The sequence below is a fragment of the Haemophilus parainfluenzae genome, assembly GCF_003253005.1.
Classification (GTDB): Bacteria; Pseudomonadota; Gammaproteobacteria; order Enterobacterales; family Pasteurellaceae; genus Haemophilus_D; species Haemophilus_D parainfluenzae_M.
Window position 1 is genome coordinate 403,699 of sequence record NZ_QEPZ01000001.1, and the last position, 57,374, is coordinate 461,072.

A 57,374-nucleotide genomic window follows, 5' to 3' on the forward strand; every position below is an offset into this window, starting at 1 on the left:
AATTAGGTCGCAAAAAACAGGCTAAAGTAACACTTGTGGATCGCAATGCGACCCACTTGTGGAAACCCTTATTACATGAAATTGCCACAGGTGTGATGGATGATGGCAGCGATTCTCTGAGTTATCGTGCACACGGTAAAAACCATCATTTTAGCTTTGAGCAAGGTTCAATCACACGTATTAATCGTGAGCAAAAATATGTTGAACTTGCTCCTGTTTATGGGCAAGAAGGCGATATGCTCGTGGTTGCGCGTCGTATTCCTTATGATTACTTAGTGATTGCGATCGGTAGTAAATCGAACGATTTCAATACAAAAGGCGTGGCTGATAACTGTATTTTCTTAGATAGCTCTGATCAAGCACTTCGCTTCCAACAAAGAATGTTGGAATTATTCCTTAAATTTTCAGAAAACCGTGTATTAGACGATATTGGTGAAGAAGAATTTAAACAAAAATTGGTCGATGAGAGCAAAGTCAATATTGCGATTGTTGGCGGCGGTGCAACTGGTGTGGAATTAACCGCAGAGCTTTATCATGCAACTGAAGACTTATCTTCTTATGGTTACGGCAAAATTGATAATTCTTGCTTGCAAGTCACCTTAGTTGAAGCAGGTCCTCGCTTATTACCGGCTCTACCTGAAAATTTATCTGCAGCGGTATTAGATGAATTGCAAGAAATGGGGGCAAACGTGAAATTAAATACGATGATCACAGAAGCCCAACCAAATACACTTATCACCAAAGATGGCGAAGAAATCAAAGCGGATCTTATTGTGTGGGCGGCAGGTGTTCGCACCTCAACGGTGACACAGCAATTCGATGGATTAGAGCTTAACCGCATCAATCAGTTAGTGGTAAAAGATACCCTTCAAACTACGGTGGATGACAGTATTTTTGCCATTGGTGACTGTGCGGCATTAATGCAACCAAACGGTAAATTAGTCCCGCCAAGAGCGCAAGCGGCACACCAAATGGCAAAAGCTTGTGCAAAAAATATCTTTGCACTTTTTGAGCAAAAAACATTAAAAGCCTTTAAATACAACGACAAAGGAACCTTGGTTTCTCTTTCAAGCTTTACCGCATTGGGTAGCATTTCAAATAAATTTGGGAAAAATCCATTAACTGTTCAAGGTAAATTTGCTCAGTTTGCGTATGTATCTTTATATCGTATGCACCAACATGCTTTGCATGGATGTATTAAGATTGGCTTGATTATTTTAGTGGATAAACTTAACCACTATTTAAAACCAAGATTGAAATTACATTAATACAAAAAGTGCGGTCAAATCAATTTAACCGCACTTTTTTATTTCTTAAACGAGTTGATTGTTATGCTCATAAGCATAAAGTGTATTAAACATCAGCATGGCAACCGTCATTGGCCCTACTCCACCCGGTACTGGCGTAATATAAGCCGCTTTTTGTATTGCCACATCATATTCCACATCGCCCACTAATTTACCATTGATACGGTTAATGCCCACATCAATGACCGTTGCCCCTTCTTTGATCCAATCGCCCGGAATAAAATGAGGCTTGCCGACGGCCACCACTAAAACGTCCGCCTGACGAATATGATGCTCTAAATCTTTGGTAAAACGGTGTGTCACCGTGACAGTAGCGCCTGCCAATAATAATTCAAGCGACATTGGACGACCCACAATATTTGAAGCCCCAACGATCACCGCATGTTTACCGTGTAAATCAATACCGGTGGTTTCTAATAATTTCATCACGCCATAAGGGGTGCAAGCACGTAAAGTTGGGATACGTTGGCATAAACGCCCCACATTATAAGGGTGGAAACCATCTACGTCTTTTTCAGGGCTAATATGCTCAATCACTAACGAACTATTAATCTGCTCCGGCAATGGAAGCTGTACCAAAATGCCATCAATAGTTTCATCTGCATTTAATTGGTCAATCAGTTGTAGTAATTCCGCCTCTGTCGTGGTTTCAGGTAAATCATAGGATTTCGAGACCATTCCAATCTCTTCACAACTTTTACGTTTACTGCCTACATAGACTTGAGAAGCAGGATCTGCACCCACTAAAATTACTGCAAGTCCTGGTGCACGTTTACCTTGAGCACGATAATGTTCAATTTTACTGGCAACATCAGATTTGATTTTTTTTGATAGTTCAGTACCTGAAATAATTTGGGCGGTCATGCGTTTTTCCTCAAGGTGGAATTAAGTAAACGTTTGCTATTTTAACTGACAACGCCTTATTTTACAAAGACAATAAAAGAGCGGTTGAAAAAACTGGAATAATTTTGAGCAGTTGAAAGGATAATCTAAAAAATTAATTGACTGAAAAGAAAAGCTCACTATAATTGTGCTCAATCGTCGGCGAGTAGCGCAGCTTGGTAGCGCAACTGGTTTGGGACCAGTGGGTCGTAGGTTCAAATCCTATCTCGCCGACCACTTCTTTTATATTTCCCTCGAAATTCCATACAAAAGATGTAACCCTTGAAATGCGCCCTTAGCTCAGCTGGATAGAGCAACGCCCTTCTAAGGCGTGGGTCAAAGGTTCGAATCCTTTAGGGCGTGCCATACCTTATATCAATTTATCTATATTACCTTTTCAACAAAAGTAATAACTCAATGCGTATTTTGTACAAAGAAAAATAGCGTAAATTCTAGATCTCAAAACAAATTAGTTTAAAAGATGATTTTAAATTCAGAAAAGAAAATATTTGAATGGCGGTGAGAGGGGGATTCGAACCCCCGATGCACTTTCGCACATACACGCTTTCCAGGCGTGCTCCTTCAACCACTCGGACATCTCACCGTTTTGAAGTGCGTGAAATATAAAGATTTATCTAAGATTAGTCAAGTTTTTTGAGCTAGAACATAAAAAATCCTGTTCCTTTTAGCTAAAATATAAACTTATCTCTTTTCTATTGTCGTATTTTTATGCAAATCAAATTTCTCTTTTCTAAAAATGTGTTTTTGGCCGTAAAACCATTTAGCGCATTGAAAGAATCTTTCCGTGAAGGTTACGGAAAACAAAAATTGATTAAAGATATTATTGCGGGGCTTACAGTGGGAGTCATTGCGATTCCCCTCTCCATGGCCTTAGCGATCGCCAGCGGTGTTCCACCACAACATGGTCTTTATACGGCTATCGTAGCGGGGATTGTGATTGCATTAACTGGTGGATCGCGTTTCAATATTTCAGGACCAACCGCGGCATTTGTCATGATTTTATATCCCGTTACCCAACAATTTGGGCTCAGTGGGTTGCTCATGGCTACGCTGCTCTCGGGGATTATTTTAGTCATTATGGCGTTGTCTCGATTGGGGCGGTTAATTGAGTACATTCCTCTCCCCGTTACACTTGGCTTTACCTGCGGGATTGGCATTACTATCGGTACATTGCAAATCAAAGATTTCTTAGATTTAGATATTGCCCAGATGCCACCTCACTATATTGAAAAAGTACAGACTATTTTAACCGCACTTCCGACAATTAGCTGGGCAGATACCGCTGTTGGTGTTGTCACCTTATTTGTACTCACGCAATGGCACAAACTTCGTTTACCTGTACCAGGTCATTTACCTGCTGTGATTATTGGTACACTCATGGCATTAGCCTTAGGGCAATTTGGTTTCTCAGTTGAAACCATTGGTACGGCGTTCCACTACACCTTAGCGAATGGCACAACAGGAAATGGCATTCCTAATGTCTTGCCTGAATTTGCCTTACCTTGGAATATTCCAAACGCGCAGGGGGAAATCATTAATTGGAATTTTGAACGCATACAGTCTCTCTTACCTGCAGCTTTTTCAATGGCGGTATTAGGTGCGATTGAGTCACTACTTTGCGCGGTCATTTTAGATAACATGACTGACACTAAACATCGCTCCAATAATGAACTACTTGCTCAGGGTTTAGGGAATATTGTGTCGCCATTCTTAGGCGGGATTACTGCAACCGCAGCCATTGCGCGCTCAGCAGCTAATGTGAAATCGGGTGCGGTATCACCAATATCTAGTGTTGTTCATGCGCTCTTAGTCTTATTCTCACTGTTATTCTTGGCGAATGCCCTGTCTTACTTGCCACTTTCTTCTATGGCCGCATTGTTGTTAATGGTAGCTTGGCATATGGCAAACGTGCCTGAAATTATTCGGTTGGCGCGTCGCTCTACACAAAATGAAATGGCAGTGTTGTTCACTTGCCTAATTCTCACGGTGTTATTCGATATGGTGATTGCCATCTCAGTCGGCGTATTATTGGCGAGTCTCTTATTTATCCGCACCATTGCAGAAATGACAAAAGCCATTGAGCAACCTGCACCAGAAGATCTGAATGATGTGTTAGCTTATCGTATTAGTGGTCCATTGTTCTTTGCGGCGGCAGATAAACTTTTTGCGGATTTACACGATAAAACCGTACATACGGATTACGAGATTAAACATATCGTATTACAATGCGATGCCGTGACTGTGCTCGATACGGGGGGCATTCATGCACTCACTCACTTTGTACAACATATGTTGCCACATCAACAAATCTACTTGTGCAATATGCAATTCCAACCCCTTAGAATGTTAGTGAAATCTAACTCTGTGCCTGAATTGCAGAAAATTAATTATGGTACGGATTTACAAGATGTCTTTAATAAAATTCGTGAGTTTGAACAAGCAAATCCATAAAACATTAAAAAGCGTGCTAAAATAGGCACGCTTTTTTATCAATAAAAATAAAGGAATTCAGAATGCGTCCAAATAATCGTGAAAATCATCAATCTCGTCCAATTAAAATCACCCGTAATTATACTAAACATGCTGAAGGCTCAGTATTAGTTGAATTTGGTGATACCAAAGTATTATGTACGGCGAGTGTTGATGAAAGCGTACCGCGTTTCTTAAAAGGACAAAATCAAGGTTGGGTGACGGCAGAATATGGCATGTTGCCACGCTCTACACACAGCCGTATGCAACGTGAGGCTGCAAAAGGCAAACAAGGTGGACGTACTATGGAAATTCAACGCTTAGTCGCACGTTCATTACGTGCAATGGTTGACTTAGAAGCCCTTGGCGAACGTTCTATTACCTTAGACTGCGATGTGATTCAAGCGGATGGCGGTACAAGAACTGCTTCAATCACTGGTGCAGCAGTGGCTTTATGTGATGCTATCAATGGTTTAATCGCTAACGGCACATTAAAAACCAATCCAATCAAAGGTCTGGTTGCGGCAATTTCAGTCGGAATTGTTGAAGGTGAAGCCGTGTGTGATTTGGAATATGTAGAAGATTCAGCCGCTGAAACAGACATGAACGTTGTGATGATGGAAGATGGTCGCATGATCGAAGTGCAAGGTACTGCAGAAGGTGAACCATTCAGCCACGAAGAATTACTCACCTTATTAGGCTTAGCAAAACAAGGCTGCGAACAAATCTTCGCTGCACAACGTGAAGCATTAGGTTTATAGGAACAAAAAATGGAAAGCTACAAAATCGAATTTATTAAATTCGCGTTGAGTCGCCAAGTGCTCAAATTTGGTGAATTTACCCTAAAATCAGGTCGAAAAAGCCCTTATTTTTTCAATGCAGGATTGTTTAGTACTGGCGCAGATCTTGCTCGCTTAGGTGAATACTATGCGAAGGCTATTCAATCAAGTGCGGTCGATTTTGATGTCATTTTTGGACCTGCCTATAAAGGCATTCCGATTGCGACGAGCGTTTCCATTGCACTATTCAATCAATTTAATCGTGATACACCTGTTTGCTTTAATCGCAAAGAAGCCAAAGATCACGGTGAAGGTGGTAATTTGATCGGTAGTTCATTAACCGGCAATGTGTTATTAGTTGATGATGTCATCACTGCCGGCACCGCTATTCGTGAATCCATGGCGCTTCTTGAGGCCAATAACGCCAAATTAGCCGCTGTATTTATTGCATTAAATCGCAAAGAAAAAGGCAAAGGGGAACTTTCTGCTATTCAAGAAGTGGAACGCGACTATCAGTGCAAAGTGCTTTCCATTATTGATTTTAATGATTTAATGCAATTCATTGAAAACGAAGCCGATTATCAGCAATATTTGCCAGCAATGCGTGCTTATCGTGAAAGTTATGGTGTGTAATTCATCACTTGAAAAATAAGAATAAAGCCATATTAATGTAAGGGCAGACATTTGCGTCTGCCCATTATTGTCAAAAGACCTTTTTGACCGCACTTTAGGGGAAGAGAATGTATTTTTTTGGAAAGATTATCGGCGTTTTTCTCGGTTTTAAATGGGGTGGTTTTTTCGGTGCCATCGCAGGACTCATTTTAGGCTCAATCGCAGATAAAAAACTCTATGAGCTTGGTTCGGTTAACTCTAGCTTTTTTAAGAAAAAAACGACCCGACAAGCACTCTTTATGCAAACCACTTTTGCGGTACTTGGACATTTAAGTAAATCCAAAGGTCGAGTGACAGAAGAAGATATTCAACTGGCGAATCAGTTGATGAACCAGATGCAATTAGATGAGAGTCATCGCAAACTTGCTCAAGAGGCATTTAGTCGAGGTAAAGCAACAGATTTTCCACTACGTCAGGTGATTCGCGAATTCCGCATTGGATGTGGACAACGTGCTGATTTACTGAGAATGTTCTTGCACGTACAAGTGCAAGCCGCATTTGCTGATTCTCAATTACATGACTCAGAAAAAGAAGTCCTTTATGTGGTGGCTGAAGAACTTGGTCTTTCCCGTATGCAGTTTGAGCAAATGCTGGCAATGGAAATTGCAGCTCGTCAATTTACTCAAGGTGGATTCTATCGCCAATACCAACAAGGCGGTTATCAACAGCAAGGTGGCTATCAATACCAACAAGGTAGTTACCAACAATCTTCTGGCCCAACATTAAGTGATGCTTATAAAGTATTGGGCGTGAGTGAAAGTGATGATCGTAATGCTGTAAAACGTGCATATCGTCGTTTAATGAATGAACATCACCCAGATAAATTAGTCGCTAAAGGCTTACCGCCAGAAATGATGGAAATGGCCAAAGAAAAAGCGCAACAAATCCAAGCCGCTTACGATTTAATTTGTAAAGTGAAAGGCTGGAAATAGTGCGTGTTATCCTCGCCCCTATGCAAGGGGTGCTCGATCCTTTCGTTCGCCAGCTTTTAACCGAAGTGAATGAATACGATCTCTGCATCACCGAATTTGTCCGCGTGGTGGATCAACTCTTACCTGAAAAGGTCTTTTATCGTCTTTGCCCTGAACTCAAAAATCAGGGCTTTACACCATCTAAAACACCCGTTCGTGTCCAACTTTTAGGTCAACATCCGAACTGTCTTGCTGAAAATGCCCATCGCGCCATTGAGCTTGGATCACATGGCATTGATTTAAATTGTGGCTGCCCATCCAAAACTGTTAACGGGAGTAACGGAGGTGCAGCTCTACTCAAACAACCTGAATTAATTTATCAAGCGACTCTAGCCTTACGAAAAACTGTACCTTGCCATTTACCTGTCAGTGTAAAAGTGAGGTTGGGTTGGGATTGTACTTCACAGGCTTTTGAAATTGCCGATGCCGTACAACAAGGTGGTGCGACTGAAATCACTATTCACGGTAGAACCAAAGCCGATGGCTATCGTGCCGATTGCATCAATTGGGAAAAAATCGGTGAAGTGAGATCTCGCTTGACGATCCCTGTAATTGCTAATGGTGAAATTTGGCGTTGGGAAGATGGTCAAGCATGTTTGAAAGCGACAGGTTGCGAGGATCTGATGGTCGGACGTGGTGCATTAAATATCCCGAACCTAAGCCTTGTACTCAAACAAAATTGTGAAAAAATGCCTTGGACGGATATTCAAAAGATCTTGCAAAAATATGCGGAAATGGAAAACTTCCATGATTCTGGTTTTTATCATGTTGCCCGCATCAAACAATGGCTACGCTATCTCAATAAAGAATATCCTGAAGCGAACATCGTTTTTGAGCGAATTAAAACCAGCAAAACAGCAGAAGATCTGAGAGAACGACTCTGTCAGGGCTAAAAAAGTACGGTCAGAATAGACGGCTTTTTTTAGTACTCCCCACTCCTACGATGAGTTAAACACTCAAACAGAACTTGACCAAAATCAAAAAGTTATCATACAGAACCATTAGAATCGATGAGGCATATACCACAAAAAAGGAGAGGTGCCTTATGAAGGCTCATCTAGAGATTCATTTTGTGCATCAAAGTGAAGATAAATCGTTAGCCGTAATCGCTGTAATGGTGAATGAAGGTGAAGCTAATCCAGCATTAGCACCAGTCGTTGAGAAAAAACTCACCGTTGGACAAAAAGAAAAATTGGCTCAACCGATTAATATTCAAGCGCTAATGCCAAAAGAGATGGCACGCTTCCGCTTAAATGGATCGCTCACTACGCCACCTTGTAGTGAAAACGTGGCTTGGACCATTTTTAAATCACCAATTCAAGCAAGTAAAGCACAAATTGCCGCGATAGAAGAAATGGAAGGGAAAAATAACCGCCCAACGCAACCATTAAATCACCGTGATGTGGAAGTTGAACAATAAATAAAAAATGCGTGGATAGTTTCCACGCATTTTTTATTCGATTAGAAAAGATTAAAGGTGAATGTTGCCATCATAGATATGAGTGGCATCGCCTGTCATATAAAGCGGTGAGCCTACGCCTTCCCACTCAATAAGCAAGCTACCACCAGGTAGATCAACCTTCACTTTGTTATCAAGTAGACCTTGCATAATTCCTACCGCCGCTGCAGCACAAGCGCCACTGCCACAAGCTTGCGTTTCACCTGCACCACGTTCATATACACGCAACCTAATGTGGTTACGATTGACGACTTGCATAAATCCAGCGTTTACTCTTTCTGGAAAACGTTCATGACTTTCTAAGAGTGGCCCTAACTCTGCTACATTGGCCGTTTCAACATTGTCCACTTGAACAACGCAATGTGGATTGCCCATTGATACGGCACCACAAAGCACCGTTTGAACATCGGTACGTAAAATATAGTTTTTTTCAAATTTGTTGGCAGTAAAAGGAATTTTATTGGGTTCCCAAATCGGCTCGCCCATATTGACGCGAATTTGCCCATCTTCTTTTACCGTTAAAACCATTTTTCCTTTTTGTGTGCTTACTGCAATATCCTTTTTATTGGTCAGCCCTTTTAAGGTAACAAAACGTGCAAAACATCTTGCCCCATTTCCACATTGCGACACTTCACTGCCATCTGCATTGAAAATACGATAATGGAAATCTAAATCTGGATCATAAGGTGGCTCAACAATTAAAAGCTGATCAAAACCAATCCCACGATGACGATCGGCTAAGCGTTTAATGGTTTCAGGGGTAAAATAGGCATTTTGCGTTATAGCATCAACAACGACAAAGTCATTGCCAAGGCCATGCATTTTGGAAAACTGCATGTTTCCTTCCTTGATTTGAAAATTTTTTGGCATTATAGAGAGCAATAAGCCGAATGGCAAATAGCCTGAATAGACAAAGTGCGGTCAAAAAACACTTTATTTTCTCACCGCACTTTCATCATTACATCCAAGCGTTATTACGAATAATCCCCACTGCAATTCCTTCAATTTCAAAATGAGGTTGTTCTTCAAGATTAACAACAATCGGCTGAAACTCTTCATTTTCTGCATGCAGATAAATAACTGATCCTTTGCGTTCTAAGCGTTTTACTGTCACTTCATCTTCAATTCGGGCAACAACAATTTGTCCATTTCGCACATCTTTTGTGCTATGTACGGCAAGAAGATCGCCGTCTAAAATACCGATATCTTTCATGGATTGACCATATACTTTTAATAAAAAGTCAGCTTGTGGCTTAAACATATTAGCATCAACACGATAGGTACCTTCAATGTGTTGCTCCGCTAAAATAGGTTCCCCTGCTGCCACGCGACCAATGAGCGGTAAGCCTTCTTCTTCCTCATCATTTGCACTGTCATCAATAATGCGAATACCGCGAGAAGCCCCCGCGACAATTTCAATTGCACCTTTACGAGCAAGTGCTTTTAAATGTTCTTCCGCCGCATTAGGGGATTTAAAGCCTAATTCACGAGAAATTTCTGCACGAGTTGGCGGCATACCCGTAGTTTCTAAATGGCGCTTTAAGAGTTCCAGCACTTCTTGTTGTCTGGCAGTTAATGGTCTCATATACACTCCTGTTACTTTATACAGAACAACTGTTAGTATATACAGAAAGATGACGATTGCAACAACTATTTTCTAGCGATAAAAGTGCGGTCAATTTTTTTCATATTTTTGAGTGTTCATCACAAATCTCAAATGTAAATTTTTAGAATTTGACTGGTCTAATGTGTTAAAATGCCTGACAATACCTAGAAATGTTTAACAAAAAGAGAACGTTAATTATGTCTGGCATCGTAAGTACTTATCGTAAATTATTAGAATTACCGCTTTCGGTTTTAGTAAAAAATAATCCAATCCCCGCTCAACCAATTGAAGAGCTTCAACTCAATATCAATCAACCTATTCTTTATGTTTTGCCTTACACCTCTCAAACTGACTTCGTCATTTTCCGTCGTAACTGTTTGAGCGTAGGTTTGCCTGATCCAGCTGAAAAGAATGTGATTGATGGCGTAGCATTACCACGTTATGTCTATTTAGACGAAGGTCGTCGCTTTTTTAAATCAAAAGGCGCAAAAGATGAAACCGCCAAAGTCTTCAATAAATACTTAGAATTGCATCGTGATGTTGCTGATTTAGATGTACAACTGATCCCTGTTTCGGTGCTTTGGGGACGTTCACCAGGTAAAGAAGATAAAGCAAGCTTACCGAATCTGCGTTTATTGAATGGCATTCAAAAAACCTTTGCGGCAATTTGGTTTGGTCGTGATACTTTTGTGCGTTTTTCTCAAGCGCTTTCTTTGCGTTACATGGTAAATGAACATGGTTCTGATGAAAAAATTGCACAAAAACTGGCTCGCGTGGCTAAAATGCACTTTGCTAAACAACGCATTTCCGCGACAGGGCCTCGCTTACCAAACCGCGAAGCCATGTTTAATAAGCTATTAAATTCTCAAGCAATTCAAAATGCCATTGAAGATGAGGCAAAATCAAAAAATATCAGCCGCGATAAAGCCTATGCTGAAGCCGAAAAAATTCTTCGTGAAATTGCAGCTAATGTAAGCCATTCCAGCCTTCGTGCGGCAGACCGTTTCTTACGTTGGCTATGGAACAAACTGTATTCCGGTATTGATGTACAAAATGCGGACCGCGTGCGTAAATTAGCATTAGAAGGACATGAGATTGTTTATGTGCCTTGTCACCGTAGTCACATTGACTATTTATTACTTTCTTATGTGCTCTATCACCAAGGTCTTGTACCGCCACATATTGCAGCGGGGATCAACTTAAACTTCTGGCCAGCGGGTCCTTTATTCCGTAGCTGGGGAGCATTCTTTATTCGCCGTACGTTTAAAGGTAACCGCCTTTACTCTGCAATTTTCCGTGAGTATTTAGGGGAATTATTCCACCGCGGTTATTCCGTCGAATACTTCATTGAAGGTGGCCGCTCTCGTACAGGTCGCTTGCTTGCACCGAAAACTGGTATGATGTCAATGACGCTACAAGCACTTCAACATAACCAGACTCGTCCTATTTCTGTGGTACCTGTGTATATCGGTTATGAGCACGTATTAGAAGTGGACACTTACGCAAAAGAATTACGTGGCGCAGCGAAAGAAAAAGAAAATGCTGGCTTAGTTTTACGTGTGATTAAAAAATTACGTAATTTAGGTCAAGGTTTTGTGAATTTCGGTGAGCCAATCACGCTTTCCAATTACCTCAATCACCATTATCCAGAATGGAAAGAACAACATCATGAAGATAAACCTCACTGGTTTAACCATGCTGTTGGGTCTGTTTCTAATCAAGTGATGGTGAATATTAATAAAGCTGCTGCAGTTAATGCGATGAATTTAGTAGGAACCGTTCTACTCTCTTCTCGTCAGCGTGCACTTTCTCATGAACAGCTACTAGAACAACTCTCTAGTTATCAAGAAATGTTAAAAAATGTACCGTATTCTACTGATGTTGTACTGCCAACTGATACACCAAAAGCGATGCTTAACCACGTATTAAGCTTAGATCGCGTAGGTGTGTTAGTTGAAAAAGATAACTTTGGGGAAATTATTCGTTTAGAACGTAATTCCGCTGTTCTCATGACGTATTACCGCAATAACATTCAACACTTATTTGTGTTGCCTTCACTTGTTGCGAGTATCGTTTTACATTATGAAGCAATCCAAAAAGATTTATTATTGGATGCAGTAAGTAAAATTTATCCATTCTTAAAAGGTGAACTCTTCCTTCATTTCACTGAAGAAGAATTAGATACACAAATTAAAGCTATTATTGATGAATTTGCGCGTCAAGAAGTTATTCAACCCAATGATAATTTCTTATCGATCCACCGCTCTAAAGTGCGTATTTTACAACTTTGGTCTGCGGGTATGCGTGAAATCTTACAACGCTACTACATTACAGTAAGTATTTTGCGTAGAGATCCTGAAATTGCCCGTGGTTTACTAGAAAAAGAAAGCCAATTAGTGGCACAGCGTCTTTCCGTATTACATGGCATTAACGCACCGGAATTCTTCGATAAAGCGGTATTCTCTGCCTTTATTGCTAAATTAAAAGAAGAAGGTTATTTTGATGATGACAAAGAGAAATTACACGAGCTTGCCACAATCTTAGAACATTTAATTTCTAGTGAGATTTGCTTAACGATCAATAGCGTGGCAGATAAAGCAGATGAAGTTAAGATTGAAGTAGAAGAAGAGGATAAATCAAATAAAGATGAATAATCTTTAGTGAAATAACAAAAGGGCGTATTGGAGATCCAACACGCCCTTTTCTTTATACGATTAATTCAACCAGAAATAATATCCTATTGTCGCGATAACCAATATACACACAATATTTAAGATAAACCCAGCTTTAACCATCTCACTTTGGCGGACCTCACCTGTACCAAATACGATAGCATTTGGCGGTGTTGCTACCGGCAACATAAATGCACAAGATGCACCTAAACCGATGATTAACGCAAGACCAATTTCTGGCATACCAAGAGATTGTGCAATAGAAATAAAGATTGGTACTAATAACGCTGCACTCGCCGTATTGGAAGTAAATTCAGTTAAGAAAATAATGAAGGTTGCGACCAATAAACCAATGAGGTAGTAGTGTTGCCCTTGAACTAAGAATACAATACCGTCAGCTAAAACTTTACTTGCACCAGAATCTTTTAACACCGCACTCAAGGTTAAACCACCACCGAAAAGCATCAATACACCCCAGTCAGTGCTTTCTTGAATTTGTTTCCAATTTGCCACACCCGTTGAGCAAATAATGACAGCTGCAAGTAATGCGACCACACTATCAAAACTACCGATATTTTTAGCAAGGCCAAATACACCTGAAATCATTGGATTAATATAGCTACTAAATACCCAGCAAAGTGCAATTACAGCAAAAATTACAAGCGTTAAAATGCGTTGGCCATTCATTTCAATACGCTCAAAATTTTGCTCAAAACGTAAATTAAGTTTTGGTTTAAATACAATGAAAAGCGTACCAACCATTAATGGCATCAAAATAATCATAATTGGCAAGCCATACCATAACCAATCTGAGAAAGTTAAATGTAAGTTACTTGCGACGATCGCATTTGGTGGACTACCCACTAATGTACCCATACCACCAATACTCGCACTATACGCAATCCCTAATAATACGAAGACATAAGTATTATGTTCTTTTTCTTTATCAAGCTTACTTAAGATCCCCATGGCTAAAGGTAACATCATGGCTGCTGTTGCTGTATTACTCATCCACATAGAAAGGAAAGCGGTAATTGAGAAAAGATACATGATAGCTACAAATAAATTACCACGGGCCATCGCCATAATTTTATTGGCTATCATTTTATCGAGCTTTTGCATATGCAAAGCAGTAGCTAAAGCGAACCCACCAAAAAATAAGAAAATGGTTGGATCGGCAAAAGCCACTAAAGCTTGTTTAGTTGTCACCAAATCAAGTGCAATCGCAAGCAATGGCACCAATAGAGCGGTAACTGTTACATGTAATGCTTCAGTTAACCAAAGGATTGCTACCAAAGCTAATAATGCTAAACCTGCATTTTCCTTAGGTGCAAAAGGTAAGGCTTTAAGTAAAATAAAAAAACAGGCTATCGCTAGCAGAAAGATAATCCCACTTTTATAATTTTTTGTTGTGTTTGTTTCGTTCATGAGTCCCTCCAAACTGATTACAAATGAACTATTTGCGATGTTAAATGAATGTTACAAACTTTCAACTAACAAATATCTAAAATGTGATCTTGTTCAAAAAAATTTTAACAAAAAAAGTGCGGTTATTTCTAACCACACTTAAAAAAGAATTAATAACTTCACACCTATTCTTCTTCCAAATCACCTAAATCTAATGCTTCTTGTGAAAGAATAATGCCTGTTAAATCCGCATAAATATAATCTTCAGGGAAGAACGTCACACCACCAAAATTGACTGGAAGATCACTTTCACCATGATTATTTTCATCTGCGCCAACTGGAATTGGTGCAAGCGCATGAATACCAATATCAATATTTTCAAGCTGTTGAATTTGACGCACGGCACCATAAACAATAATACCCGCCCATTCATTATCTGCCGCAAGTTGTGCAAGCTCTGCATCAATTAAAGCACGGCGTACTGCGCCACCACCATCAACGACAAGTACTCTGCCGTTACCATTTTCTTCAAGAATCTCGGCAATTAATCCATTATTTTCAAAACATTTTACTGTCGTCACTTTGCCGTAGAAATTGCTGACGCCACCAAAACTAGAAAAAATTGGTTCAACCACATCCACTTGATCAGCATAAATATCACAAAGTTCTGAAGTATCGATATACATAATGTACCCCTTGTCGGTAAAATTTTTTCTCTAGTATAAGCCGATTTAGCCGATAAGCAAGCCTAAACTAAACAAGATATTGATAAATAAAGAAATCATTGACATCTGTGCTAACATCGGACGTAATACTGCAGGCTCTTTGCTACGATAAACAAATAAGGCATGTTTTAATAACAATGGAAATGCTAATAAAAATAAGAAATGCCAAGGACTAAATGCTGTTGATGCCGCAAATAGCACATAACATAAAGCCGCGACACTTAATAAAACACAATGATAAATACGTCCTTTCTTCGGGCCAATACGCACAACCAGGGTATTTTTCCCTACTTTCGCATCTTGCTCAATATCACGTAAATTATTGATATTTAAAACGGCTGTTGCTAATAAACCTGAGCCTAACGCAGGTAAAGTAATTAAGCTATCAATGCTGTGAGTTTGTAGATAATAAGTTCCACCTACCCCCAATAAACCAAAAAATAGCAACACTGACAGATCACCTAAACCTAAATAACCATAAGGTTTAGCACCCACGGTATAAGTAATGGCAGCAATAATAGCAAGAATACCCAAACCTGCAAAGGCCAATAAATCAGTAAGACTTTGATATGCGATACCAATTAAGAATGCACCTGAGAAAAATGCTCCCACCGCCATTAAAATTAAGCCCCATTTAAGCTCATTCGCAGAAATTGCACCTTGCTGAATACCACGTAAAGGCCCAATACGTTCTTCGGTATCTGAGCCTTTTTGATGATCGCCGTAATCGTTAGCAAAGTTGGAAAGTACTTGCAATAAAATAGTAGTGAGCAAGCAAAGTAACATCACGGTAAGATTAAAACTTTCTTTATCCGCCCAATATGCCAATGCTGAGCCAGTAAAAATAGAAGCTAATGCCAAAGGCAAGGTTTTTGGGCGAGCGGTTTCCCACCACATTTTCAATTTATGATTTGTCATTTTTTTTGACCGCACTTTTGATTACAATAAAGGGCGTATTCTACACGGAAATTGCCTTTTTATGAATGATTTAACACTGACTCTTCACCCAATTGCGGTGATTCACACGCCTTACAAAGAAAAATTCTCGGTGCCACGCCAGCCTGATTTAGTACAAGATGGCATTGGTATTGTGGAACTGCTACCTCCCTATAATTCACCAGAGGCTGTGCGAGGATTAGAGCAATTTAGCCATCTTTGGCTTATTTTCCAATTCGACAAAATACCCCATGGGAAATGGCAATCCACTGTTCGCCCCCCTCGTTTAGGCGGCAATCAACGTGTCGGTGTATTTGCTTCACGCGCTACGCATCGCCCAAACCCGCTAGGCTTATCCAAAGTTGAATTACGCCAAGTGGAATGTATTCATGGACGTGTTTTTCTGCATTTAGGCTCCGTGGATCTTGTCGATGGTACACCTATTTTTGATATTAAGCCTTATATTGCCTATGCTGATAGTGAACCTGATGCAAAGTCAAGTTTTGCGCAAGAAAAACCACCTGCAAAATTAAACGTAGAATTTACAGAAATCGCCCAAAGTGCGGTTGAAAAATATCACAAAAACCGACCGCACTTAGCAAGATTCATTATGGAAGTGATCGTACAAGATCCCCGCCCGGCTTATCAACAAGGTAAAGAAACCGATCGTATTTACGGTATTAGTCTGTACGAATTTAATATTAAATGGCGTATTAAAGCGGGGACAACAGACTGTGTCGAAATTCTCGATATCCAAAAATTAAAAGAACAAAAAAGCTGACTTTCGTCAGCTTTCTTTTTATCGTTTTAATTCTGTCTAATCTGGCAATGCATTCAGCACAGCTTTGACGAGCGTTGCCAATGGAATAGCGAAAAATACGCCCCAGAACCCCCATAATCCGCCGAAAATCAGCACCGAAATAATGATTACTAAAGGATGTAAATTAACGACTTCAGAGAATAAATACGGTACTAACAGGTTTCCATCTAGAAGTTGACTCACCGAAAAGGCCACAATTAAATACCAAAACGTTGGAGAAATGCCAAACTGGAACATGGCGACTAAAGCAACGGGAATCGTCACCAATACCGCACCAATATAAGGAACTAACACAGAAAGACCAACGGCAACAGAAAGTAATAACGGATAATTTAAACCAAAGCTTAAAAAGATAATATAAGTCACCACGCCAACAATCAAAATCTCCAACAACTTGCCATGAATATAATTCGCAATTTGTTGCTGCATTTCATTCCATACTTTAGAGGCTAAAAGACGGTTTTTAGGCAAAAATCGGCTTACACTCGCAAGAAGTTCGCTTTTATCTTTCAGCATAAAGAACATCATTAATGGCACTAAAAATGCATAGATACCCAGTGATACAAGGTTCATTAATGAAGTAATCGACAATTTCACCGCAGATTCACCAAAGCCTAAAATCTTCGCTCGAGCCGCACTAAAAAAGGTATCAATCATGGTGTAATCGATGAGTTCAGGATAATGCTCAGGAAGGGCTAACAACCATTCATGTAATTTATTGAACATGGCCGGCAAATCGCTTAATAAGGAAATCGTTTGATTCCATAGTGTTGGTACAAGCCCGAAGAAAATCAATAACGCCAAGGTTAGAAAGCCACCAAAAATAATTAACGTGGCGAGCATTCGAGGAAATTTTAATTTTGTCGTCAGGAAATTAATCGGCATTTCCAATAAATATGCTAATACAATGGCAATCAGCAACGGAGCGATTAAATCACTAAAGAAATAAATTGCAATAAAGCCAAACAACAAAATGGCAAGTAGCCCCATCGCCTGCGGATCGCTGAAGCGGCGACTATACCAATTTTTTAGCATTTCAAACATAAAGTCTTCCTAAACAAGTATTTTTTGTCATTATAAGTTAAAATTTAAATCAATCCTATATCCACTCATTCAACATAAAATAGAAGGAAACGTTATGTCTGTTAAGATTTATCATAATCCACGTTGCTCAAAAAGCCGTGAAACCTTAGCTTTATTAGAAGAAAAAGGCATTCAACCAACGATTGAACTTTACTTGCAACAACACTACTCTGTTGAAGCATTGCAGCAACTGGCTAATAAATTAGGATTAGATGATGTCAGAAAAATGATGCGTACCAAAGATGAGCTTTATCAATCATTAGGGTTAGATAATCCTGCATTAACTAAGGATGAGTTATTAAAAGCCATCAGTGAAAATTCAGCCCTATTAGAACGCCCGATTGTGGTAAAAGGTGAAAAAGCTAAAATTGGACGACCGCCTGAAAGCGTACTCGCCATTTTGTAATTCTATTCATTTTCGCTATAATAACTTGCCGTGAAACACTTCACGGCAATTTTTTAGAGGTAAATATGACAAAAAAAACAAAAAGTGCGGTTGAAAATCAGCCCATTTATCAACACGCCAAAGGAGTCGTGAAAGATAATGCTTTGATTGCACTATTACACGACAAATTATTCCGCCAACGCGTTGAGAAAAAACGTAAAGGCAAAGGCAGTTACCAACGCAAAGCAAAATATGCGAGCAATTGGTTTGAAAAGCCCGATGATAAAGTTTTTAATTTCAGAAATTTTATCATCGGGTTTTTCGTTTCAATTTCAGTATAAAAAATAACAAACAGAGGAAGTCTATATGTCAATCAAAACAGAAGTTTTATTTAACAATACTTGGAATGTCCGTATCAGTGACCCTGGTGAAGAAGGTGCTCAAAGCCACTTTTTTGAAACCATTTATCTCACGCTCACGGCTTATTTTGAGGGCGAAAATGTGCGTTATGAATTTGTGCGTAAAGTAGAAGATCAAGTAAAAATCAAACGCTCATTTACAGAATTAAGCGAGTTATTCAAGTTCTTGGGAGATTATTTGGACCCAGTTTCACTCGGTAACCTCGGCGTAAAAATAGGTAACTTAGGCGTGAAAGCTGAATAAATTTTTTCTAATAAAAAAGTGCGGTCAAATTGATCTGCACTTTTTATTTCTCAACTTATTATATTATTGTGCAAGTAACACACCTAGCGCGGAATAGAGGGATTGAACTGCTTCATTTGATAATGCCTTGCCATCTTCATCAGTGATGACGACCGCACTTTGTTTACCCACTGCGGAGATTTGCATTTGGTAAACACCTTTTTCTAGATTAGGCGGATTCACACCTAAACGTAGCCACTCTTGTTTATCCAATGGTTTATATTTTAACTCGCGATAACCACGGCCAGTAGATTCCGATGTGGCTTTAAAGCCTAATTTCGGTAAAACCGAACCTAAACGTTGCCATGCTTGATCAAAACTTGCATCCATACCCAATGCCATTCTACCGTTCATATCAGTAATTAAACCTGATTGGAAAGGTCCTGCCGAGGCATTATTTAAATCTTGTTGTTGCTTGTTATAAGCGTTAGTAAGCGCAGCAACAAAACGATTTAAACGATCTGATGCATAACGCTGTTTATCTGCTTGATTTGGTGTGTAAATCACACCATCACGACGCATTTGTTCGACAGAAACAGCCAACGCACTCGCATCTTGCGCTGTAACTTGTTCAATTTTATAACGGATCTCTGTATTGGCTTTATCATCTGCACGACCTGTTGGCGCCCAGTCACTGATTAATTCTCCACCATTTAAAGTCGAATTTGTGCCTTCTTCTTTCAATAAGCGCTCAATTTGTTTGAGGTTATAAAGTTCCGCTTGTGCATCCGTATAAACAATCAATGCACGTTCGCCATCAAATTGTGTTAAAGAATTTTTAATAATCGCTAATGGGGTTGAAGGCGGACGAATATCCACGCGTTCTTTTTTCGCATTAAGCTGAGGAAGTTCATAAGTCGGATCAGCTTGCGGTAATGTTACACCACCACTTGCTAAAGGAGAAAAGCTCGGTATTTCACGATCAGAATTTTGATAAGTGTCATTAGCCGTCTGCATTTTTTCCACGCTGTTTGAACACGCCGATAACAATGCTGCCGAGACTAAACTCAGTACGATTTTTTTCATTCCTTAAATCCTTTCAATAAAAAATAATTAGAATAATGACCGCTCTTTGACAAATAAAAAAGCCGAAAGTTTAAAGGGCTGTAAAAACAACCCTTTAATTCATTAAATTAAGCCAGCAATTTTTAATGCTTCTTCTACTTTGACTTGCGCGCCTTCGCTTAACACGGTAAGTGGTAAACGTAAGTGTGGAGTCTTAATTAAACCTAAACGATACGCTGCCCATTTGACCGGGATTGGGTTTGATTCAATAAATAAATCTTGGTGTAAACGCATTAAGCGGGCATTAATTTCTTCCGCTTTTGCGAAATTACCCGCTAAAGCATAACGACACATTGCCGCCATATCTTTTGCTGCAAGGTTATTTGTTACAGAAATAACACCCTCTGCGCCTAATTTCATCGCTTCTAAACCTGTTGCATCATCACCACTTAATACAATGAAATCTTTACCGGCTAATTCTTTAATCGCAGTGATACGAGTTAAATCGCCTGTTGCCTCTTTAATCCCTACAATATTCTCAATTTGAGACAAGCGTGCTACGGTTTCAGGTTTCATATCACTACCGGTACGACCTGGTACGTTATAAAGAAGTTGTGGTAAATCCGTGCATTCTGCAATCGCTTTAAAATGTTGGTACATACCTTCTTGTGTCGGCTTATTGTAATAAGGCACAACAGATAAACAACCCGCCACCCCGCTATCACGTAATAATTTTGTCATTATAATAGCTTCACTCGTCGCATTTGCACCAGTGCCAGCAATAATTGGAATACGCCCTTTCGCTAATTCCACAGTTTTTTCAATCACCTTCACATTTTCTTCAATGCTTAATGTGGCAGACTCTCCTGTTGTACCTACAGATACAATTGAATCTGTACCCGCATTGATATGAAACTCGATAAGTTTTTCTAATGTTTCAAAATCAATGTTTCCGTGATTATCCATCGGGGTTACTAAAGCAACAATACTGCCTGAAAATAAGGGGGTTTGCGTAGTCATAAGGCACTCCATTTACACCTATTTTGCGTTTTAACAATAACATTTGAAAATATTTGGTTATAATCGCTAAAATAGCTTGAATTTACAAATCATTTTTTACATTTTTAAGGATTTTTTATGAAAACATTACAAGCGAGTGACTTAGCACCGCAATTCACGCTTTTAAATCAAGACAATCAACCAATTTCACTTAGTAACTTCAAAGGTAAAAAAGTACTTGTGTATTTTTATCCAAAAGCCTTAACACCAGGTTGTACAACTCAAGCCTGTGGTTTGCGTGATGCTAAAAGTGAGTTAGAAAAATTAGGTGTAGTTATTTTAGGCATCAGTACAGATGCACCCAAAAAACTCACTCAATTTATAGAGAAAAAAGCACTCAACTTCACCTTACTTTCTGATGAAGATCACCAGGTTGCAGAACAATTTGGCGTATGGGGAGAAAAGAAATTCATGGGCCGTGTTTATGATGGTACTCATCGCATTACCTTTCTCATTGATGAACAAGGCAAAATTCAGCACGTTTTTGATAAATTCAAAACGAGCGAACATCATCGAGTTGTCTTAGATTACCTACAATCCCTTTAAAATACCGCTCAACACAACCGCTCTTTCTATGATTTATCTCAAAGTGCGGTCAAAAAATTGTTCATTTCTCTAATTTATATTTACGCTCTATTTTCCATTTGATAGAATTTGCAATCTAATTGAAATTCATTCTCAATTAATTTTACATTTTTATTACACATACAAGGACAATCAAATGTTACAACTTTTCGAGTTTTTACAACAATACAGTGATTACGTGATTATCGGGCTTCTACTTCTTATGAGTGTGATCATGCTCGCAGCCGTGATTGAACGTTTTCTCTTTTTAAAGCATGTGAATGTAGCAAAATATTCCAATATTCACGCACTTGAAATTGATTTAAATCGCAATATGACCGTGATATCCACTGTCGGTGCTAACGCACCTTATGTTGGTCTATTAGGTACAGTAATTGGAATTTTATTAACTTTCTTCCAAATTGGTCATGGTGATGGCGAAGTTGATGCTAGCGCCATTATGATGCATCTTTCCCTTGCATTAAAAGCAACCGCACTAGGTATTTTAGTTGCCATTCCTTCTATGATGTTCTATAACGGTTTAGGTCGTAAAGTGGAAGTTAACCGATTGAAATGGAAAGTATTAAACACTCAAAAAGATAAGGAATAATCGTGAAAAAATTTGATGAAATCAACATTATTCCTTTCATCGACATTATGTTGGTGTTATTAGCGATAGTGTTGGTCACTGCATCCTTTATTTCTCAAGGGAAAATTAAGGTGAATGTTCCCAAAGCGAGTTCAACGGTCGCATTCAAATCAGATGAATTAACAAAATTATTAACAGTTACGGCTGACAAGCAACTTTATTTTAATGATAAGCCCATTTCACAAGAAGCGCTTGAAAAAGAAATTATGGGTTGGAATAAAGACCAAAAAGTAACGTTAAAAATTGATGCTGACGCCTCTTTCCAAGATTTCGTGACCATTACCGATATGTTATCGAAAAATGAAATCAAAAATGTCGTCATTGTTTCCATGAAAGATAAAGGCGCCCCAAGCAAAACGACTCAAGGAAATGAATCAAAAAATACGCCTGAAGTGAGTGGAGTTGCAAGCGGAGACGTTGGAGTAGGACGTAGTCAATGAACAGCCAACAAACCAAACGATCATTATTAGGTTTGCTTATTTCTTTATTGGTTCATGGTAGCATCCTTGGAGCGTTATTTTGGAACTGGCATACGCCACATGAAGCGGCGAGTAATGCTCCAGGTGAAATATCCACGACGATTTCAATGGAAATGATTCAAGGGATGAGAGTAGAAGAACCCGCTCCTGAGCCGGAACCCGAACCTCAACAGGCAGAACCAGAACCTGAAAAACAGGAAGTCGTCTCGGATCCAACAAAGAAACCAGAACCTGAAAAGAAAAAAGAACCTGAGAAAAAGCCAGAAAAACCAATAGAAAAACCGAAACCAAAACCGAAAGAGAAGCCAAAGGAAAAACCTAAAAATGAGGTAAAAGCAGAGAAAGCGGTAGAAATGCCAAAGAGCCTACCGATTGGCGATAAGAATATAAATTCAACGGCTACGGCAAATTCTAAAGCAATGACCACAGGTCAACCTGGTACAAATGGCGTTCAAGGTGACTCAGGTACCAATACGGATGAGCTAAATGCTTATCGTGCAGCTATTCGACGTGAAATTGAACGGCACAAGCGCTACCCTGCTCGAGCGAAGATGATGCGTAAACAAGGTGTTGTGAGCGTGAGTTTTAGTGTGGGTGCAAATGGCTCCTTATCAGGAGAACGTGTCACAAACTCCTCTGGTGATGAAAGCTTAGACAACGCAGCACTTGAAGCGGTGAGAAGTGCAAGACCTGTTGGTTCAAAACCAGCTGGATTTGCTTCTTCAGTAAGCGTACCAATTAGTTTCACTATTCAATAAATAAAAAGGCGAACATGATGTTCGCCTTTCTTTTTGCTAATTTTAATTAGCCCATACCGTATTTTTTCAATTTCTTACGCAATGTACCACGGTTAATGCCTAGCATGTTCGCTGCACGGGTTTGGTTACCTCGGGTGTACTGCATAATCATATCTAACATCGGGTGTTCAACTTCCGCTAATACTAATTCGTAAAGATCATTCACATCTTGACCATCTAATTGTGATAAGTAATTGCGTAAAGCTTGTTTTACAGAATCACGTAATGGTTTGTTTGTTACTTGTGATTGAGAGTTTAAAACTGAAACGGTTAACGCTTCAGACGGACTACGTTGTTGTTCTAACATTTTTCTTTATCCAAAATTGAATTTAAAAAATCTTCCAGCACAATTAACTGCTCTTTCGGTTCATTAATTGCGTTAAAAGTCTGTCTAAAAACGGAATCGGGTTGAATTCCCTGTAAATACCAAGCTACGTGCTTACGGGCTATTCGATAGCCTTTTTGCTCACCATAGAACTGATGAAGTTCCTGAATATGACGCAAAATATGACCGCACTTTTCACGCAAACTTGGAGTTTGAATTATCGAATCATGTTCCACTAAGGCCTCGACGGCTTGAAAAAGCCATGGGTTGCCTAGTGTGGCACGACCGATCATTATTGCATCGGCACCTGTGTACTCAAGTACCTTTTTCGCTTTCGAGGCAGAATCAATATCACCATTCGCAATGACTGGAATTGAAATTGATTGTTTGACGGCTCGAATATTGTCGTATTCCGCTTCCCCTTCAAATAAGCATTCTTTCGTCCGCCCATGAATGGTTAAAGCTTGAATACCAGATTGTTCTGCAATTTTTCCGATTTGCACACAGTTTCGATTTGCTTTATCCCAACCTGTACGAATTTTTAACGTCACTGGTACATCAACGGCATTCACGACTTCTTTTAAAATTTTCTCCACTAAATCGGGAAATTGAAGAAGTGCAGAGCCCGCTAGCTTTCGATTTACTTTCTTTGCGGGACAGCCCATATTGATGTCGATAATTTCAGCGCCATAGGCTACATTAATTGCTGCAGCTTGGGCCATTTCTAAAGGATCAGAACCTGCGATTTGCACCGCATTTAATCCTAGCTCTTCACTATGTGCTAAACGAAGTTTCGATTTCTCTGTATGCCAAACTTGAGGATTGGTGGACATCATCTCTGAAAACGTTAATCCCGCACCGTAATGGGCACATAAACGTCGAAAAGGTTGATCCGTGATACCTGCCATGGGTGCCAATAAAATACGATTTTTTAATTCATAAGAACCAATTCGCATTTTATGTTATCCCCAATTACAAGTCCTAATCTCTAGCAAGTCAGGCAACTGCAGTCACCGACAAGGGGTGCTATATTACGCATTTTTCTTTTTTTTGCAAAGGGAAATTTGTTCAAAAAATGCACTTTTTTTAATTGACAAAAAGAAATTAAGCCGATTTTAATTTACCTGTAATACGACACCATTCCTCTTTCACCGCCACAAGATCTAAATCAAAGGATTGTGTATAAGCATCGCATACCGATTGTGCTTGAGTTTCTAAAATGCCCGATAATCCAAGATCACCACCCTCTTTCACTAATTGGGAGATAATCGGGTAAAGTTCTTTTAATGGACCTGCAAGAATATTCGCCACAACGACATCCGCTTTTAAATCTTCAGGTTTATCATCAGATAAGAAAAGTTGCAGACGGTCCGCTACACCATTTTGTTCTGCATTATTACGACTGGCGAGAATCGCTTGTGGATCGATATCAATACCGATTGCATTTTTTGCACCTAATTTAAGAGCAGCAATGGCAAGAATTCCAGATCCACAGCCAAAATCGATGACGGTTTTGCCGGTTAAATCCAAACCATCTAACCACTCTAAACAAAGTGCGGTTGTCGGGTGGGTGCCTGTCCCGAAAGCTAAACCAGGATCAAGCATCACATTAACCGCATTTTGATCCGGTACTTCACGCCAGCTTGGACAAATCCATAAACGCTTGCCAAATAGCATTGGGTGGAAGTTATCCATCCATTCACGTTCCCAATCTTTATTCTCTATTTGCTCGATTTTGTAAGCGGTATTTTCATCTAAATGATGGGCTTGTTTAAGCAAGCTCACAATTTCATTCATATCGGTTTCTGCATCAAACAATGCAATCACATCGGTATTTCCCCACAGACGCGTTTCGCCTGGAAGTGGTTCAAAAATCGGCGTATCTTGGCTATCCATAAATGTGACCGAAACAGAGCCAATTTCTTCTAAAAAATCGCTAATTTTCTCGGCTTTTTCATTTGTACTATTTAAGCGAATTTGAATCCACGCCATCTTCTTTTCCTTTTAATTAATTTCTTTATGTAACCATCTGGGTAATAAACTTACGCCTAGGGCTGAAACCACAATAATGATAATCCCAAGCGCTGAAACAAGTGAAACCTCTTCGTTGAGTAATAATACTGCCAAAAAGACACCAAAAATCGGCTCAAGTGCGGTCAAAATTCCAGAGATTTTTGCATCCACCGAATTTAAGCCTTTATTCCATAACCAAAAAGCAAACCAACTGCACGCTACACCGAGATAAATCAAACCGAAGAAACCCAGCCAGTTACAATGGATATCCCAGTTTTCAGTCATCAATAAAGTAAATGGCAGCATGGTGATGGTTGCTAACACAATCGAAATTGATGTATAGGCTTGTGCTGAAACCGTTGCTACCACTTTTTTCGTCCAACGCAAGCAACAAGCAAACACAATACTTGCCGCCACCACTAATGAGCATCCCAATAAGCTAATTTCACTTGAGCCTTCATTGCCCTGCCCACCTAGAATTAAAATGGCCACACCTAAAAAGGCAAAAGCGCCACACAACCAATGATACCATTTCGCACGATCTTGAAAGAAAAAATGCCCAATAAAAATCACACATAACGGCTCTAATCCAATCATGGTTGTTGCGCTCGCCGCGCTCGTATATTTTAAACCAATAAATTGCAGCAAAAAGGTCGCAGTATAGTTGAAAAAACCTAGCCACCAAAGCTGTTTTCGCATCGGTTTAGACACGCCTTTCCAACGACGAAAAAAGAGTGGCATCACAATAATCGCCGCCATTAATAAACGGGCTTGGATCATTAAAATAGTATCCATCATTGTAAAGGTGTATTTCGCGGCAACAAAGGCACTACTCCAAATAAACAACGCCAGGATCTGGTAAATCATAAAGTGCGGTCCATTTTTACTGTTTTTTGGCGCCGAATTGATTGCCTAAGATGAACGCAATCAAACCAAATACAAGTGCTGGAACAATCGCATTAAAACCAAATAGTTTGATACCAAATTGAGTCAGCAGCACATAACTGCTTAATCCCACCACCATTGAGCTTATTGCACCTGCTGAATTTGCTTTATCCCAATAAATGCCTAATACAATTACCCAAAGGAATGCTGCTTCTAATCCCCCGAAAGCAAATAAATTCAACCAAATAATCATATCCGGTGGATTAAGTGCGGCAAAAATTAACAACACCGATAAAATTAGTGTAATGACTGATGAAATACGACTAATTCGTTTTTCATTCTTCTCTGCTTCAGGTTTGCTTGCAAGATATAAGTCTTTCACAAAAATTGAAGAGGATTGAATAAGTTGCGCATCAACTGTGGACATAATCGCTGACATCGGTGCAGCTAAGAAAATCCCTGCAACAATAGGTGGGAGCACTTCCAACATTAAGGTTGGAATGACTTTATCTGACACCGTTAAATCTGGCACAACGGCACGTCCTAAAGCGCCTGCCAAGTGCATACCAAACATAATGACTGAAAGGACAATCGTACCAATGAGCATGCCTCGATGTAAGGCTTTACTATCTTTGAAAGCCATACAACGCACAGCTGTATGTGGTAAGCCAACCACACCGAAACAAACTAAAATCCAAAATGATGCCATAAATTGAAAATCTAGCATCTCATTTGGGCCGTAAGGGCTCACTAAACTTGGATCAATTTCAGTTAATTTATTGACCGCACTTTCTACGCCACCGAGATGGTAAATAACGCCCACCAATAACACGATTGTGCCCAAAATCATTACCGTACCTTGAATTGTATCGGTTAATACGACCGCTCGGAAACCACCAATAAATGTATAAATGCCAACCGTTAAGGCAAAAATAAGCAAGGCGTGAGTATAAGGAATCCCTATCGTGGTTTCGAGCAATCTCGCCCCACCAATAAATTGCACAACCATAGCGGCAAAAAAGGCAATCAACAATGCTAGACTGGAAATCCAAACGAGATATTTGTTTTTATAACGATAGAGAAATAAATCATTAATAGTGAGCGCATTAGTTTCGCGAGAGAGTAGTGCAAACTTTTTACCTAATGCACCTAAGGCTAACCAAACAGCCGGTACTTGGATCATGGCGAGTAATACCCAACCTAGCCCATATTTATAAGCCGCCCCAGGTCCACCAACAAAAGAACTGGCACTGGCATAAGTGGAAGCCGTTGTCATCGCAAGGACAAAGCCCGTCATGGAGCGATTTCCTACATAATATTCCGTAAGGAAATCACCTTTACTGCGTTTTACATAAGCAAATAATGCCGCGCCAAAGATAAAGACTAAATAGATAGCTAATGGGAGAATAATACCTAAATTCATTATTTATTCTCCTTTGACTCAACATCTAGCGGGATATCTAAAAAGACAATTTTGACAATCCAATACCCAATGATGACAAACAAAATAGGTAAATAAATACAGGATAATTCAAACCATAACGGAAAACCTATCGGCCCAGGTGAATCTTTCGGGAGATAAGCACACATACACCACCCAATCACATAAAAAATAGCTAAACCTAATGCCCAGCGAGCTTCCTTGGCCGCTTGCTTATACCGTTGTGAAAGTTCCATTTTGAGTTCCTATTAAAAAATTTTACCATCAGATAATTATTCAACGATAACAAAAAGGCAGAAATATTCTGCCTTTACCTTAAAATTATGAATTAATCATACATCCCTAATTTCTTCTCTAAATAGTGGATATTGGCACCACCTTTTTGGAAGTTTTCATCTTCAAGAATGAGTTCATGAAGTGGGATATTTGTTTTGATACCGTCAATGATCGTCTCAGATAATGCATTTTGCATACGACGGATTGCGACATCACGAGTATCACCGTATGTGATTAATTTTGCGATCATAGAATCGTAGTGTGGTGGAACGGTATAACCAGCATATACATGAGAATCCCAACGAACGCCTAAACCACCTGGTGAGTGCAAGTGAGCAACTTTACCTGGAGATGGTAAGAATGTTTTTGGGTCTTCCGCATTGATACGACATTCCATCGCATGGCCTTTCACTTTGATATCTTCTTGTTTATAAGAAAGTGGTAAACCAGCCGCAATGCGCAACTGTTCTCTCACCAAATCTACACCGGTAATCATTTCTGTTACTGGATGCTCTACTTGAATACGGGTATTCATTTCAATGAAATAGAATTCACCATTTTCATACAAGAATTCAAACGTACCTGCACCGCGATAACCAATTTCGATACAAGCATTCGCACAACGAGTGCCGATGTCACGACGAACTTCTTCTGTAATACCTGGCGCAGGCGCTTCTTCCACAACTTTTTGGTGGCGACGTTGCATAGAACAATCACGTTCTGCAAGATAAATTGCATTACCGTGTGTATCCGCTAAAACTTGAATTTCAACATGGCGTGGATTTTCTAAATATTTTTCCATATAAACCATGTCATTATTAAATGCTGCTTTTGCTTCAGCTTTTGTCATCGCAATGGATTCTTCAAGTGCATCTTCGCTACGAACGACACGCATACCACGACCGCCGCCGCCGCCAGATGCTTTGATAATAATTGGATAACCAATACGTTTTGCAATTTCTTTATTTTTCACGATATCGCTACCTACAGGACCATCAGAACCCGGTACACAAGGCACGCCCGCTTTTTTCATTGCTTTAATTGCAGAAACTTTATCCCCCATCAAACGAATGACGTCTGCAGTTGGGCCAATAAAAATAAAACCAGAACGTTCAACTTGCTCTGCAAAATCTGCGTTTTCAGAAAGGAAACCATAACCAGGGTGAATCGCATCCGCACCTGTTACTTCTGCTGCGGCAATAATGGCAGGAATATTTAAATAACTTTTTACAGATGGCGCAGGTCCGATACAAACTGTTTCATCTGCAAGTAATACGTGTTTTAAATCACGATCGGCGGTAGAGTGAACCGCCACAGTTTTAATGCCTAATTCTTTACAGGCACGCAAAATACGCAGTGCAATTTCACCACGGTTAGCAATCACAACTTTTTCTAACATAACAATTTCCACTTGGGTAAAAAAATGGCGAGAAAGCTCGCCATTTCAGATTGATAGGGATTATTCGATAACGATTAATGGTTGGTCAAATTCAACCGCTTCGCCATCATTCACTAAGATTGCTTTAACCACACCAGCTTTATCAGCTTCAATACGGTTCATCATTTTCATTGCTTCAACGATACAAAGTGCATCGCCTACTTTGACAGTTTGTCCCACTTCAACGAAAGCTTTCGCTTCTGGGCTTGGGCTACGGTAGAATGTACCTACCATAGGTGAACGAACTTGGTGGCCAGAAATTTCAGCCGCTGGTGCTTCAGCAGGCGCTGCTGCCGCAGGAGCAGCTGCAGGAGCAGCAACGGGTGCTACAGGCGCCGCTGCATATTGAATTGCAGCAGGTGCAACCGCTGGTGCCGCACGACTAATACGTACTGTACCTTCTTCTTCTTGCACTTCTAATTCAGTGATACCCGATTCTTCTACTAATTCAATCAGTTTTTTGATTTTACGAATGTCCATACGCTCTTCCTAAAAATAATAATGAATTGTTAACCGCACTTTCAGAATTGATTTCCAAAGTGCTGTCATTTTGAAACCTGTTTTTGTGTCGGCAAGATTACCGCAAAATCACGCACTTTGCGATAAATTTCTGCGAAAATCTGTAAATTTTGTGAAATTTTATGATTTTTTATTTAAAAAATCTAAAGCAAATTGAAGAGCAAACTCATAGCCTTTCGCACCTAAGCCACAAATCACCCCTTCTGCCACATCACTAAAGTAAGAATGATGACGGAATGGCTCGCGCTTATGTACATTAGACAAATGGATTTCAACAAAAGGAATTGACACAGCAAGCAACGCATCACGTAATGCAACACTGGTATGCGTATAAGCTGCAGGGTTAATTAAAATAAAATCCACTTTCTGAAAACTTTGATGAATCTTATCGATTAACTTTTCTTCACTATTTGCTTGAAAGCATGCCAAACTCACATTATGCTGCGCCGCAAGTTTTGCCATATTTTCCTCAATGGTAGATAACGAAAGCGAACCATAATGTTTCGGCTCTCTTGCGCCCAACATATTTAAGTTCGGGCCATTTAACAGCAAAATATTGAATTTTTTTGACATTTTCACATCCTTTAACTTGTGCGAATTATATCGATTTTTTGTGTAATGGTGGTCGTATCTCTAGACGATTTTGGTAATAAATTCTGAATTTAAATCAATTAGCGGTAAATCTGAGCCTGGCCACGCACGTAATACTTGATGTTGCATCAAATTTAACGTATCTAATCCTGGCGTCACATTGGGTGTATATTGTGCCGCGATACGAGCGAGTTGAGTCAATCCTAGACTACTTTCAATGCTCGAGCTAATCACTGCTTTTATGCCTAAACTATGCGCTTGTGCAATCAGCTTTTGACAATCTTGTAGCGAACCAACCAGTGTTGGCTTAATCACAATGGTACTTAAGTGCGGTTCCTTTTCCAAAAGGAAGTCAGGCTCACGCACACTTTCATCCCAAGCAATATTAATACCTGTTTGAGCTGCAAACTGCCGGCTTTCTTCACGGGTTTTACAAGGTTCTTCTAGAAATTGAATACGTGAACGATGTTGCGGTTTCACTTTCTCCGCAAATTTTAAGGCTTTTTCTAATGTCCATTGACGATTCGCATCTAGACGTAATTGCAAATCAGGAATAGCTTCCAAAAACATGTCGGCAATTAAACCATCACGATTTGCTTCATACATGCCGACTTTGATTTTAGCAACTTTATCACCTGGCATTTGATTCAGTTCTGAATATAACTCATCAGGATCACCATAGCACAACGGTGCATTATGATAGTTACCTTCCTCATTTAAATAACGTTTCATTTCATCCATCGCCGTGCTAATACCGAAGGCAACAGAAGGATAACAACCATCAAGTGGCACTCTTGGTGCTTTGCAGCTCGCATGACACCAATTCGTCAGCCATTCAATGGCTTGCTCTTGCGCTTGTTCAATGGTTTCTTCGCTAAACCCAGGCAAAGGTGCAATTTCGCCCCAGCCATCACGGCTGCAAGCAACACGTACAATCAAACCTTCTCGACATTTCAAAAAGCGTCCACGTAAAATTAATTGGCTGTCGACGGGAATAGAATAACGATAAAGATTAAATGATTTGCTTTTCATCTTGTTCTCCTTGATAGCTAAAGTGCGGTTAAAAACACACTGATTTTTAACCGCACGCATCCTACTTAAAAGGCACTTGTTTCATAAATAATTTACGTTTTAATCTCATGAGTTCGTTTATGATTCTCCCAAAGGCTGAAAATTTTGTTTGATTTTCACAAACCAACTCTCGGCCTTTTTGCAAAGTGCTTTCAAAAGGCTTATCCGGATTCACAACAAAATCTTGCACACAAATCCCTGGTGAAAGCTGAACGACTTTGTAATCCTTTAAATTTAAAAAATCCTCAAAAATAAGAGAATCAATGGCCACCTCAAGCGGTTTGTTTTTTACTTGTTCGAGAAGGTATTTGGCACCTTTCGCTGTCACTGTATAACCTGCAGTTCCTGATTGCTTAAATGTAATAGGGTAAACCTTTCTATCATATTTTACTGTTTTAGGTGTTCGAAATACCATTTTTCCATTAGCTTCAAGCTTTAGCACATCAATATCATCAGATAAATAATCCACTTCTAAAAGCTCCTTTGCATTCTCACCTAAGTGAATATCATCTTCAAAAATATTGATATAGTCTAAGTCATTTTCTACTGCCAACTCCCATAATGCAATATGGCTTAATGCACAACCAATTTCACCATCACATAATTTAGCGTTTGTCGAACGATCTAAAGTAATATTAAATTTCTTTGCTACATCCTCTATATGATCTGGTGTCACCGCATCAAAAAATGAAAAAGGGATATTTTGCTGACCAAATTCTTGTTCAATATGTTTGCGACGTTTTGTTTCTCTGATTAAACTAATCACATAATTATGTTGTTTGAAGCAGTCCATAAAATAACTCTAAGGTATGAATAAAGATTTGAATATATCATGATAAGTGCGGTTAAAAACACACTGATTTTTAACCGCACTTTTATGTTCAAATTAAGGATTGCGTCTGAATTTACTGAAGTCTGGTGCACGTTTTTCATTAAACGCGTTACGACCTTCTTGACCTTCTTCAGTCATATAGAACAACATGGTTGCATTACCCGCGAGTTCTTGTAAACCTGATTGACCATCGCAGTCTGCATTCAATGCAGCTTTCAAGCAACGTAACGCAATTGGACTGTTACGTAACATTTCACGGCACCAACGCACGGTTTCTTTTTCTAAATCAGCATAAGGCACCACAGTATTCACTAAGCCCATATCTAATGCTTCTTGCGCATTATATTGACGGCATAAGAACCAAATTTCACGTGCTTTTTTCTGACCAACTAAACGCGCCATATAGCTTGCTCCCCATCCACCGTCAAATGAACCTACTTTAGGACCAGTTTGACCAAAGATTGCATTGTCTGCAGCAATCGTTAAATCACATAACATATGCAATACGTGACCGCCACCAATTGCATATCCAGCCACCATTGCCACTACTGGTTTTGGACAAGTACGAATATCACGTTGAAAATCCAATACGTTTAAATGATGCACTCCGCTTTCATCTTTATAACCGCCGTAGTCACCACGAATTTTTTGGTCACCGCCAGAACAGAATGCTTTTTCGCCTTCACCGGTTAACACAATCACACCAATTTTTTCATCGAAACGAGCATTAGAAAATGCATGGATCATTTCTTTAACTGTTTGCGGACGAAATGCATTGCGCACTTCTGGACGATTAATGGTAATTTTTGCAATACCATCAGTCGATTTGTGGAAACGGATATCAGTATAACCTTCACTGTGATCAACCCACTCAACTGGTGCATATAAAACATCATCTTTTGGATTTTGCATTGTTCTTTCCTTTAATAAGTGTAAAAAGTGCGGTCATTATAGCGGAAGTTTTTTACTTCTGGAAAGAAAATCACTGTCTAAGTATAGAATCACTTTACAATCAGATTGTTGTTGCTAAAATTTTCCTACCCTAGGTTTTATAAGGATATTTAAGTGAGAAAATTTATTCTTTTCGGTATAACGATGCTATTAAGTGCTTGTAGTTTATTTGACTCATCACAATCGCCGATTCCCGCAGAATTTGCACAAGCGGATTACCTCCTTTCAGATGTGAATGCGAAAACATGGGCAACGGCAAGTAAACAAGCTGAACAATGCATTTATCCGAATTTAACTCGTATTCAACAACAGCATTTTGCTAAAGAAGATAGCTACATTCATTCTCAATATGTCTTTTTCTATCCGTTAGAAAAAATCATCGGAGAAGACTATGTGAAAATGATTCAAAAAGATGAAAAATCGATGAATTACGCGACCTATCAATTTAAGAAATTCCGTACAGAAGTCGGTGATGTCGAGCCATTAGAACCTAAAGCGTGTCAAATCTTGCGTACTCAGGCAAAAGAAGATTTGGATGTGGTCAAAGGGCAATATATAAATGGTATGGTAGATGAAACGAAGAATGATGACGGCACATTGAAGAAAAGTGGAGATGGCATTGCTACCAATCAGAACAAATTCTTCTTTGATATTATCAAATGGGGTTCAGCTCTTCTTCTCTAATCTTTCATTATTTTCTATAAAAACAACGGCGTAACTAATTTTACGCCGTTTTTGTATTCAGAGAAAACGATTACGATCAAAAAAAGCTTAGATTTTAAGTAAAAAAGCAAAATAGTCATTTTAATTAAAGTCATTTTCAGCTAGTCTAACTAGAAATATTTTTTACAAGGAGAAAACATCATGACAACGATTTTTGATATCGCACAAAACTGGTTAAACCAAGATCCTGATGCTGAAACTCATGCAGAATTAACCGCACTTTTAACGGCGGCAAAAAATGGTGATGAAAAAGCACAATCTGAATTACAAACTCGCTTTAGCGGCCGTTTACAATTTGGTACTGCTGGGCTTCGAGGGCCATTACAAGCAGGCCCTATGGGTATGAACCGTGTTTTAGTGGCACAGGCAGCAGGCGGTTTAGCGGATTATTTAAAAGATTACGACAAACAGCCTTCTATCGTGATTGGTTACGATGGTCGTAAAAACTCTGATGTTTTCGCTCGTGATACCGCTGAAATCATGGCGGGTGCAGGCGTGAAAGCTTATTTACTTCCACGTAAATTACCAACGCCAGTATTAGCTTACGCAATTCAATATTTTGATACCACTGCTGGTGTCATGGTGACTGCGAGTCACAACCCTCCAGAAGATAACGGTTATAAAGTTTACTTAGGTAAAGCGAACGGCGGTGGCCAAATCGTTTCTCCTGCTGACAAAGATATCGCCGCATTAATCGATAAAGTAGCAGCGGGCAATGTAAAAGATTTACCACGTAGCCAAGATTATGTGGTGTTAGATGATGAAGTGGTTAACGCTTATATCGAAAAAACCGCTTCTCTTGCTAAAGAGCCTAAATCAGTTATTAACTACGTTTATACCGCAATGCACGGTGTAGGCTATGAAGTATTAAGCAAAACCTTAACCAAAGCAGGCCTTCCACAACCTCACATTGTGGCAGAACAAGTATGGCCAGATGGCACATTCCCAACGGTAAACTTCCCTAACCCAGAAGAAAAAGGAGCATTAGACTTAGCGATTAAAGTAGCAAAAGAACACAATGCAGAATTCATTATTGCCAATGACCCTGATGCAGACCGTTTAGCAGTGGCTGTTCCTGATGCGCAAGGTAACTGGAAACCTTTACACGGTAACGTAGTAGGTTGCTTCTTAGGTTGGTATTTAGCAAAACAATATCATGCAAAAGGTGAGAAAGGCGTATTAGCGTGTTCTTTAGTGTCATCTCCTGCGCTTGCTGAAATTGCGAAAAAATACGGTTTCCAATCAGAAGAAACCTTAACCGGTTTCAAATACATCGGTAAAGTTCAAGGCTTATTATTCGGTTTTGAAGAAGCACTTGGTTACTTAGTTGACCCAGATAAAGTACGTGATAAAGACGGTATTTCAGCGGCGATCGTGTTCTTAGATTTAGTGCGTCACTTAAAAGCACAAGGTAAAACCTTAGCGGATTACGCCAATGACTTCACGCAAGAATTCGGTGCTTATGTAAGTGGTCAAATTTCTATCCGTGTAAGCGATTTATCTGAAATTGGTAAATTAATGACCGCACTTCGTAACACGCCTCCAGCTGAAGTAGGTGGTGTTAAAGTGGCACAATTCATCGACCACACTAAAACTGATCGCCAAAGCGACATCCTTGTATTCGTATTAGAAAACGGTAGCCGCTTAATCGTTCGTCCATCTGGTACTGAGCCGAAAATCAAGTTCTATCTTGATGCTCGTGGTAAAGATCCAAAAGACGCGGATCACGTTTTAGCACAATTTGATGAAGGCGTTCGTCAAATCCTTCGTCAAGATGCTTACGGCAAACAAGATTGCTAATTGAGCAAACTATTAAATAATAAAAAACGCTAGGTTTGATGCCTAGCGTTTTATTTTTGCTTATTTCAATGCAAGTTGTAACTTGCCCTGATGTTTTTCCAATAAAGCCTCAGCTTGAGCACGATCTAATCCACTCAGAATCATCATAATCGCTAATTTCGCATTTTGATCAGCCTGCTTTAATGTATCTTCTGCGAGAGCCTTATTGCAATCCGTGGCTTGCATGACGATACGAATGGCACGAGCTTTAAGCTTTTCATTGCTTGCCTGAACATCCACCATTAAGTTTTGATAGCATTTACCCATTAAGATCATAGAAGCTGTAGTCAGCATATTCAGTACTAATTTTTGTGCCGTACCTGATTTTAAACGGCTCGAACCCGTCAGTACTTCTGGTCCCACTACCGTATCAATGGCAATATCCACAATATTCGCCATCACTGAATTCGGATTACTTGCAATCGAAACGGTCACTGAACCTAAACTTTTCGCATATTCCAATGCACCGATCACATAAGGGGTTCGGCCACTTGCAGCAATCCCCACCAACACATCTTTTGAGGAAAAGTGAATTGTTTGTAAGTCAACCACGGCTTGCGATTTACTGTCTTCCGCCCCTTCAATTGGATGACGCAATGCACGCTCACCACCTGCAATAATACCTTTCACTATTTCAGGTGACACGCCAAATGTTGGTGGGCATTCAGAAGCATCGAGCACCCCCAATCGACCACTGGTTCCCGCGCCAATATAGACTAATCGACCACCTTTTTGAAATGCGGCAACAATACGCTCGACCGCTTGGGCAATTTGAGGTAAACATTTTTCAATTGCCAAAGGCACTTGCTTATCTTCATCATTCATTAATTGCACAATTTCCAATGCAGATAAACTATCCACATTCATGGAATTGGGATTCCGTTGCTCAGTAATTAAAGTTGAAAGGGTTTGTAATAAATTCTCTGCCATAGTTTATTCCTTTGGAAAAATCGCCCCTAAACTGACCGCACTTGTAGCGCCCGTTACACTCGGTAAATTAGCGGGCAAATTATGCATACGACGATAAGCGAGCCAAGCAAATGCCGCTGCTTCCACATAATCAATATCAAGATCTAATTCAGTCGTCAGCTGAATACGCCAACTTGGCAATGCTTGTTTTAAGCCATTCATGATCGCCTGATTTTTAGCGCCACCGCCACAAACAAGTAATCGGCATGGTAATGCTGTCTGAATATTGTTAAGGGCTAAAACAATGCTTTGCACGGTAAATTCAGCCAAGGTGGCTTGCACATCTTGTGGTAAAAGTGCGGTCGTTTTACCTGCTATTTTTTGAATTTTATTCTCTAGCCAAGCCAAATTAAATAATTCACGCCCCGTGCTTTTCGGTGGGGGTAGTTGAAAGAAATCTTCATCTAATAATGCCGCTAACAAATCTGGATTTACTTGACCCGAAGCCGCCCATTCACCATTTTTGTCGTAAGCTTTGCCTTGATGTTTTTCGATCCATTGGTCGAGCAAGGCATTACCGGTTCCCGTATCAAAGCCAATGACAGGCTGTTCGGGTATCAATAACGATATATTGCTAATACCGCCAATATTAAGCACCACCGTTGCCCAGTTAGGATCAAAAAATACCGCTTGATGAAAAGCGGGTACTAAAGGCGCCCCTTGTCCACCAAACGCCATATCTTTACGGCGCAAATCACCAACAACCGTAATACCTGTTTTAGCGGCTAATAAATTCATATCACCGATTTGCATGGTAAACGGGAATTGACTTTTTGGGGAATGCCACACTGTTTGACCATGGCAGCCAATGGCTTCGACCTGCTCAGGTTTTAACTCATGTTTACGTAAAAAGGCATTTACGCAATCGGCATAAAGAAAACCAAATTGATGATCAAGCTCCCCTAGAGCCTGTAAAGTGGTTTCGCCAGATTGAATAAGTGCGGTCACTTTTTCACGTAAATTTGCTGGCATCGGCGTGAAATCGGCCGCAATTAATTTGGTTTGATTCGAATGGATGTCAGTAAGAGCAATATCGACACCATCAAGACTGGTGCCCGACATAATGCCAAGATAATAAGTCATAATATTCAATTCGTGAGTTTTTCAGAATTATAGCGGATTTTAAAAAAATAAAAAAAGAGAGAACATTGTAGTTCTCTCTTTTCATCATGGATGATTCTTATAAGTCGTCAATGACTAAATAGATTTTTGCTACTGGGCCATGTACGCCAATCACTTTAATCAATTCAATATCTGCCGTTGAACTTGGACCTGAGATAATATTGATACAAGATGGCATACGCTCGCCTTGTTGTGCTTTATCGTGTAATACTTTCGCCACTTGTGCAACACGTGGAAGTACTTGGCTTTTACGTACAACAACAATCGATTTTTCAGGTAATAAACTCACTGAACGTCCACGATCTGCACTAGAGAATAAGACGATTCCGCCAGTTTCCGCCAAACCATATTCTGCATAAACCACACCAAGATTAGCTTTTTCAGAAAAACTAATATTATCTTGTGCCGTTTCTGGTGACCATGTATGGCAAGTATATTTCGCTTCAAGCGCCGCTGGAATACCAAGTGCGGTCAATCTTTCATCGGAATTAAGCACAACATCACCGCCGCCATATTTTTCACAGAGAGCAAGTAAGGTTTGTACTGCATCAGACTCTCTACACACATTTACATCCACCATCATGGTTTTAGCAGAATTGGTAAATTCATTCGCTAAATCAACCGCACTTAAATGAGTTAAACGCTCAGTTGGGTATGTATTGACTGGTACATCCATCGGTTCAGGTATGATAGCACGGGCTTTACCCATTTTCGCCGCTAATTTATTAAGAAAATTTTCGCGATTTTGTAAATCCATGCTTATTACCCTCTCTCTCTATTATTAAACCATTGACGGAAACTTTCGCCATCTGCTTGTGGTAAATCTCGTGCTTTTGTCCATTCACCCAATGCACCAAATGTAATTGGTGCTTTCCCATTTTTGATCAGCTTACCCGCTAATTTTGCACCGATATTCACACCTGTTTTCCATAGTGTTGGGTTGGCATTGGCTGTGGTGAAACCAAAAATAGATAAACGTTCCATCGCGGGAGTTTTACCTAACTCTACCATTTTCTCACGGTGTTTTAAGATTAACTGCGCTAATGGAATACGCACTGGGCAGACAGAGTTACACGCATTACATAATGAACAAGCATACGGCAATTCTTTAAACTCATCGTAGCCGCCTAGTAATGGAGAAATCACTGCACCAATTGGACCTGGGTAAATAGAACCATAACCATGACCACCGATTTGACGATATGCTGGACAGGTATTCAAACAGGCACCGCAACGGATACAACGTAAAACTTCTTGGAATTCAGAAGCTAAAATATCTGAACGACCATTATCCACTATAACCAAATGGAATTCTTCAGGACCGTCAGTTTCACCGGCAAGACGAGGGCCGGTTAACCAAGTGTTATAACCGGTTAATTTCGCCCCTACTGCACTACGAGCAAGCATCGTAATTAACACATCAACTTCTTGGAAAGTTGGTGCTAAACGCTCCATTCCCATCACTGCAATATGCGTTTTCGGCAAGGTCGTCGCTAAACGTAAGTTACCTTCGTTTGTCACCAAACAAACTGAGCCGGTCTCCGCTACGGCAAAGTTACAACCACTGATACCAATATCAGCTTCTAAAAAATCTTGACGAATTTTTTCACGTACGAAACGCGTCATATCTTCAGGCGTTTCCTCGCCTTGATAGCCGAGTTTTTCAGACAAATCTTTGCGGATTTGGTGACGATCTTTATGGATTGCAGGCACAACGATATGGGATGGTTTATCACCTGAAATTTGTAATAGATATTCACCCAAATCAGTTTCGATCACTTGCATGCCCTCTTTTTCAAGCACTTCGTTTAAACCGATTTCTTCAGTCACCATGGATTTGGATTTTACGATTTTCTTCGCATTTTTCTCTAATGCTACTTTACGAATATAAGCACTCGCTTCTTCGGCAGTTTCAGCAAAATACACTTTACCGCCATTTTCAATCACTTTTTCGCTTAATTGATACAAATAAGCGTCTAAATTAGCTAAAACATGGTTACGAATCTGTTTAGATAAATCACGCCATTCTTCCCAATGACCTAATTCGTCAACCATTTTTTGACGATTAGCCCCAATAGTTTCTTGGGCTTTCACTACCGCTTTACGCATGATAGTGTTATGTACTTCATGATCGACACGCGCTTTAAAAGGAAGATTACTGGTTTTCAATGACATCTTATTTCTCCCCTTGCATTAATACTTCCGCAATGTGCATCACTTTGATCTTGCTGCCTTCGCGTTGTAAACGACCACCAATGTTTAATAAACAACTTACATCTGCACCAATTAAATATTGTGGTTCAACCTCTTCAATATGCTCAACTTTTTCTTTTACCATTTCACCAGAAATCTCTGCCATTTTCACAGAGAAAGTTCCACCGAAGCCACAGCAAGTTTGTTGATTATGAATAGGAAGAAGATCTAACCCTTTTACGCCTTTCAAGAGAGCGATTGGTTCATCAACAATGCCTAATTTACGAGTAAGACTACAAGAAGGATGATAAACCGCTTTACCCGGCAAATAGGCGCCAACATCTGTTACACCTAATTTATTGACGATGAAATCCGTTAAATCACAGAAACGCGCGACGACCTTTTTTGCTCGCTCAGCCCAATCTAACTCACCAACTTTGGTGAAATACTCAGGATAGTTTTTGATAGCATAAACACAAGAACCTGCTGGAGCAACGATTGGATAATCGTTCACTTCAAAGGTTTCGACTAAATTTTTCATGCCTGGGATGGCTTGTTTGGTGTAACCGCTGTTTAATGCTGGTTGCCCACAACAGCCTTGTTTTTCAAGGAAGATAACATTACAACCGAGTTTTTCCAGTAGTAATACGGTGTTTTTCGCCACACCGCTCTTTACTACGTCAGCAATACAGGTAACGTAGAAATTTACGTTCATAAATAATTACTCCAACAGTAATAGAAAATAAAAAGTAAAATATTCGATAAAAGTTAAGCAACCGCCGACAAAGTGCGGTTGCTTTTTGCCTCTATTTTAGAGCGCATAGAATAGCGGAATTAAGAAACTTGCGCAAAGGGCTGCAATGATACCGTAAACGACCATTGGTACAATCGTAGTCTTAATGATTGTTCCTTCTTTGTTTTGAATATTCAACACGGAAGAAACTGCTACGATATTATTAATACATACCATATTACCCATCGCACCACCGACTGATTGTAACGCCAGAATTAAAGTCACAGATAAACCTGTAGTTTCTGCTGTTGATAATTGTACACTACCAAATGTTAAGTTAGATACGGTATTTGATCCTGAGAAGAATGCGCCTACCGCACCTAAGAAGGAAGAGAAGATTGTCCAGTCACTACCGGTAACTTCTGCAAAGGTACGACCTATGATTTTCACCATAGAATGCTCGCCCCCCACTAACATCAAGTTTACCATCACTAAGGCACCCATTAAGGCAATAAATGGATTTTTTACTTGGCTTAAGCTTGCACTAAAAATTCCTTTTGTTTTTCTAAAGTTCACGCCAAAAAGTGGTAATGAAATTAATACAGTAATTACAAATGGAATTAGCGCAGGTACATAAAGTAGTTTGTAACTTTCACTCACCGCTGAACCGAAGATGTTTTTCAAACTAAAAATTAAACCTTTGCTGACTTCAAATGTGCCTAATGAACCTAACGCTGTGGAGAACCACACATCTTTGTTATTCATTAAGCCTTTTAAGCCTAATTCTGGAATACGTGTAACGATTAAGAATAAAATTAATAAACCGGTTGGTAGTAATGCTTTAGCAACTTGGCCTGTGCTAACAGCATTATTATCTAACTTGTTTTCAACTTTCTCTAAACCAATACCTTTATTCGCTACAAATACAGAAATAAAGAGACCAATTGCACCACCGACTAATGATGGGAATTCATAGTTAAACTGTGCAATTAAGAAGTAAGGAATCACGCAAGAGAATACGCTAATATAAATGAAAACAATATTTTGACGGATTTCTTTCCAGGTCACCATGATACGTAATGCCATCAATGGAATCACTAATGCCGCAATGGAGTGGATAAACGCTGTTATCGAACCAATTTCAAGAATCGATTTTGAATCTAATTTTAATGGACCAAAACCGAACCAAGTTGGTGTACCTACCGCCCCAAAAGAAACCGGAACCGAATTCATCACTAACGCCAACATGGCGACTTTTAATGGATTAAAACCTAAGCCCATTAAAATTGGAGCTGCAATCGCTGCTGGTGTACCAAAACCACTTGCACCCTCAATCATAAAAGCAAATGCCCAACCGATAATCATTAATTGTGCAACTGGGTTTGGGTTAATATTGCCTAACCATTTACGCATCGTATCAGTTGCGCCAGATACTTCTGAAAATTTGTTAAAGAGAATTGCGCCAAAAATAACAGTAATTGGTGTTTGAACCGCTACGATTGCGGCGGTCACATTGGCACTGATCGTTACAATGTCAGTATTAAAATGAAGAAGGTGAACGCCAATCACCAAGGTTGCAATCCAAGGTAATGCAACATAAGAAGGTAACGCATTACGCTTTACCATTAAATAAATCAATAAAATGATTGGAAAAACACTAAGAATAAAAGACAAGCTCATAATCACTCCTCTGTACGACTAAAAAGTGGCGCGTATTCTATGAATTCTTAATGAAAAATCCACCCCCCCTTTAGTGGTAGTTAATTGAAAATGTGACAAAGTTCTCACATTTTTTTAACATTTTTCGCTTTTCTTTATAACATTATTTTAACTCTTTAAAAAAACCAATAAAAATGCATAATTTATGGTAAAAAATAAATTTTCATTACAAATATACATAATAGAAAAATCCTTGTGGAAATTGACTCCAGCAAGGATTTTTTAAGCTTAAAAAGAATTAAAAGAAGCTTTTTTAGCCATTGATGGAATAAGGTAACGGTTCAATTTTCAGAACAATTCCATCTTCAGGTAAACGGAAATACATCCCTTCTTCTAAATCGTTATTCATCACCACTTGTAGCCATAAAACGCCGTCAAAATTGACCGCACTTACGATAGTGCCGGTTTTACGCCAAGCTGTTTCTAATTGCATTTCAATTTCGCTGCCAAGTTTCGGTGTAACCGTGGTTTCCCCTGAAAGCACATACATCGCACGCTTATTGGCGCCACGGTATTTAGCTCGCGCAACAATTTCTTGCCCGATATAACAGCCTTTAGTAAAAGAAATCGCTTGTTCAATCGCTTGTAAATTTAATGCCTGCGGGATAAATTCATTTTGTGTTTCCGCACTCAAGCTTGGTAAGCCCGCTTGAATATCCGCACAAAGCCATTGTTTTTCATCGCCATTAAAGGTGACATCTAACGGTGTAGGATTGATCAAAATTGCACGATTTTCATCAATATCCAATTCAATCTGCGCATGAATCCGACCGCACTTTTCACCAATCAAGCCGACAACTTGCCAATCCAATACTTGGAAAGTGACTTTTGAAAACACTGCGTATTTTTTTAAATGATCGAGTGGAGCCAATAAAGCTTTCGGCATTAAAATCAAAAACTGTTCTGCTGAAAGCTTAATTAAGCGGAACAACAAATTCATTTTGCCTTTAGGATCGCAATGCGCTGTAAGCGTTGAAGCGCCAGCTGCTAAATGCACCACATCACAAGTTAATTGGCCTTGCAGATATTTCTCCGCATCCACGCCCGCCACTTCCACCAAATCATAGTGGTTTAATGAAATAAATGTTGCCATGATTTTTCCTATTCAAGGTTTTGAATTTGCTCGCGCATTTGTTCGATTAATACTTTTAATTCCACAGCGGAAGCGGTGATATCGGCATTAATGGATTTAGATGCCAAAGTGTTCGACTCACGATTAAGTTCTTGCATCATAAAATCCAGTTTACGGCCCACTGCCCCGCCCTTTTTCAAGATATTATTGGTTTCTTTCACGTGCATTTGCAGACGATCTAATTCTTCCGCTACATCCACACGTTGCGCCAGTAAAATCATTTCTTGTTCGACTCGTTGTGGATCAAGTTGAATCTTCGCTTCTTCAAAACGTTGCAATAAACGCTCACGCTGCCATTGTAAAACCGCCGGCATTTGTGACCGCACTTTTTCAGCTTCTACAGTAATACCATCAAGACGTTGTTGAATAATGGCTTGCAATTTCTCGCCTTCACGTCCACGCATTGCAATAAATTCCACCAACAATTCATCAAAAGCTGTCAACAAATCTTGACTGATAGCATCTAAATCTTGCTCAGTCGCTTCCACCACGCCGGGATAACGCAATACGTCCGCTAAATTGATTTCGCCCTCACCAGCCTGTGCCTTAATCCATTGTAAAGATTGGATAACTTGATTCGCTAATTCTTTATTTAAATTAAGCTCAGCCGACGCTTGTTTTTTGCTATCAATACGCAATGAACATTCAATTTTACCGCGAGTGAGATTTTGACGAAGTTTCTCACGCAAAGCGTTTTCCAAGCCTCGGAATTGCTCTGGCAAGCGGAAAAAGTTTTCCAAATAGCGTTGGTTAACCGAACGAATTTCCCAAACTGCATCGCCCCAATCCTTTTTGATTTCAAGGCGTGCAAAGGCTGTCATACTATAAATCATAAGCACTCTCCTACTATTGTCTCTTGTCTTAATTGATTTGCCGGCTATTTTATCGGGAAAGTACGGTCATTTCTACTGTACATTTTGTAGAAGAATTTTGTTTTCCCTACTTTACACACTGTAAAGATTAAAATACAATCAACGTAAATTTATTATTACAACCTAAGGAAGATAAAATGAACAAGACCGTGGGAAGTACCTTACTTGTTGCAGGAACCATGATTGGGGCGGGGATGTTGGCAATGCCTCTCACCTCTGCGGGGATTGGCTTAACTGCGACTGTTTTCTTATTACTTGGCTTGTGGGCAGTGCTTACTTTCACCGCACTTTTATTCGTGGAGCTGTATCAAACCGCTGACAGTGATGCGGGGATCGGCACACTTGCTGCACAATATTTTGGTAAAGCAGGGCGAATTATTTCCACTGCTGTTTTAATTGTCTTTTTATATGCCTTAATTGCCGCTTATGTGAGTGGTGGTGGTTCTTTATTAATGGATTTACTCCCAGCTATGGGCGACAAAGACACCATGAATAAAATTGCGGTGCTTGTATTCACTATTTTCTTCGGCAGTTTTATTGTCATCGGCACACACAGTGTGGATAAAATCAATCGAGTGTTATTCTTTGTGATGATTGCTGCTTTTATCTTAGTGCTCGCGTTAATGCTACCGAACATTAAATTTGATAATTTATTGGCGATGCCAATTGATAACGCCTTAATTATTTCTGCAAGCCCTGTATTTTTCACCGCATTTGGTTTCCATGGTTCCATTCCAAGTTTAAATAAATACTTAGACGGTAATGTGAAATCCTTACGCATTGCGATTTTAGTGGGTTCTGGCATCACATTATTTGCTTACTTTTTATGGCAGCTTTCGACGCACGGCTTACTCAGCCAAAATGAGTTTTTACAAATTTTACGTGAAGACGCCACGTTAAATGGCTTGGTGAAAGCAACCTTAGAAATCACCCAAAGCCCAATTATTGCGAATGCGGTAAAAATCTTCTCCACTTTAGCATTGGTCACTTCATTTTTAGGGGTGGCATTAGGTTTATTAGAATGTATCGAAGACCTACTCAAGCAATCTTTTGATATTCATGCAGGGCGTATTTCATTAGGTTTAATGACCTTTATTCCCCCTGTGCTTTTCTCCCTTTTCTATCCGGAAGGTTTTATTCTCGCGCTGGGTTATGCCGGTCAAATGTTCGCATTCTACGCAGTAGTTTTACCGGTAGCATTAGTTTGGAAAGCTCGCTCAATTCATCCAAACTTGCCATATCGAGTATGGGGCGGTAAAGCATTATTAGTGCTTGTATTGGTACTCGGTGTGATTATTACTTCGATTCCTTTTGCCATCCGAGCAGGTTACTTACCTTTTGTCGTGGGGTAAAATGAGTGAAAAAAAGACCGCACTTTTAAGGTGCGGTCTTTTTTTATTCGTTTTATTAAAAATCCCTTTTATAATGACCGTACTTTTAGAATAAAAAGAGAAAAATATGAAAGCAATTCAGCCCGAAGATCAGGGATATTGGCTGCTCACCAAAGGATCGATGCTTTATTGGCAGGAAAATGATCTACCTTCTGGATCAGCAAATGAACTCGGCCTCACAACGCAAAAAGCAATGTTACTCGGGAAATGGAAATCACAACCTTTATGGCTTGTGGCAGAAAATGATCAAGATGAACGAGAATACCTTTCCTTACGAAGTTTGTTATCTTTACCGACTGAAGATTTTCATTTATTAAGCCGAGGTGTGGAAATCAATCATTTTTTGAAAACCCACCAATTCTGCGGAAAGTGCGGTCAAAAAACGGAACAAACTCACGATGAGCTAGCGGTTCAATGCTCAAGTTGTGGCTATCGTACTTACCCCGTTATTTGCCCTTCGGTTATTGTCGCCGTTCGCCGTGGCACAGAGATTTTATTAGCTAACCATAAACGCCATTACACGCCAGGCAAAGCAGGTATTTACACCACGCTAGCCGGTTTTGTGGAAGCGGGTGAAACCTTTGAAGATGCCGTTCGTCGCGAAGTCTTTGAAGAAACGGGCATTCGTATTAAAAACATTCGCTATTTCGGTAGTCAACCTTGGGCATTCCCTAATTCACAAATGGTGGGCTTTTTAGCTGATTACGACAGCGGAGAAATTCAACTGCAAGAAACAGAACTGCATGATGCACAATGGTTTTCTAGCGCTGCCCCCTTGCCAGAATTACCGCCAACAGGTACTATCGCACTAAAATTAATTAATGCTACGCTTGAGCTTTGCAAAGCGGAACAAAATAAATAAAGGAAAGTCCATGTCTGAATTAAAAAATGATCGCTATTTAAAAGCCTTATTACGTGAACCAGTGGATATGACCCCCGTATGGATGATGCGCCAAGCGGGACGCTATTTGCCTGAATATAAAGCAACACGTGCAGAAGCAGGCGATTTTATGTCTCTTTGCCGCAATGCGGATTTAGCTTGTGAAGTTACCTTACAGCCACTTCGTCGCTATGCTTTAGATGCAGCTATTTTGTTCTCAGATATTTTAACTATTCCTGATGCAATGGGCTTAGGCTTAAGTTTTGGTGCAGGTGAAGGCCCGAAATTTGCTCATCCAATTGAAAATAAAAGCGCGGTCGAAAATTTACCGATTCCTGACCCTGAAGGAGAACTTCAATATGTGATGAATGCTGTGCGCACAATTCGTCGCGAACTAAAAGGCGAAGTGCCACTGATTGGTTTCTCTGGTAGTCCGTGGACACTGGCAACTTATATGGTTGAAGGTGGTAGCAGCAAAACCTTCAATAAAATCAAAAAAATGATGTATACCGAACCGCAAACTTTGCATCTTTTATTAGATAAAGTAGCGGATTCCGTGATTTTATACCTAAACGCACAAATCAAAGCAGGTGCACAAGCGGTCATGGTGTTTGATACCTGGGGTGGTGTATTAGGTCATCGTGAATATTTAGACTTCTCTCTGCAATATATGCACAAAATCGTTGATGGTTTAATTCGTGAACACGATGGCCGTAAAGTACCGGTAACCTTATTTACTAAAGGCGGCGGGTTATGGTTAGAAGCCATGGCTAATACAGGCTGTGATGCGCTAGGATTAGACTGGACAGTTAATTTGACTGATGCGAAAGCGCGTGTGGGTCATAAAGTGGCGCTACAAGGCAATATGGATCCAAGTGTGTTATATGCGCCTGCAGAGCGTATTAAGCAAGAAGTGCGGTCAATCTTAGCCGATTTTGGTCAAGGCAGCGGACATGTATTTAACTTAGGCCATGGAATCCACCAAGACGTGCAGGAAAGTGCGCCAAAAATCTTCGTGGATGCCATTCATGAATTCTCTAAAGCCTATCATAAATAAGCGAGAAGAAAATGCGAAATCCAATTCACAAGCGCCTAGAAAATGTTGAAAGCTGGCAACATCTGACCTTTATGACTTGCTTATGCGAACGCATGGCACCGAACTTTGCCCTGTTTTGTCAAATGACAGAACAGGAGCAAGCAGAAAAGACCTATCACAACATTTTAAATTTAGTGTGGGAATTTCTAACCGTTAAAGGGGCGAAAATCAATTTCGAAAACCAATTAGAGAAACTCGAAGAGATTATTCCTGATGTGAATGATTACGACTTCTTTGGTGTAGTACCCGCCCTCGATGCTTGTGAAGCGTTAGGTGAATTATTGCATGCCATTATCGCAGGCGAAACACTCGAAAAAGCGATTCAAATCAGCCAAATTTCATTAGGTACGGTTTGTTCTTTGTTAGAAACTCAAGAAAATCGTGATCTTTCTGAAAGCGAACTAAAAAGCCGTGAAGAAATTAAAGAAGAACTTGACCTTCAATGGCAAATCTATCGCTTACTCAAAGACTGTGAAAAACGCGATGTAGACCTGATTTTATCTCTCCGAAACGAGATCAAACAGGAGGGAATCTCCAATATTGGTGTAAAAATTGAGCAATAACGTGAGATTTGTCACAATTTTTACAAATCGAGCTTTTATTTCCCGCTAAGTTAGATTAGACTTTGCCAAGCCGTAGCTGTTAAAAGCTACGCTTATTTGAATAGAGTCAAATTTTAATTTAACAGAAGGTACAAATTTATGAACAAAACAGATTTAATCGATGCAATTGCAAGTGCAGCTGAATTAAACAAAAAACAAGCTAAAGCTGCATTAGAAGCAACTTTAGAAGCTATCACTGGCAGCCTTAAAAAAGGTGAACCTGTACAATTAATCGGTTTCGGTACATTCAAAGTAAACCAACGTGCTGCACGTACTGGCCGTAATCCACAAACTGGTGCAGAAATCAAAATCGCAGCATCTAAAGTTCCAGCGTTCGTATCAGGTAAAGCATTAAAAGACACAATCAAATAATTGGTCTTAAAACGAATTTTAATTGAACCCTGCTTTGTCAGGGTTTTTTGTTGCCTAAATTTTAGCTTTACAATCATTGCTTTGCTGATATAATTCCGAACCGAAACTTATTATGGAATATAAATGATGAAACGAAACATTCAACACCGAAATACCCAACAACGCAGACATGCCATCATGCAGCTTCTGCAAGAACAAGGTGAAGTCAGTGTAGAACAGCTAGTACAGTTATTTGAGACCTCTGAAGTGACTATTCGAAAAGATCTCACCGCATTGGAAAGTAATGGTTTCCTTCTTCGTAAATATGGTGGTGCTATTTTAATGCCACAAGAAATCATCGAAGAAGAACAAGATGATGAACTTTCGCAACGAAAGTTAGTCTTAGCTAAAGCGGCAGCAGAACGTATTCGTGATCACAATCGCATTATTGTGGATAGTGGCAGCACAACTGCCGCCTTGATTAAACAACTTAATCGCAAGCAAGGCTTGGTTGTGATGACGAATTCACTTTCTGTGGCTACGGCATTACGTTCACTCGAAAATGAACCGACGCTCTTAATGACGGGAGGCACTTGGGACACGCGTTCTGAATCCTTCCAAGGCAATATTGCCGAGCAAGTGCTACGTTCTTATGATTTTGACCAATTATTTATTGGTGCCGATGGCATTGATTTAGAGCGAGGTACAACGACATTCAATGAGTTGGTTCGCTTAAGCCAAGTGATGGCTGAAGTGTCTCGTGAAGTGATTGTGATGGTGGAATCACAAAAAATTGGCAGAAAAATGCCAAATGTGGAATTAACCTGGCAGCAAATTGATGTGCTGATTACCGATAACAAATTATCTCAGACCGATAAAGACGCCATAATGGCGCAAGGCGTAGAGGTAATTTGTGTGAATGTGGCATAAAGTGCGGTCAGAAAAACAAGACTTTTAATTTTATTAAATAAGGAAAAACTATGTGTGGTATTGTTGGTGCGGTAGCACAACGTGATGTAGCAGAAATTTTAATTAATGGTTTACACCGATTAGAGTATCGTGGTTATGACTCTGCAGGTGTTGCTGTCGTGGATCCAAACCATGAATTACACCGCGTGCGCTGCTTAGGTAAAGTAAAAGCCCTTGATGAAGCCGTTGCAGTAAAACCATTAATCGGTGGTACGGGGATTGCGCACACACGTTGGGCAACTCATGGTGAACCATCTGAAGCCAATGCTCACCCGCATACTTCAGGTAACTTTGCTGTCGTCCATAACGGCATCATCGAAAATCACGAAGAATTACGTGAATTGCTTAAATCTCGTGGTTATGTGTTCAATTCTCAAACTGATACCGAAGTAATTGCTCACCTTGTTGAATGGGAAATGCGCACAGCCTCTACTCTACTTGAAGCGGTACAAAAAACCGTAAAACAACTTACCGGTGCATACGGTATGGTGGTATTAGATCGCGAACATCCAGAACATTTAGTGGCTGCACGTTCAGGCAGTCCATTAGTAATTGGTTTAGGGATTGGTGAAAACTTCCTAGCATCTGACCAACTTGCGTTATTAAGCGTCACACGCCGTTTCATTTATTTAGAAGAAGGTGACATTGCAGAAATTACGCGTCGTACCGTAGATATTTACGATGCAAATGGTCAAAAAGTAGAACGTGAAGTACACGAATCTAACCTTGAAAATGATGCAGCAGAAAAAGGCAAATTCCGCCATTTCATGCAAAAAGAAATCTATGAGCAACCAAATGCATTAATCAACACCATGGAAGGTCGTATCCTTCATAATAACGTGATTGTGGATGCTATTGGTAATGGTGCATCTGAAATCTTAAAACAAGTTGAACACATTCAAATTGTGGCTTGTGGTACCTCTTATAATGCAGGTATGACGGCCCGTTACTGGTTTGAAGCACTTGCTGGCGTGAGTTGTGATGTTGAAATCGCGTCTGAATTCCGGTACCGCAAATTCGTGACCCGCCCAAATAGCTTGTTAGTGACCATCTCTCAATCAGGTGAAACGGCGGACACCCTTGCAGCACTTCGTTTGGCAAAAGAAAAAGGTTATATGGCTGCCTTAACGATCTGTAACGTATCAAGTTCATCTTTAGTACGTGAATCTGATCTTGCCTTCATGACTCGTGCAGGCGTAGAAGTCGGTGTAGCATCAACCAAAGCATTTACTACTCAATTAGCAGCATTATTAATGTTAGTAACTGCAATTGGTAAAGTAAAAGGCAATATCTCAAGCGAACAAGAAGTAGAAATTGTGAAAGCATTACAATCACTTCCGGCTGAAGTTGAAAAAGCCCTTGCATTTGACAAAGACATCGAAGTATTAGCTGAAGACTTTGCCGAGAAAAATCATGCGCTTTTCCTAGGTCGTGGTGAGTTCTACCCTATCGCAATGGAAGCTTCATTGAAATTAAAAGAAATTTCTTATATCCATGCTGAAGCTTATGCGGCTGGTGAATTAAAACACGGTCCATTAGCGTTAATCGATGCGGATATGCCGGTTATCGTGGTGGCACCAAACAATGAATTGCTTGAAAAAGTGAAATCAAACATTGAAGAGGTACGTGCTCGTGGTGGTCAGCTTTATGTTTTCGCGGATAAAGAAGCCGGCTTCACACCTAGCGAAGGCATGAAAATCATCACTATGCCAAAAGTGAATGAAATTATTGCACCAATTTTCTATACCGTTCCAATGCAATTATTGTCATACCATGTGGCATTAATTAAAGGAACCGACGTGGATCAACCTCGTAACTTAGCAAAATCGGTAACGGTAGAATAAAGTGCGGTTGAAAATTAGCACGTTTTAATACAAAAAAGCACAGGTTTAATCCTGTGCTTTTTGTTTAAATAAACCGATAACCGTTTTCTGTCACTTCCAAAATTGAGGCATAATCCTTTCGCCAATCGCCTAAAACAATTCGCGTGTATATTTCTTCCTGATGAATAGCTTCTCGATGTGTATGACCGTGAATTAACCGATTAACGCCAAATTCTTTCACGGTTTGTGCCGTAAACGCTAAATTTACATCCATGATATCCAGCGACTTATACTGCTTATCCTGTTTACTCTTCGCGCGAATTTTCTCTGCAATTTTTAACCGCACTTTTAGTGGCAAACATAAAAATAGCCTTTGTCGCCAATTTTGATGCACTTTTCGGCGAAATTGCTGATATTTCACATCATCAACACATAACGTATCACCATGACAAATTAAGGTTTTCACGCCATAAAGATCAACACAATGATAGTCAGGCAATAACGTTAAACCACAATCTTGTGCAAATTTTTTCCCGACGAGAAAATCTCGATTGCCATGAATGAAATAACAAGCAATGCCTTTTTCTGTCAGGTTTTTAATCGACTGTTTGACTTGTGAAATTAAAGGGGAGATTTCATCATCACCAATCCAAAAATCAAAAAGATCACCTAAAATATAAACCGCTTGGGCTTCTTGTGCCTTGTTTTGCATAAAATCGTTAAAAAGTGCGGTTAATTCTGGATGCGTTTCGCTCAAATGAAGATCTGCAATAAAATAAATGGGTTTCATAACTATTCCGTCATTTTTTTCATTAGATTAGCACACATTTTTGTGTAATTTGCTATACTTTCCAAAAATTTTAATTAGGTATTTTCTATGTTAAAAATCGCCAGAATTCTCATCGTTGCACTTTGTTGTATTTTAATTTGTGTGCTCGGTACAATCTATTCCTTTATTCGTTTCAAAAATCCAAGCAATGTGGGCATTATGGCTCGCTGGTTTGGCCGCTTATACCCATTATTTGGCTTAAAAGTAGAACACCGTTTTCCACAAAATAAAGAGAATATGCCGCGTTGTATTTATATCGGTAACCACCAAAATAATTTCGATATGGTGACCATCTCTTACATGGTATTGCCTCGCACGGTGAGTGTAGGTAAAAAAAGCCTGATTTGGATTCCTTTTTTCGGCATTTTGTATTGGGTGACGGGCAATATTTTCTTAGATCGTGAAAATCGCTCTAAAGCACACAGCACGATGACAGAACTTGCTCGTCGTATCAATAAAGACAACCTGTCAATTTGGATGTTCCCTGAAGGCACTCGTAGCCGTGGTCGCGGCTTATTGCCATTCAAAACAGGGGCATTCCATGCAGCAATTGCAGCTGGCGTACCAATTGTCCCCGTTGTGTGTTCAACTACACATAATAAAATAGATTTAAATCGTTGGGATAACGGTAAAGTAATTTGTGAAATGATGGATCCGATTGACGTGTCATCCTACACAAAAGACAATGTCCGCGAACTTGCTACTTACTGCCACGATTTGATGGAAAAACGCATCGCAGAACTCGATGCTGAAATTGCACAAGGAAAATAATATGTTGCGTCTTTCTCGTCGCCAATTATTAAAAACTACCGCAATTTCAACCGCACTTGCTACCACACCTCAATCGGTATTAGCGGCATCTCATGAAAAATTAACCATTCCGCCATTGATGGAAGCGAAACGTGGCCGCCCAATTATTTTTAATATGGAAGAAACCGGCTACAAATTAGATGGCTCCCATAGTGTCAGTGTATGGGGTTTTAACGGTAATTATCTTGGTCCCACTATTCGCATCAAATCGGGTTCCTTTGCAAAACTCAATTATCACAACAATTTACCACAAAGCATTGCTCTTTCTATTCAGGGATTACAAGCCAGTGGCGAATTATTTGGTGGTGCCACCAAAGCTCTCAAAAAAGGGGAATCTTGGGCACCAATTATTCCAATAGAGCAACCTGCCGCGACTTGCTGGTATCGTTCTGCGACCTTGGCTAACTCGGCTTATCAAACCTATCGCGGCATTGTGGGAATGTGGTTAATTGAAGATGAGCAAAGCTTAAAATCTCAGCTACCTCATAAATACGGTGTGGACGATATTCCATTAATCTTACAAGACATGGAATTTAACGGCGACGGATTACAATTATTTAAGCAAAATCAACCGCACTTTGTCGGTAATCGTCTTCTTGTTAATGGACAGGAAGCGCCTTATCTTGATGTCCCTCGCGGCTGGGTGCGTTTGCGTTTGCTCAATGCTTCATTAGCAAGAGCCTATGACCTCCGTTTAGATAACGAACAAGACATGTTGCTCGTTGCACGAGACCTAGGCTTTTTACCTCAAGGTAAAGCGATTAATTCTCTCATTCTTGCACCGGGTGAGCGTGCCGAAGTGTTAATCAATTTAAGCGAAGGAGAAGGCGTATCGCTCATCTCTGGGGCTAAACGTGGTTTTTTCGACAAAATCAAAAATGTGTTCAGCTCAGGCAATGATTTTGCAGATAACACCGTTTTAGAACTTCGCCCACAAGGTGAAATCTCCGCATTCAGTAAAAAAATGAGTGAGCAATTTAATACTGATGCCACGACTATGCTCGAAAGTAAAATCGCCCAAGAACGCACCTTTGAACTAGATGTGACTAACGGCTTAATCAACAAGCAACGTTTTGACCCGCGTCGACTTGATGTTTCGGCTAAAGTCGGTACCGTCGAACGTTGGATCATCAACAGCTCGCAGCCTGTCGGTTTCACCATTCAAGGCGCTAAATTTGTGATTGAAAGCCAAGATGATGTTAACGTCGATGCGTCGGAGCTAGCCTGGAAAGACACGGTTTGGGTGAAAAAGAAAGTACAAATTTTAGTAAAATTTGAACAACCTTCGTCAAATACTCATCCATTCTTATTTGGCTCATCCAATTTAATGCTGGCAGATATGGGCTGCCTTGGTATAACGATCGTTCAATAAAATAATGATATAAAAAGGAATCTAACATAAAAAAAATCTCAACATTCGCTTTAATTGCGACCTTATTTAAATAAAAAAGAAACCTCTCGTTCCAATAAAACTGAGAAAGTATGTTGGGTAGCAACGGGGAATTTTGGCAAAAAAGCAACGGTAAGTGAAACCTTTAAAGCTCAAGCCCAAAGTGAATTCAGCAGTTCGATTGAGAATGCAAAAGTGGTGTCATCACCAAACAAAAAACTCCATACCATCACGTATACTAGACCGACATTAGAAAATGGTAAATACATGATGAACTGCTGGACATTCGACCGCCGAGATCCAATCGGCAAATATGTGTTGACTGTCAAAATTGGTAAACATGAATTTGAAAAACAAGTTTTCCACGTGACTGAGTAATTAAAAACACAAAAAAACATCTGTGCTCTAATGCACAATATGTGCCACATAATATATTTTCAATATGATCTTAATAAAAAATAATAACGAGCAATAAAATAACAGCTATATAAGAAAATGTTAAAGATGATACTTTTAAATTCATTAATCTGTATCTTATGGATAAGATACAACTTTCTTCTACAATTGTTTCATGATTTTCTAAATAATTCCCACATAGGAGAAAACTCATATGTATTCTGAACAACTTCCTCTTATTAAATCAACCGAAAATAAACCTAAGATTCTATCTCTATTTTCAGGATGTGGAGGTTTAGATTTGGGTTTTCACCAAGCTGGTTATGAAACTATTTGGGCGAACGATTTTTCCCATTGGGCTTGCGAAAGTTTCCGTAAAAATATCGGTGATGTCATCGTAGAAGGCGATATTGAACAAATAGACCCTAACGATCCAACTATTCCAGATTGCGACATCATTTTAGGCGGATTCCCTTGCCAAGATTTTTCCATGATTTGGAAACAGCCGGGCCTAGAGGGTGAGCGTGGCAATCTTTATAAAAGCTTTTTACGTTTTGTAAATGCAAAAAAACCAAAAGTTTTTGTTGCTGAGAATGTGAAAGGTTTGTTGACTGCCAACAAGAAAAAAGCCATCCAGCAAATTATTACCGACTTTGAGAATTGCGGTTATTACGTTCAGGCAAAGCTATATAACTTTGCAGAATTTGGTGTACCTCAATTTCGTGAGCGTGTGTTGATTGTCGGAGTACGTTTGGATACAGGATTTGATTTTCGCCATCCAGAACCGACTCACAATGAAACTGGCGAAAATGGTTTAAAACCATATGTAACTGCTGGTCAAGCGATATCTAATATTCCACAAAATGTTAGTAATAATGAATTACTAAAAATTAGTGATAAAACACGCCGTATGTTGGAATTAATTCCTGAAGGTGGAAATTTTACCGATATTCCTAAAGATCATCCTTTATATGTGAAAGGTATGATTAGCCACGTTTATCGTCGTATGCATCGGAGCGAGCCATCAAAAACAATTATTGCAGCAGGTGGCGGTGGAACTTGGGGCTATCACTTCCCTGAACCACGTGCTTTTACTAATAGAGAACGAGCAAGGCTTCAAAGTTTTCCTGATGATTTTGAGTTTGTTGGCTCAACGACGGAAGTACGTCGCCAGATTGGCAATGCGGTTCCTCCTCAAGGTGTAGTTGAGCTAGCAAAGGCTATCTTACCAATTTTTTCAGACAACTACGAAAAAATAGATTTGCATGAGAAATTGGTTACAGAAAAAGAAATTTTATTTCATGACCGACTAAGCAAAATTCGCGGAGGGAAATAATGAATACAGTTTTTTCTAATTTTCATCCTGCCCAAATAACACAGAAAAAACTCAATGATGTTTGGATGGATTTATTTTTAGGTGCTGATGAAGTTTTAATGGCGACAGGTTATGTATCCAATGATGCCGTTATTGAATTACAACGTATTTTGGAACAAAAAACGAGTATCAGAACAGTAGAATTATTGGTCGGAATGCACTATTTGGAGGGATTTTCTCAACCACAATACCGTAGTTTGTGCAGATTGAATGCTTTTTTACAAGCTGAGAAACGGGGGCAGGTATACGTTTCGCCATTTGTTAAATTTCACGGAAAAATGTACTCATTCAAGCATCAAGAACAAATTAATGGCTTGATTGGTTCTGCAAATTTAACGTGTTTTTGGGATAACACCGAACGCACTTACG

The 57,374-nt window shown here is 39.7% G+C and carries 60 protein-coding genes and 3 tRNA genes (2 of these 63 only partly in view); 32 read left to right on the plus strand and 31 right to left on the minus strand.

The window, feature by feature from the left end; genetic code table 11:
• Positions 1-1,268 carry the 3' portion of an NAD(P)/FAD-dependent oxidoreductase gene (locus DPV97_RS02070; protein WP_070715056.1) on the plus strand. 67 nt of this gene lie to the left of the window's left edge, so the window shows 1,268 of its 1,335 coding nt (coding positions 68-1,335); the start codon falls outside the window, past its left edge; it ends in the stop codon at positions 1,266-1,268.
• A 45-nt stretch (positions 1,269-1,313) separates the two neighbouring features.
• Here DPV97_RS02070 and folD read toward each other — a convergent pair whose 3' ends face one another.
• On the minus strand, positions 1,314-2,171 hold the full coding sequence (gene folD, locus DPV97_RS02075; RefSeq protein WP_070715054.1) for a bifunctional methylenetetrahydrofolate dehydrogenase/methenyltetrahydrofolate cyclohydrolase FolD: 858 nt from the start codon (positions 2,169-2,171) through the stop codon (positions 1,314-1,316).
• 178 nt (positions 2,172-2,349) lie between these two features.
• Between folD and DPV97_RS02080 the strand changes: the two genes are divergently transcribed.
• Both DPV97_RS02080 and DPV97_RS02085 read left to right on the plus strand, forming a co-directional pair.
• Positions 2,350-2,426, plus strand: a tRNA-Pro gene (locus DPV97_RS02080).
• 52 nt (positions 2,427-2,478) lie between these two features.
• Positions 2,479-2,555 (plus strand) — tRNA-Arg (locus DPV97_RS02085).
• 148 nt (positions 2,556-2,703) lie between these two features.
• On the opposite strand, the gene DPV97_RS02090 is transcribed toward DPV97_RS02085, so the two are convergent.
• Positions 2,704-2,793, minus strand: a tRNA-Ser gene (locus tag DPV97_RS02090).
• Positions 2,794-2,918: 125 nt separating this feature from the next.
• Here DPV97_RS02090 and dauA point away from each other — a divergent pair.
• From dauA to DPV97_RS02120, 6 genes are all read left to right on the plus strand, one after another.
• Entirely contained in the window at positions 2,919-4,661 is a 1,743-nt protein-coding gene (dauA, locus tag DPV97_RS02095) for a C4-dicarboxylic acid transporter DauA (protein ID WP_070715052.1), read from the plus strand.
• Positions 4,662-4,723: 62 nt separating this feature from the next.
• Positions 4,724-5,440 (plus strand): ribonuclease PH, encoded by a 717-nt coding sequence (rph, locus tag DPV97_RS02100; protein WP_070715050.1) that lies wholly within the window; start codon positions 4,724-4,726, stop codon positions 5,438-5,440.
• 9 nt (positions 5,441-5,449) lie between these two features.
• Positions 5,450-6,091, plus strand: a complete 642-nt coding sequence (pyrE, locus tag DPV97_RS02105) for an orotate phosphoribosyltransferase (protein ID WP_070715047.1) — start codon at positions 5,450-5,452, stop codon at positions 6,089-6,091.
• A gap of 107 nt (positions 6,092-6,198) precedes the next feature.
• Positions 6,199-7,062, plus strand: a complete 864-nt coding sequence (djlA, locus tag DPV97_RS02110; protein WP_070715045.1) for a co-chaperone DjlA — start codon at positions 6,199-6,201, stop codon at positions 7,060-7,062.
• Positions 7,062-7,994, plus strand: coding sequence for a tRNA dihydrouridine(16) synthase DusC (gene dusC, locus DPV97_RS02115; RefSeq protein ID WP_070715043.1), 933 nt, complete (start codon positions 7,062-7,064; stop codon positions 7,992-7,994). The genes djlA and dusC overlap by 1 nt, the downstream gene beginning before the upstream one ends.
• Before the next feature lie 152 nt (positions 7,995-8,146).
• Positions 8,147-8,521, plus strand: coding sequence for a carbonic anhydrase family protein (locus tag DPV97_RS02120; RefSeq protein WP_243585036.1), 375 nt, complete (start codon positions 8,147-8,149; stop codon positions 8,519-8,521).
• Between the two features lie 51 nt (positions 8,522-8,572).
• Here the strand turns inward: DPV97_RS02120 and dapF are convergent, their stop codons facing one another.
• Entirely contained in the window at positions 8,573-9,397 is an 825-nt protein-coding gene (gene dapF / locus DPV97_RS02125; protein WP_070715039.1) for a diaminopimelate epimerase, read from the minus strand.
• A 121-nt stretch (positions 9,398-9,518) separates the two neighbouring features.
• The gene (gene lexA, locus DPV97_RS02130; RefSeq protein WP_005698192.1) at positions 9,519-10,145 is read right to left on the minus strand and encodes a transcriptional repressor LexA; all 627 of its coding nucleotides are present in this window, start codon (positions 10,143-10,145) and stop codon (positions 9,519-9,521) included.
• Between the two features lie 218 nt (positions 10,146-10,363).
• Here lexA and plsB point away from each other — a divergent pair, with 218 nt between their 5' ends.
• Positions 10,364-12,820, plus strand: coding sequence for a glycerol-3-phosphate 1-O-acyltransferase PlsB (gene plsB / locus DPV97_RS02135; RefSeq protein ID WP_070715038.1), 2,457 nt, complete (start codon positions 10,364-10,366; stop codon positions 12,818-12,820).
• A gap of 60 nt (positions 12,821-12,880) precedes the next feature.
• On the opposite strand, the gene DPV97_RS02140 is transcribed toward plsB, so the two are convergent.
• From DPV97_RS02140 to DPV97_RS02150, 3 genes are all read right to left on the minus strand, one after another.
• On the minus strand, positions 12,881-14,266 hold the full coding sequence (locus DPV97_RS02140; protein WP_049363351.1) for a DASS family sodium-coupled anion symporter: 1,386 nt from the start codon (positions 14,264-14,266) through the stop codon (positions 12,881-12,883).
• A gap of 164 nt (positions 14,267-14,430) precedes the next feature.
• Complete coding sequence (rraA, locus tag DPV97_RS02145; RefSeq protein WP_049363353.1) at positions 14,431-14,931, minus strand: ribonuclease E activity regulator RraA; 501 nt, start codon at positions 14,929-14,931, stop codon at positions 14,431-14,433.
• A 45-nt stretch (positions 14,932-14,976) separates the two neighbouring features.
• Entirely contained in the window at positions 14,977-15,888 is a 912-nt protein-coding gene (locus DPV97_RS02150) for a 1,4-dihydroxy-2-naphthoate polyprenyltransferase (protein WP_049363355.1), read from the minus strand.
• Between the two features lie 61 nt (positions 15,889-15,949).
• Between DPV97_RS02150 and tsaA the strand changes: the two genes are divergently transcribed.
• Positions 15,950-16,687, plus strand: a complete 738-nt coding sequence (gene tsaA / locus DPV97_RS02155; protein ID WP_070715036.1) for a tRNA (N6-threonylcarbamoyladenosine(37)-N6)-methyltransferase TrmO — start codon at positions 15,950-15,952, stop codon at positions 16,685-16,687.
• A 36-nt stretch (positions 16,688-16,723) separates the two neighbouring features.
• Here the strand turns inward: tsaA and DPV97_RS02160 are convergent, their stop codons facing one another.
• Positions 16,724-17,770, minus strand: a complete 1,047-nt coding sequence (locus DPV97_RS02160) for an AI-2E family transporter (RefSeq protein ID WP_070715034.1) — start codon at positions 17,768-17,770, stop codon at positions 16,724-16,726.
• 94 nt (positions 17,771-17,864) lie between these two features.
• On the opposite strand from DPV97_RS02160, the gene arsC reads away from it, so the two are divergent.
• The 3 genes from arsC to DPV97_RS02175 all read left to right on the plus strand — a co-directional run bounded on the left by arsC (position 17,865) and on the right by DPV97_RS02175 (position 18,857).
• Positions 17,865-18,215 carry an arsenate reductase (glutaredoxin) gene (arsC, locus tag DPV97_RS02165; RefSeq protein ID WP_054419085.1) on the plus strand — a complete coding sequence of 117 codons (351 nt, stop codon included), beginning with the start codon at positions 17,865-17,867 and terminating at the stop codon, positions 18,213-18,215.
• Between the two features lie 65 nt (positions 18,216-18,280).
• Complete coding sequence (locus DPV97_RS02170; protein ID WP_070715032.1) at positions 18,281-18,535, plus strand: alternative ribosome-rescue factor A; 255 nt, start codon at positions 18,281-18,283, stop codon at positions 18,533-18,535.
• Positions 18,536-18,560: 25 nt separating this feature from the next.
• Positions 18,561-18,857: a DUF5377 family protein gene (locus DPV97_RS02175; RefSeq protein WP_049365297.1), complete on the plus strand. Its 297-nt coding sequence runs from the start codon at positions 18,561-18,563 to the stop codon at positions 18,855-18,857.
• Positions 18,858-18,920: 63 nt separating this feature from the next.
• Here the strand turns inward: DPV97_RS02175 and bamC are convergent, their stop codons facing one another.
• Complete coding sequence (bamC, locus tag DPV97_RS02180; RefSeq protein WP_070715030.1) at positions 18,921-19,922, minus strand: NlpB/DapX family lipoprotein; 1,002 nt, start codon at positions 19,920-19,922, stop codon at positions 18,921-18,923.
• Between the two features lie 102 nt (positions 19,923-20,024).
• Positions 20,025-20,921, minus strand: coding sequence for a 4-hydroxy-tetrahydrodipicolinate synthase (gene dapA, locus DPV97_RS02185; RefSeq protein ID WP_070715028.1), 897 nt, complete (start codon positions 20,919-20,921; stop codon positions 20,025-20,027).
• 117 nt (positions 20,922-21,038) lie between these two features.
• Here dapA and bcp point away from each other — a divergent pair, with 117 nt between their 5' ends.
• From bcp to DPV97_RS02205, 4 genes are all read left to right on the plus strand, one after another.
• Positions 21,039-21,506 (plus strand): thioredoxin-dependent thiol peroxidase, encoded by a 468-nt coding sequence (bcp, locus tag DPV97_RS02190; protein ID WP_070715027.1) that lies wholly within the window; start codon positions 21,039-21,041, stop codon positions 21,504-21,506.
• A gap of 175 nt (positions 21,507-21,681) precedes the next feature.
• Positions 21,682-22,134 (plus strand): TonB-system energizer ExbB, encoded by a 453-nt coding sequence (gene exbB / locus DPV97_RS02195; protein ID WP_070715024.1) that lies wholly within the window; start codon positions 21,682-21,684, stop codon positions 22,132-22,134.
• A gap of 2 nt (positions 22,135-22,136) precedes the next feature.
• Positions 22,137-22,613 (plus strand): TonB system transport protein ExbD, encoded by a 477-nt coding sequence (gene exbD / locus DPV97_RS02200; protein WP_049363372.1) that lies wholly within the window; start codon positions 22,137-22,139, stop codon positions 22,611-22,613.
• Positions 22,610-23,410, plus strand: a complete 801-nt coding sequence (locus DPV97_RS02205; RefSeq protein ID WP_070715023.1) for an energy transducer TonB — start codon at positions 22,610-22,612, stop codon at positions 23,408-23,410. The genes exbD and DPV97_RS02205 overlap by 4 nt, the downstream gene beginning before the upstream one ends.
• 46 nt (positions 23,411-23,456) lie before the next feature.
• On the opposite strand, the gene fis is transcribed toward DPV97_RS02205, so the two are convergent.
• The 12 genes from fis to menB form a co-directional block, all read right to left on the minus strand.
• Positions 23,457-23,756, minus strand: a complete 300-nt coding sequence (gene fis, locus DPV97_RS02210) for a DNA-binding transcriptional regulator Fis (RefSeq protein ID WP_005696908.1) — start codon at positions 23,754-23,756, stop codon at positions 23,457-23,459.
• Positions 23,750-24,730, minus strand: coding sequence for a tRNA dihydrouridine synthase DusB (gene dusB, locus DPV97_RS02215; protein ID WP_070715021.1), 981 nt, complete (start codon positions 24,728-24,730; stop codon positions 23,750-23,752). Before dusB ends, fis begins: the two co-directional genes overlap by 7 nt.
• Positions 24,731-24,878: 148 nt before the next feature.
• The gene (gene prmA, locus DPV97_RS02220; RefSeq protein ID WP_070715019.1) at positions 24,879-25,766 is read right to left on the minus strand and encodes a 50S ribosomal protein L11 methyltransferase; all 888 of its coding nucleotides are present in this window, start codon (positions 25,764-25,766) and stop codon (positions 24,879-24,881) included.
• Positions 25,767-25,778: 12 nt separating this feature from the next.
• The gene (locus DPV97_RS02225; RefSeq protein ID WP_070715017.1) at positions 25,779-26,654 is read right to left on the minus strand and encodes a DMT family transporter; all 876 of its coding nucleotides are present in this window, start codon (positions 26,652-26,654) and stop codon (positions 25,779-25,781) included.
• Between the two features lie 16 nt (positions 26,655-26,670).
• Positions 26,671-28,095, minus strand: coding sequence for a sodium/pantothenate symporter (gene panF / locus DPV97_RS02230; RefSeq protein WP_070715015.1), 1,425 nt, complete (start codon positions 28,093-28,095; stop codon positions 26,671-26,673).
• A complete protein-coding gene (locus DPV97_RS02235; RefSeq protein ID WP_070715013.1) occupies positions 28,095-28,349 on the minus strand; it encodes a YhdT family protein in 255 nt (84 codons plus the stop codon). The genes panF and DPV97_RS02235 overlap by 1 nt, the downstream gene beginning before the upstream one ends.
• Before the next feature lie 92 nt (positions 28,350-28,441).
• The gene (gene accC / locus DPV97_RS02240) at positions 28,442-29,788 is read right to left on the minus strand and encodes an acetyl-CoA carboxylase biotin carboxylase subunit (RefSeq protein ID WP_070715011.1); all 1,347 of its coding nucleotides are present in this window, start codon (positions 29,786-29,788) and stop codon (positions 28,442-28,444) included.
• A 60-nt stretch (positions 29,789-29,848) separates the two neighbouring features.
• Positions 29,849-30,307 (minus strand): acetyl-CoA carboxylase biotin carboxyl carrier protein, encoded by a 459-nt coding sequence (gene accB, locus DPV97_RS02245; protein WP_070715009.1) that lies wholly within the window; start codon positions 30,305-30,307, stop codon positions 29,849-29,851.
• A gap of 159 nt (positions 30,308-30,466) precedes the next feature.
• Positions 30,467-30,919 (minus strand): type II 3-dehydroquinate dehydratase, encoded by a 453-nt coding sequence (gene aroQ / locus DPV97_RS02250; protein ID WP_070715006.1) that lies wholly within the window; start codon positions 30,917-30,919, stop codon positions 30,467-30,469.
• 60 nt (positions 30,920-30,979) lie between these two features.
• On the minus strand, positions 30,980-31,969 hold the full coding sequence (gene menC, locus DPV97_RS02255; RefSeq protein WP_070715004.1) for an o-succinylbenzoate synthase: 990 nt from the start codon (positions 31,967-31,969) through the stop codon (positions 30,980-30,982).
• 61 nt (positions 31,970-32,030) lie between these two features.
• A complete protein-coding gene (locus tag DPV97_RS02260) occupies positions 32,031-32,801 on the minus strand; it encodes a glycosyltransferase family 25 protein (RefSeq protein WP_070715002.1) in 771 nt (256 codons plus the stop codon).
• Between the two features lie 93 nt (positions 32,802-32,894).
• The gene (gene menB / locus DPV97_RS02265) at positions 32,895-33,752 is read right to left on the minus strand and encodes a 1,4-dihydroxy-2-naphthoyl-CoA synthase (RefSeq protein WP_005698319.1); all 858 of its coding nucleotides are present in this window, start codon (positions 33,750-33,752) and stop codon (positions 32,895-32,897) included.
• A 183-nt stretch (positions 33,753-33,935) separates the two neighbouring features.
• Here menB and DPV97_RS02270 point away from each other — a divergent pair, with 183 nt between their 5' ends.
• Both DPV97_RS02270 and DPV97_RS02275 read left to right on the plus strand, forming a co-directional pair.
• Entirely contained in the window at positions 33,936-34,475 is a 540-nt protein-coding gene (locus DPV97_RS02270) for a DUF5358 domain-containing protein (RefSeq protein ID WP_070715000.1), read from the plus strand.
• A 180-nt stretch (positions 34,476-34,655) separates the two neighbouring features.
• Positions 34,656-36,314, plus strand: coding sequence for a phospho-sugar mutase (locus tag DPV97_RS02275; protein ID WP_070714998.1), 1,659 nt, complete (start codon positions 34,656-34,658; stop codon positions 36,312-36,314).
• A gap of 60 nt (positions 36,315-36,374) precedes the next feature.
• Here the strand turns inward: DPV97_RS02275 and murQ are convergent, their stop codons facing one another.
• The 8 genes from murQ to DPV97_RS02315 form a co-directional block, all read right to left on the minus strand.
• The gene (gene murQ, locus DPV97_RS02280) at positions 36,375-37,283 is read right to left on the minus strand and encodes an N-acetylmuramic acid 6-phosphate etherase (protein ID WP_070714996.1); all 909 of its coding nucleotides are present in this window, start codon (positions 37,281-37,283) and stop codon (positions 36,375-36,377) included.
• 3 nt (positions 37,284-37,286) lie between these two features.
• Positions 37,287-38,405, minus strand: coding sequence for an anhydro-N-acetylmuramic acid kinase (locus tag DPV97_RS02285; RefSeq protein WP_070714994.1), 1,119 nt, complete (start codon positions 38,403-38,405; stop codon positions 37,287-37,289).
• Positions 38,406-38,502: 97 nt separating this feature from the next.
• Entirely contained in the window at positions 38,503-39,201 is a 699-nt protein-coding gene (locus tag DPV97_RS02290) for a LutC/YkgG family protein (RefSeq protein WP_049368675.1), read from the minus strand.
• Between the two features lie 5 nt (positions 39,202-39,206).
• Positions 39,207-40,619 (minus strand): LutB/LldF family L-lactate oxidation iron-sulfur protein, encoded by a 1,413-nt coding sequence (locus DPV97_RS02295; protein ID WP_070714992.1) that lies wholly within the window; start codon positions 40,617-40,619, stop codon positions 39,207-39,209.
• Position 40,620: 1 nt separating this feature from the next.
• The gene (locus DPV97_RS02300) at positions 40,621-41,352 is read right to left on the minus strand and encodes a (Fe-S)-binding protein (protein ID WP_049363405.1); all 732 of its coding nucleotides are present in this window, start codon (positions 41,350-41,352) and stop codon (positions 40,621-40,623) included.
• Positions 41,353-41,448: 96 nt separating this feature from the next.
• Positions 41,449-43,050 (minus strand): lactate permease LctP family transporter, encoded by a 1,602-nt coding sequence (locus DPV97_RS02305; RefSeq protein ID WP_083313322.1) that lies wholly within the window; start codon positions 43,048-43,050, stop codon positions 41,449-41,451.
• A gap of 292 nt (positions 43,051-43,342) precedes the next feature.
• Positions 43,343-44,182, minus strand: coding sequence for a CAF17-like 4Fe-4S cluster assembly/insertion protein YgfZ (gene ygfZ, locus DPV97_RS02310; RefSeq protein ID WP_049363406.1), 840 nt, complete (start codon positions 44,180-44,182; stop codon positions 43,343-43,345).
• Between the two features lie 8 nt (positions 44,183-44,190).
• Positions 44,191-45,054: a YicC/YloC family endoribonuclease gene (locus DPV97_RS02315; RefSeq protein ID WP_070714989.1), complete on the minus strand. Its 864-nt coding sequence runs from the start codon at positions 45,052-45,054 to the stop codon at positions 44,191-44,193.
• Between the two features lie 176 nt (positions 45,055-45,230).
• Here DPV97_RS02315 and DPV97_RS02320 point away from each other — a divergent pair, with 176 nt between their 5' ends.
• The 7 genes from DPV97_RS02320 to glmS all read left to right on the plus strand — a co-directional run bounded on the left by DPV97_RS02320 (position 45,231) and on the right by glmS (position 52,226).
• Positions 45,231-46,445: an aromatic amino acid transporter gene (locus DPV97_RS02320; protein WP_070714987.1), complete on the plus strand. Its 1,215-nt coding sequence runs from the start codon at positions 45,231-45,233 to the stop codon at positions 46,443-46,445.
• A 106-nt stretch (positions 46,446-46,551) separates the two neighbouring features.
• Positions 46,552-47,346, plus strand: a complete 795-nt coding sequence (nudC, locus tag DPV97_RS02325; protein ID WP_070714984.1) for an NAD(+) diphosphatase — start codon at positions 46,552-46,554, stop codon at positions 47,344-47,346.
• A gap of 10 nt (positions 47,347-47,356) precedes the next feature.
• Positions 47,357-48,421: a uroporphyrinogen decarboxylase gene (hemE, locus tag DPV97_RS02330; protein ID WP_070714982.1), complete on the plus strand. Its 1,065-nt coding sequence runs from the start codon at positions 47,357-47,359 to the stop codon at positions 48,419-48,421.
• Between the two features lie 11 nt (positions 48,422-48,432).
• Complete coding sequence (locus DPV97_RS02335; RefSeq protein ID WP_070714979.1) at positions 48,433-49,023, plus strand: YjaG family protein; 591 nt, start codon at positions 48,433-48,435, stop codon at positions 49,021-49,023.
• 138 nt (positions 49,024-49,161) lie between these two features.
• Positions 49,162-49,434, plus strand: a complete 273-nt coding sequence (locus DPV97_RS02340; protein WP_070714977.1) for an HU family DNA-binding protein — start codon at positions 49,162-49,164, stop codon at positions 49,432-49,434.
• A 126-nt stretch (positions 49,435-49,560) separates the two neighbouring features.
• A complete protein-coding gene (locus tag DPV97_RS02345; protein ID WP_070715340.1) occupies positions 49,561-50,343 on the plus strand; it encodes a DeoR/GlpR family DNA-binding transcription regulator in 783 nt (260 codons plus the stop codon).
• 50 nt (positions 50,344-50,393) lie between these two features.
• Positions 50,394-52,226, plus strand: coding sequence for a glutamine--fructose-6-phosphate transaminase (isomerizing) (gene glmS / locus DPV97_RS02350; RefSeq protein ID WP_070714974.1), 1,833 nt, complete (start codon positions 50,394-50,396; stop codon positions 52,224-52,226).
• 64 nt (positions 52,227-52,290) lie between these two features.
• On the opposite strand, the gene lpxH is transcribed toward glmS, so the two are convergent.
• Entirely contained in the window at positions 52,291-52,995 is a 705-nt protein-coding gene (gene lpxH, locus DPV97_RS02355) for a UDP-2,3-diacylglucosamine diphosphatase (protein WP_070714972.1), read from the minus strand.
• Between the two features lie 87 nt (positions 52,996-53,082).
• Here lpxH and DPV97_RS02360 point away from each other — a divergent pair, with 87 nt between their 5' ends.
• From DPV97_RS02360 to DPV97_RS02380, 5 genes are all read left to right on the plus strand, one after another.
• Positions 53,083-53,805, plus strand: coding sequence for a 1-acylglycerol-3-phosphate O-acyltransferase (locus DPV97_RS02360; protein WP_070714970.1), 723 nt, complete (start codon positions 53,083-53,085; stop codon positions 53,803-53,805).
• 1 nt (position 53,806) lies between these two features.
• Positions 53,807-55,216, plus strand: coding sequence for a multicopper oxidase domain-containing protein (locus DPV97_RS02365; RefSeq protein ID WP_070714967.1), 1,410 nt, complete (start codon positions 53,807-53,809; stop codon positions 55,214-55,216).
• A 54-nt stretch (positions 55,217-55,270) separates the two neighbouring features.
• Positions 55,271-55,612, plus strand: coding sequence for a PM0630 family protein (locus DPV97_RS02370; RefSeq protein WP_180372989.1), 342 nt, complete (start codon positions 55,271-55,273; stop codon positions 55,610-55,612).
• Positions 55,613-55,844: 232 nt separating this feature from the next.
• On the plus strand, positions 55,845-56,966 hold the full coding sequence (locus DPV97_RS02375; protein ID WP_070714965.1) for a DNA cytosine methyltransferase: 1,122 nt from the start codon (positions 55,845-55,847) through the stop codon (positions 56,964-56,966).
• On the plus strand, positions 56,966-57,374 hold the beginning of the coding sequence (locus tag DPV97_RS02380; protein ID WP_070714963.1) for a restriction endonuclease PLD domain-containing protein. It continues 647 nt past the right edge of the window; 409 of the gene's 1,056 nt are visible here — the first part of the coding sequence; its start codon is at positions 56,966-56,968; the stop codon falls past the right edge of the window. Before DPV97_RS02375 ends, DPV97_RS02380 begins: the two co-directional genes overlap by 1 nt.

Excerpts from the sequence above, each read along its gene's own strand:
- plsB (WP_070715038.1), top strand. The coding sequence starts at position 10,364 with ATGTCTGGCATCGTAAGTACTTATCGTAAATTATTAGAATTACCGCTT.
- accB (WP_070715009.1), bottom strand. The coding sequence starts at position 30,307 with ATGGACATTCGTAAAATCAAAAAACTGATTGAATTAGTAGAAGAATCG.
- DPV97_RS02285 (WP_070714994.1), bottom strand. The coding sequence starts at position 38,405 with ATGACTTATTATCTTGGCATTATGTCGGGCACCAGTCTTGATGGTGTC.
- DPV97_RS02315 (WP_070714989.1), bottom strand. The coding sequence starts at position 45,054 with ATGATTTATAGTATGACAGCCTTTGCACGCCTTGAAATCAAAAAGGAT.
- pyrE (WP_070715047.1), top strand. The coding sequence starts at position 5,450 with ATGGAAAGCTACAAAATCGAATTTATTAAATTCGCGTTGAGTCGCCAA.
- DPV97_RS02235 (WP_070715013.1), bottom strand. The coding sequence starts at position 28,349 with ATGGAACTTTCACAACGGTATAAGCAAGCGGCCAAGGAAGCTCGCTGG.
- rraA (WP_049363353.1), bottom strand. The coding sequence starts at position 14,931 with ATGTATATCGATACTTCAGAACTTTGTGATATTTATGCTGATCAAGTG.
- DPV97_RS02340 (WP_070714977.1), top strand. The coding sequence starts at position 49,162 with ATGAACAAAACAGATTTAATCGATGCAATTGCAAGTGCAGCTGAATTA.
- DPV97_RS02305 (WP_083313322.1), bottom strand. The coding sequence starts at position 43,050 with ATGAGCTTGTCTTTTATTCTTAGTGTTTTTCCAATCATTTTATTGATT.
- menB (WP_005698319.1), bottom strand. The coding sequence starts at position 33,752 with ATGCAAAATCCAAAAGATGATGTTTTATATGCACCAGTTGAGTGGGTT.
- djlA (WP_070715045.1), top strand. The coding sequence starts at position 6,199 with ATGTATTTTTTTGGAAAGATTATCGGCGTTTTTCTCGGTTTTAAATGG.
- DPV97_RS02375 (WP_070714965.1), top strand. The coding sequence starts at position 55,845 with ATGTATTCTGAACAACTTCCTCTTATTAAATCAACCGAAAATAAACCT.
- bamC (WP_070715030.1), bottom strand. The coding sequence starts at position 19,922 with ATGAAAAAAATCGTACTGAGTTTAGTCTCGGCAGCATTGTTATCGGCG.
- lexA (WP_005698192.1), bottom strand. The coding sequence starts at position 10,145 with ATGAGACCATTAACTGCCAGACAACAAGAAGTGCTGGAACTCTTAAAG.
- folD (WP_070715054.1), bottom strand. The coding sequence starts at position 2,171 with ATGACCGCCCAAATTATTTCAGGTACTGAACTATCAAAAAAAATCAAA.
- DPV97_RS02335 (WP_070714979.1), top strand. The coding sequence starts at position 48,433 with ATGCGAAATCCAATTCACAAGCGCCTAGAAAATGTTGAAAGCTGGCAA.
- DPV97_RS02300 (WP_049363405.1), bottom strand. The coding sequence starts at position 41,352 with ATGAACGTAAATTTCTACGTTACCTGTATTGCTGACGTAGTAAAGAGC.
- panF (WP_070715015.1), bottom strand. The coding sequence starts at position 28,095 with ATGAATTTAGGTATTATTCTCCCATTAGCTATCTATTTAGTCTTTATC.
- lpxH (WP_070714972.1), bottom strand. The coding sequence starts at position 52,995 with ATGAAACCCATTTATTTTATTGCAGATCTTCATTTGAGCGAAACGCAT.
- aroQ (WP_070715006.1), bottom strand. The coding sequence starts at position 30,919 with ATGTCAAAAAAATTCAATATTTTGCTGTTAAATGGCCCGAACTTAAAT.
- rph (WP_070715050.1), top strand. The coding sequence starts at position 4,724 with ATGCGTCCAAATAATCGTGAAAATCATCAATCTCGTCCAATTAAAATC.
- glmS (WP_070714974.1), top strand. The coding sequence starts at position 50,394 with ATGTGTGGTATTGTTGGTGCGGTAGCACAACGTGATGTAGCAGAAATT.
- exbB (WP_070715024.1), top strand. The coding sequence starts at position 21,682 with ATGTTACAACTTTTCGAGTTTTTACAACAATACAGTGATTACGTGATT.
- murQ (WP_070714996.1), bottom strand. The coding sequence starts at position 37,283 with ATGGCAGAGAATTTATTACAAACCCTTTCAACTTTAATTACTGAGCAA.
- DPV97_RS02170 (WP_070715032.1), top strand. The coding sequence starts at position 18,281 with ATGACAAAAAAAACAAAAAGTGCGGTTGAAAATCAGCCCATTTATCAA.
- tsaA (WP_070715036.1), top strand. The coding sequence starts at position 15,950 with ATGAATGATTTAACACTGACTCTTCACCCAATTGCGGTGATTCACACG.
- ygfZ (WP_049363406.1), bottom strand. The coding sequence starts at position 44,182 with ATGGCAACATTTATTTCATTAAACCACTATGATTTGGTGGAAGTGGCG.
- DPV97_RS02120 (WP_243585036.1), top strand. The coding sequence starts at position 8,147 with ATGAAGGCTCATCTAGAGATTCATTTTGTGCATCAAAGTGAAGATAAA.
- bcp (WP_070715027.1), top strand. The coding sequence starts at position 21,039 with ATGAAAACATTACAAGCGAGTGACTTAGCACCGCAATTCACGCTTTTA.
- dusB (WP_070715021.1), bottom strand. The coding sequence starts at position 24,730 with ATGCGAATTGGTTCTTATGAATTAAAAAATCGTATTTTATTGGCACCC.
- DPV97_RS02290 (WP_049368675.1), bottom strand. The coding sequence starts at position 39,201 with ATGGATTTACAAAATCGCGAAAATTTTCTTAATAAATTAGCGGCGAAA.
- DPV97_RS02140 (WP_049363351.1), bottom strand. The coding sequence starts at position 14,266 with ATGAACGAAACAAACACAACAAAAAATTATAAAAGTGGGATTATCTTT.
- DPV97_RS02345 (WP_070715340.1), top strand. The coding sequence starts at position 49,561 with ATGAAACGAAACATTCAACACCGAAATACCCAACAACGCAGACATGCC.
- DPV97_RS02275 (WP_070714998.1), top strand. The coding sequence starts at position 34,656 with ATGACAACGATTTTTGATATCGCACAAAACTGGTTAAACCAAGATCCT.
- accC (WP_070715011.1), bottom strand. The coding sequence starts at position 29,788 with ATGTTAGAAAAAGTTGTGATTGCTAACCGTGGTGAAATTGCACTGCGT.
- DPV97_RS02295 (WP_070714992.1), bottom strand. The coding sequence starts at position 40,619 with ATGTCATTGAAAACCAGTAATCTTCCTTTTAAAGCGCGTGTCGATCAT.
- DPV97_RS02205 (WP_070715023.1), top strand. The coding sequence starts at position 22,610 with ATGAACAGCCAACAAACCAAACGATCATTATTAGGTTTGCTTATTTCT.
- DPV97_RS02270 (WP_070715000.1), top strand. The coding sequence starts at position 33,936 with ATGCTATTAAGTGCTTGTAGTTTATTTGACTCATCACAATCGCCGATT.
- nudC (WP_070714984.1), top strand. The coding sequence starts at position 46,552 with ATGAAAGCAATTCAGCCCGAAGATCAGGGATATTGGCTGCTCACCAAA.
- DPV97_RS02260 (WP_070715002.1), bottom strand. The coding sequence starts at position 32,801 with ATGGACTGCTTCAAACAACATAATTATGTGATTAGTTTAATCAGAGAA.
- DPV97_RS02150 (WP_049363355.1), bottom strand. The coding sequence starts at position 15,888 with ATGACAAATCATAAATTGAAAATGTGGTGGGAAACCGCTCGCCCAAAA.
- fis (WP_005696908.1), bottom strand. The coding sequence starts at position 23,756 with ATGTTAGAACAACAACGTAGTCCGTCTGAAGCGTTAACCGTTTCAGTT.
- prmA (WP_070715019.1), bottom strand. The coding sequence starts at position 25,766 with ATGGCGTGGATTCAAATTCGCTTAAATAGTACAAATGAAAAAGCCGAG.
- DPV97_RS02175 (WP_049365297.1), top strand. The coding sequence starts at position 18,561 with ATGTCAATCAAAACAGAAGTTTTATTTAACAATACTTGGAATGTCCGT.
- dapF (WP_070715039.1), bottom strand. The coding sequence starts at position 9,397 with ATGCAGTTTTCCAAAATGCATGGCCTTGGCAATGACTTTGTCGTTGTT.
- arsC (WP_054419085.1), top strand. The coding sequence starts at position 17,865 with ATGTCTGTTAAGATTTATCATAATCCACGTTGCTCAAAAAGCCGTGAA.
- DPV97_RS02360 (WP_070714970.1), top strand. The coding sequence starts at position 53,083 with ATGTTAAAAATCGCCAGAATTCTCATCGTTGCACTTTGTTGTATTTTA.
- menC (WP_070715004.1), bottom strand. The coding sequence starts at position 31,969 with ATGAAAAGCAAATCATTTAATCTTTATCGTTATTCTATTCCCGTCGAC.
- dauA (WP_070715052.1), top strand. The coding sequence starts at position 2,919 with ATGCAAATCAAATTTCTCTTTTCTAAAAATGTGTTTTTGGCCGTAAAA.
- hemE (WP_070714982.1), top strand. The coding sequence starts at position 47,357 with ATGTCTGAATTAAAAAATGATCGCTATTTAAAAGCCTTATTACGTGAA.
- DPV97_RS02320 (WP_070714987.1), top strand. The coding sequence starts at position 45,231 with ATGAACAAGACCGTGGGAAGTACCTTACTTGTTGCAGGAACCATGATT.
- DPV97_RS02225 (WP_070715017.1), bottom strand. The coding sequence starts at position 26,654 with ATGATTTACCAGATCCTGGCGTTGTTTATTTGGAGTAGTGCCTTTGTT.
- dapA (WP_070715028.1), bottom strand. The coding sequence starts at position 20,921 with ATGACTACGCAAACCCCCTTATTTTCAGGCAGTATTGTTGCTTTAGTA.
- DPV97_RS02365 (WP_070714967.1), top strand. The coding sequence starts at position 53,807 with ATGTTGCGTCTTTCTCGTCGCCAATTATTAAAAACTACCGCAATTTCA.
- DPV97_RS02160 (WP_070715034.1), bottom strand. The coding sequence starts at position 17,770 with ATGTTTGAAATGCTAAAAAATTGGTATAGTCGCCGCTTCAGCGATCCG.